40 protein-coding genes, 1 other RNA gene and 1 riboswitch (1 of these 42 running past the window's edge) are annotated in these 42,048 nt (G+C 68.7%); of the genes, 15 read left to right on the forward strand and 26 right to left on the reverse strand.

Annotation, left to right across the window (positions count from 1 at the left end; genetic code table 11):
• From DDE18_RS20005 to DDE18_RS20020, 4 genes are all read right to left on the reverse strand, one after another.
• Positions 1–381: the beginning of a DUF3048 domain-containing protein gene (locus DDE18_RS20005; RefSeq protein WP_165821258.1), read on the reverse strand. It extends 630 nt beyond the left edge of the window; only the first 381 of its 1,011 coding nucleotides appear in the window; it begins with the start codon at positions 379–381; its stop codon lies beyond the left edge, outside the window.
• A 143-nt stretch (positions 382–524) separates the two neighbouring features.
• Complete coding sequence (locus DDE18_RS20010) at positions 525–1,082, reverse strand: C40 family peptidase (protein WP_116574025.1); 558 nt, start codon at positions 1,080–1,082, stop codon at positions 525–527.
• A gap of 3 nt (positions 1,083–1,085) precedes the next feature.
• A riboswitch (cyclic di-AMP (ydaO/yuaA leader) is annotated at positions 1,086–1,248 on the reverse strand.
• Between the two features lie 130 nt (positions 1,249–1,378).
• Positions 1,379–2,152, reverse strand: a complete 774-nt coding sequence (locus DDE18_RS20015) for an SDR family NAD(P)-dependent oxidoreductase (protein ID WP_116574026.1) — start codon at positions 2,150–2,152, stop codon at positions 1,379–1,381.
• A gap of 82 nt (positions 2,153–2,234) precedes the next feature.
• A complete protein-coding gene (locus DDE18_RS20020) occupies positions 2,235–2,663 on the reverse strand; it encodes an HIT family protein (RefSeq protein WP_116574027.1) in 429 nt (142 codons plus the stop codon).
• 49 nt (positions 2,664–2,712) lie between these two features.
• Between DDE18_RS20020 and DDE18_RS20025 the strand changes: the two genes are divergently transcribed.
• Both DDE18_RS20025 and DDE18_RS20030 read left to right on the forward strand, forming a co-directional pair.
• Positions 2,713–3,963 (forward strand): sulfatase-like hydrolase/transferase, encoded by a 1,251-nt coding sequence (locus DDE18_RS20025; RefSeq protein WP_116574028.1) that lies wholly within the window; start codon positions 2,713–2,715, stop codon positions 3,961–3,963.
• 66 nt (positions 3,964–4,029) lie between these two features.
• On the forward strand, positions 4,030–4,815 hold the full coding sequence (locus tag DDE18_RS20030; protein WP_133241284.1) for a DUF1707 SHOCT-like domain-containing protein: 786 nt from the start codon (positions 4,030–4,032) through the stop codon (positions 4,813–4,815).
• Between the two features lie 507 nt (positions 4,816–5,322).
• On the opposite strand, the gene ssrA is transcribed toward DDE18_RS20030, so the two are convergent.
• The 9 genes from ssrA to DDE18_RS20080 all read right to left on the reverse strand — a co-directional run bounded on the left by ssrA (position 5,323) and on the right by DDE18_RS20080 (position 12,954).
• Positions 5,323–5,693: a transfer-messenger RNA gene (gene ssrA, locus DDE18_RS20040) on the reverse strand.
• Positions 5,694–5,800: 107 nt separating this feature from the next.
• Complete coding sequence (smpB, locus tag DDE18_RS20045) at positions 5,801–6,280, reverse strand: SsrA-binding protein SmpB (RefSeq protein ID WP_116574030.1); 480 nt, start codon at positions 6,278–6,280, stop codon at positions 5,801–5,803.
• A 119-nt stretch (positions 6,281–6,399) separates the two neighbouring features.
• On the reverse strand, positions 6,400–7,656 hold the full coding sequence (locus DDE18_RS20050; protein WP_116574031.1) for a peptidoglycan DD-metalloendopeptidase family protein: 1,257 nt from the start codon (positions 7,654–7,656) through the stop codon (positions 6,400–6,402).
• A 54-nt stretch (positions 7,657–7,710) separates the two neighbouring features.
• Positions 7,711–8,622 carry a permease-like cell division protein FtsX gene (gene ftsX / locus DDE18_RS20055; protein ID WP_116574032.1) on the reverse strand — a complete coding sequence of 304 codons (912 nt, stop codon included), beginning with the start codon at positions 8,620–8,622 and terminating at the stop codon, positions 7,711–7,713.
• 38 nt (positions 8,623–8,660) lie between these two features.
• Entirely contained in the window at positions 8,661–9,350 is a 690-nt protein-coding gene (ftsE, locus tag DDE18_RS20060; protein WP_116574033.1) for a cell division ATP-binding protein FtsE, read from the reverse strand.
• A 53-nt stretch (positions 9,351–9,403) separates the two neighbouring features.
• Positions 9,404–10,519, reverse strand: a complete 1,116-nt coding sequence (gene prfB, locus DDE18_RS20065) for a peptide chain release factor 2 (RefSeq protein WP_116574034.1) — start codon at positions 10,517–10,519, stop codon at positions 9,404–9,406.
• Positions 10,520–10,605: 86 nt separating this feature from the next.
• Positions 10,606–11,403 (reverse strand): DUF4369 domain-containing protein, encoded by a 798-nt coding sequence (locus DDE18_RS20070; RefSeq protein WP_116574035.1) that lies wholly within the window; start codon positions 11,401–11,403, stop codon positions 10,606–10,608.
• Positions 11,404–11,515: 112 nt separating this feature from the next.
• Positions 11,516–12,385, reverse strand: coding sequence for a hypothetical protein (locus tag DDE18_RS20075; protein ID WP_116574036.1), 870 nt, complete (start codon positions 12,383–12,385; stop codon positions 11,516–11,518).
• Positions 12,382–12,954, reverse strand: a complete 573-nt coding sequence (locus DDE18_RS20080) for an RNA polymerase sigma factor (RefSeq protein ID WP_116574037.1) — start codon at positions 12,952–12,954, stop codon at positions 12,382–12,384. Before DDE18_RS20080 ends, DDE18_RS20075 begins: the two co-directional genes overlap by 4 nt.
• 119 nt (positions 12,955–13,073) lie before the next feature.
• Between DDE18_RS20080 and DDE18_RS20085 the strand changes: the two genes are divergently transcribed.
• The 5 genes from DDE18_RS20085 to DDE18_RS20105 all read left to right on the forward strand — a co-directional run bounded on the left by DDE18_RS20085 (position 13,074) and on the right by DDE18_RS20105 (position 18,241).
• Entirely contained in the window at positions 13,074–14,495 is a 1,422-nt protein-coding gene (locus DDE18_RS20085; protein ID WP_133241285.1) for a calcium-binding protein, read from the forward strand.
• Between the two features lie 200 nt (positions 14,496–14,695).
• A complete protein-coding gene (locus DDE18_RS20090; RefSeq protein ID WP_116574039.1) occupies positions 14,696–15,496 on the forward strand; it encodes an SDR family oxidoreductase in 801 nt (266 codons plus the stop codon).
• A 273-nt stretch (positions 15,497–15,769) separates the two neighbouring features.
• A complete protein-coding gene (locus DDE18_RS20095; RefSeq protein ID WP_116574040.1) occupies positions 15,770–15,958 on the forward strand; it encodes a DUF5999 family protein in 189 nt (62 codons plus the stop codon).
• A 114-nt stretch (positions 15,959–16,072) separates the two neighbouring features.
• The gene (locus DDE18_RS20100) at positions 16,073–16,813 is read left to right on the forward strand and encodes an SGNH/GDSL hydrolase family protein (protein WP_165821259.1); all 741 of its coding nucleotides are present in this window, start codon (positions 16,073–16,075) and stop codon (positions 16,811–16,813) included.
• Positions 16,814–16,894: 81 nt separating this feature from the next.
• A complete protein-coding gene (locus tag DDE18_RS20105; RefSeq protein WP_165821260.1) occupies positions 16,895–18,241 on the forward strand; it encodes a glycoside hydrolase domain-containing protein in 1,347 nt (448 codons plus the stop codon).
• A 1,014-nt stretch (positions 18,242–19,255) separates the two neighbouring features.
• Here DDE18_RS20105 and DDE18_RS20110 read toward each other — a convergent pair.
• Complete coding sequence (locus DDE18_RS20110) at positions 19,256–19,885, reverse strand: HD domain-containing protein (protein WP_116574043.1); 630 nt, start codon at positions 19,883–19,885, stop codon at positions 19,256–19,258.
• Positions 19,886–20,350: 465 nt separating this feature from the next.
• On the opposite strand from DDE18_RS20110, the gene DDE18_RS23145 reads away from it, so the two are divergent.
• Positions 20,351–20,491 (forward strand): hypothetical protein, encoded by a 141-nt coding sequence (locus tag DDE18_RS23145; RefSeq protein ID WP_165821261.1) that lies wholly within the window; start codon positions 20,351–20,353, stop codon positions 20,489–20,491.
• 562 nt (positions 20,492–21,053) lie between these two features.
• Here DDE18_RS23145 and DDE18_RS20120 read toward each other — a convergent pair.
• The 4 genes from DDE18_RS20120 to DDE18_RS20135 all read right to left on the reverse strand — a co-directional run bounded on the left by DDE18_RS20120 (position 21,054) and on the right by DDE18_RS20135 (position 23,135).
• Entirely contained in the window at positions 21,054–21,584 is a 531-nt protein-coding gene (locus DDE18_RS20120) for a dihydrofolate reductase family protein (RefSeq protein ID WP_116574045.1), read from the reverse strand.
• Between the two features lie 435 nt (positions 21,585–22,019).
• Complete coding sequence (locus tag DDE18_RS20125) at positions 22,020–22,445, reverse strand: SRPBCC family protein (protein WP_133241286.1); 426 nt, start codon at positions 22,443–22,445, stop codon at positions 22,020–22,022.
• A 30-nt stretch (positions 22,446–22,475) separates the two neighbouring features.
• Positions 22,476–22,859, reverse strand: a complete 384-nt coding sequence (locus DDE18_RS20130; RefSeq protein ID WP_116574047.1) for a hypothetical protein — start codon at positions 22,857–22,859, stop codon at positions 22,476–22,478.
• Positions 22,860–22,880: 21 nt separating this feature from the next.
• A complete protein-coding gene (locus tag DDE18_RS20135) occupies positions 22,881–23,135 on the reverse strand; it encodes a nickel-binding protein (RefSeq protein ID WP_116574048.1) in 255 nt (84 codons plus the stop codon).
• A gap of 99 nt (positions 23,136–23,234) precedes the next feature.
• Here DDE18_RS20135 and DDE18_RS20140 point away from each other — a divergent pair, with 99 nt between their 5' ends.
• On the forward strand, positions 23,235–26,945 hold the full coding sequence (locus tag DDE18_RS20140) for an ATP-binding protein (protein WP_165821262.1): 3,711 nt from the start codon (positions 23,235–23,237) through the stop codon (positions 26,943–26,945).
• A 96-nt stretch (positions 26,946–27,041) separates the two neighbouring features.
• Here DDE18_RS20140 and DDE18_RS20145 read toward each other — a convergent pair whose 3' ends face one another.
• From DDE18_RS20145 to DDE18_RS20160, 3 genes are all read right to left on the reverse strand, one after another.
• Positions 27,042–27,380: a histone-like nucleoid-structuring protein Lsr2 gene (locus DDE18_RS20145; protein WP_116574050.1), complete on the reverse strand. Its 339-nt coding sequence runs from the start codon at positions 27,378–27,380 to the stop codon at positions 27,042–27,044.
• Positions 27,381–29,097: 1,717 nt separating this feature from the next.
• Positions 29,098–29,538, reverse strand: a complete 441-nt coding sequence (locus DDE18_RS20155) for a hypothetical protein (protein WP_165821263.1) — start codon at positions 29,536–29,538, stop codon at positions 29,098–29,100.
• A 122-nt stretch (positions 29,539–29,660) separates the two neighbouring features.
• On the reverse strand, positions 29,661–30,071 hold the full coding sequence (locus DDE18_RS20160; protein WP_116574053.1) for a hypothetical protein: 411 nt from the start codon (positions 30,069–30,071) through the stop codon (positions 29,661–29,663).
• 372 nt (positions 30,072–30,443) lie between these two features.
• Here DDE18_RS20160 and DDE18_RS22675 point away from each other — a divergent pair, with 372 nt between their 5' ends.
• The gene (locus DDE18_RS22675) at positions 30,444–30,821 is read left to right on the forward strand and encodes a hypothetical protein (protein ID WP_133241287.1); all 378 of its coding nucleotides are present in this window, start codon (positions 30,444–30,446) and stop codon (positions 30,819–30,821) included.
• Between the two features lie 79 nt (positions 30,822–30,900).
• Here the strand turns inward: DDE18_RS22675 and DDE18_RS20170 are convergent, their stop codons facing one another.
• Positions 30,901–31,329 (reverse strand): hypothetical protein, encoded by a 429-nt coding sequence (locus DDE18_RS20170; RefSeq protein WP_245916895.1) that lies wholly within the window; start codon positions 31,327–31,329, stop codon positions 30,901–30,903.
• A gap of 462 nt (positions 31,330–31,791) precedes the next feature.
• Positions 31,792–33,573, reverse strand: a complete 1,782-nt coding sequence (locus tag DDE18_RS20175; RefSeq protein ID WP_116574055.1) for a vWA domain-containing protein — start codon at positions 33,571–33,573, stop codon at positions 31,792–31,794.
• A 151-nt stretch (positions 33,574–33,724) separates the two neighbouring features.
• Between DDE18_RS20175 and DDE18_RS20180 the strand changes: the two genes are divergently transcribed.
• The gene (locus DDE18_RS20180) at positions 33,725–34,945 is read left to right on the forward strand and encodes a HupE/UreJ family protein (RefSeq protein WP_133241288.1); all 1,221 of its coding nucleotides are present in this window, start codon (positions 33,725–33,727) and stop codon (positions 34,943–34,945) included.
• A 67-nt stretch (positions 34,946–35,012) separates the two neighbouring features.
• Here DDE18_RS20180 and DDE18_RS24105 read toward each other — a convergent pair whose 3' ends face one another.
• Together DDE18_RS24105 and DDE18_RS20185 are read right to left on the reverse strand one after the other, a co-directional pair.
• Positions 35,013–35,138 carry a hypothetical protein gene (locus DDE18_RS24105; RefSeq protein WP_281258418.1) on the reverse strand — a complete coding sequence of 42 codons (126 nt, stop codon included), beginning with the start codon at positions 35,136–35,138 and terminating at the stop codon, positions 35,013–35,015.
• Between the two features lie 332 nt (positions 35,139–35,470).
• On the reverse strand, positions 35,471–36,877 hold the full coding sequence (locus DDE18_RS20185) for a CBM96 family carbohydrate-binding protein (protein ID WP_116574057.1): 1,407 nt from the start codon (positions 36,875–36,877) through the stop codon (positions 35,471–35,473).
• Between the two features lie 228 nt (positions 36,878–37,105).
• On the opposite strand from DDE18_RS20185, the gene DDE18_RS20190 reads away from it, so the two are divergent.
• From DDE18_RS20190 to DDE18_RS20200, 3 genes are all read left to right on the forward strand, one after another.
• Positions 37,106–38,341: an MFS transporter gene (locus DDE18_RS20190; RefSeq protein WP_116574058.1), complete on the forward strand. Its 1,236-nt coding sequence runs from the start codon at positions 37,106–37,108 to the stop codon at positions 38,339–38,341.
• On the forward strand, positions 38,338–39,321 hold the full coding sequence (locus tag DDE18_RS20195) for a TolB family protein (RefSeq protein ID WP_116574059.1): 984 nt from the start codon (positions 38,338–38,340) through the stop codon (positions 39,319–39,321). The genes DDE18_RS20190 and DDE18_RS20195 overlap by 4 nt, the downstream gene beginning before the upstream one ends.
• Before the next feature lie 229 nt (positions 39,322–39,550).
• A complete protein-coding gene (locus tag DDE18_RS20200; RefSeq protein ID WP_116574060.1) occupies positions 39,551–40,420 on the forward strand; it encodes a phosphatidylinositol-specific phospholipase C/glycerophosphodiester phosphodiesterase family protein in 870 nt (289 codons plus the stop codon).
• A gap of 763 nt (positions 40,421–41,183) precedes the next feature.
• Here the strand turns inward: DDE18_RS20200 and DDE18_RS20205 are convergent.
• Positions 41,184–41,435, reverse strand: coding sequence for a hypothetical protein (locus tag DDE18_RS20205; RefSeq protein WP_116574061.1), 252 nt, complete (start codon positions 41,433–41,435; stop codon positions 41,184–41,186).
• A gap of 40 nt (positions 41,436–41,475) precedes the next feature.
• Here DDE18_RS20205 and DDE18_RS20210 point away from each other — a divergent pair, with 40 nt between their 5' ends.
• Positions 41,476–41,691, forward strand: coding sequence for a calcineurin-like phosphoesterase C-terminal domain-containing protein (locus DDE18_RS20210; protein ID WP_116574062.1), 216 nt, complete (start codon positions 41,476–41,478; stop codon positions 41,689–41,691).
• The last annotated feature ends 357 nt before the right edge of the window (positions 41,692–42,048 follow it).

The following is a 42,048-nucleotide window of genomic DNA, read 5'->3' on the forward strand; positions in this document are numbered from 1 at the left end:
GGAGGCGCGCATCGAGCGCACCGGGCCGACCTCCTGGGGCAGCCTGGAGTAGAAGAAGACGGCCAGGCGGGTCATGCCGCCCTCCACGAGCTCCTCGACCACGAGGTCGGCGGACCCCAGGCCCACCTGCGGAGCACTGGAGGACGTGTTGTCGATCTTCGCCACGAGTGCGCCGTTCTTCGGCAGGTCGCCCTTGACGGGCAGGCCGGTGAAGGGCCAGGTGAGCGGCTCGGCCGGGGCCGACTCGCTCGCCTCTCCGCTGCCCTCCTGCGACGGGCTGGCGTTGTCACCCGTCGCGTCGTCGCCGCCACTACATCCCGCGAGCAGCAAGGCGACCGCGGTGGCAAGGCTGGCGGCGCGGAGGCGGACAGAGGCGTGCAAGAGGGACTCCGATCGTCGAGATGACACGTCAAGTGTGCGGGCAAGGAGCAAGCCACCGGCGGAGGCGCGCTGGGCGCTCCGCCGGCGGCAAGTCCCGGAGCTGCGGACCGATCAGCCCGGAGGTCGATCCACGTGGGGAGAGATCAGCGCAGCGTGCCGGCGAACCAGCTGCTGGTCCACGGCGCACGGACCGCGACCCGGGTGCCCGGGCGCAGGGAGTCGACCATCAGCGCGCGACCGCGGTCCCAGCGGACGAAGATCGCCGCGTGGTAGACGCCACCGCTGCCGTAGAAGAACATCAGGTCGCCGGGGCGCATGGCGCGCTTCGGGATCCGGCGCGCGTGGGCCGCTTGGGCGTCCGACGTACGCGGGATTGCGAAGCCGGCCCGGCGGTAGCTGTAGTAGAGGAGGCCGGAGCAGTCGAACCGCTCCGGACCGGAAGCGCCGTAGGCGTACCAGTCGCCGCGCTGGGCGAGCGCAGTGCCGAGGGCAGAGGAGATGCGGCCGTTGAGCGACTTGGCGGCCCGGGCGCGGCGGGCGGCGTCCTGCTGGTCGGCCTGGGCGACCTGGGTCGGGCTGTAGGCGACGGCTTCGCGCTGCTGCAGCGCCTGGGCTGGAGTCGCGCTGAGGGTGGTGACGGTCAGGCCGCAGATGGCGGCGAGGAGCGCGCACAGGCGCGCCAGCGATGAGATCGCAGGCATGGATGTGTTCCTTTCCCACGCCTGTGAGGTGAGCTGTCGGGTTGGAGCTGGAAAGTGCTCTGCCACTCGTGAGTGACTTCACCCCGAGCCAGCCGCGTGAGCGGCGGGCGTGGAACCTGTGGGTCCCCCACTCCTGCCCGATGTGTGCTCTCGGGGGATCCGTCACGGGCGGGCAGGACTCGGCGTAACCCGGACGGCTGTTCAGTTGGGTGACGCTTCAACTTCAGGGTGCTGACCCGACACCGTAAGCGCGCCGACGGCCCGGGTCAAAACCGACCCGGGCCGTCAGGCGTTGCTCAGGCCGAGCCGAGCGTGCCTCCACCGTCGACGTAGAGGGTCTGGCCGGTGATGTAGGAGGCCTCGTCGCTGCACAGGAACGCGGCCGCGGCCGCGATGTCCTCGGGGTAGCCGACCCGGCGTACGGGGTTGTGCTCGGCGTTGAGCCGGCGGAACTCGTCGACGTCCAGCTTCAGGCGGGCGGCGGTGGCGTCGGTCATCTCGGTCACGGTGAAACCGGGGCCGACCGCGTTGACGTTGACGCCGAAGGGGCCCAGCTCGAGGGCAAGGGTTCTCGTGAACGCCTGGATGCCCATCTTGGCGGCCGAGTAGTTGGCCTGGCCCCGGTTGCCGAGCGCGGAGATGCTGGAGAGGTTCAGGATCTTGCCGTACTTCTGCTCCACGAAGACCTTCTGGGCGGCCTTGCACATCAGGAACGCGCCCTTGAGGTGCACGTCCATGACCAGGTCCCAGTCCTCCTCGGTCATCTTGAAGAGCAGGTTGTCGCGGGTGATGCCGGCGTTGTTGACCAGGACGTGCAGCCCGCCGAGCTCGGCCACCACGCGCTCCACGGCCGCGTCCACGTCGGCGGCCTTCGCGACGTTGCCGCCGACGCCGATCGCCCTGGCGTCACCCTGCAGCTCGAGCCGGGAGGCGGCCTCGGCGGCAGCGGTCTCGTCGAGGTCGAGGACGGCGATCGAGGCGCCTTCGGCGGCCAGCCGTTCGGCGATGCCGAAGCCGATGCCTCGAGCTGCTCCGGTGATGAGGGCGACGCGTCCGTCGTAGCGACCCATGGGTGACTCCTTGTCCGTGCTGTCGGGGGCAGCCTGAGCGTACCGGGAGTTACCGACCAGCTGGTCTGCTGGATCAGGGTCCTCAGGCCCCGGGGGCAGTGCCGTCGAGCGCCACGCGCACCCGCGCGGCGTACTCCTCCATCTCGCCGGCGGCGTACTTCGTGCGCGGCCAGAAGAAGCCGCGGAGGCCGTCGCCCTTCGTGCGGGGTACGACGTGGCAGTGCAGGTGGGGCACCGACTGGCTCACGACGTTGTTCACCGCGACGAAGGAGCCCTGCGCGCCGAGCCCGTCCTGCATCGCCACCGCGAGGCGCTGGGCCTGGGCGAGGAAGCCGTCGCGCAGCCCGGCCGGGAGGTCGGGCAGCGTGACGACGTGCTCGCGCGGCACGAGCAGGACGTGGCCCTTGAAGACGGGCCGCTGGTCGAGGAACGCCACGAAGTCGTCGGTCTCGAGGACCCGCTCCGCCTCGGCCTCCCCCGCCGCGATCGCGCAGAAGATGCAGCCGGTCATGGCTCGGAGAGTAGCGGGCCGCCCGTGACCACTGCGTACTGTCTTCCCCGTGGCCGACAACGTGCTGTGGATCATCACCGATGACCAGATGCGCTCGACGCTGCGGACTATGGACCGGACCTGGAGACGGCTGGTCCAGAAGGGTGTGCGGTTCCGTCGCGGGTACGCCGCGATGCCGTGGTGTGGTCCGGCGCGAGCCTCGATCCTCACCAGCCGCTATCCGCACGACCATGGGTGCAGCACCAATATGACGCATCCGCCGTTCGTGGAGCAGGGTCTCGACCGGGACACCGTGGCGACCCGGATCCGCGCGGCCGGCTACGACACGGGCTACTTCGGCAAGTACATGAACGGCTTGGGCACGGACTCCGGCTACGTCGCGCCGGGGTGGGGCCGCTGGGTGGCGACCGTCGGTAACGACGGAAAGGTCAACGTGGACGGCCGCGTCCGCAGGCTCGACTCCCAGCAGGCAGCCGACCGCTTCGCAGCCGACCGGCTGCGCCGCTTCCTTCGTAGGCACCGGGACACCGGACCCTGGTTCGCCGTCTACGGGCCGTCGATCCCGCACGACCCCTACACGCCGACCCCCGAGCACCGGGACGACTTCGACGGCGTGGAGTGGGATCCACCCGCGTTCAACGAGACCGACATGACGGACAAGCCCAGCTGGCTGCGCGAGCTGCCCCCGCTGGACCGGGCCCGGATGCGCAGGGTCTTCGAAGGCAAGCTGGAGGAGCTCCAGGACCTCGACGACGAGATCGACCGGATCCTCGCCGTGCTCTGGAGGACCGGCCAGCTGCACCGCACCTGGATCTTCCTGGTCTCCGACAACGGCTACCTGCTCGGAGAGCACCGCCTCTTCCGCAAGGAGCAGCCCTACGAGGAGTCGGCCGGCATCCCGTTCGTCGTGCGCGGGCCGGGCGTGACGCCGGGCGTGTCCGATGCACTGCTGTCCCAGGTGGACCTGATGCCGACCGCGCTCGACATCGCCGGGCTCGACCCCGACGCCGGTCGGGCGCTCGACGGACGGTCGATGCTGGGGCCACTCCGCACCGGCGACTGGTCGGACTGGCGCAGGCGGCTGCTCGTCGAGAACACCAACCTCGGTTGGGCGATGCTTCGCGAGGACGACGGGGCGTACGTCGACCATCATGAGCGCGGCGAGTGGGAGCTCTACGACCTCGCCGCCGACCCGCACCAGCTCGCCAGCCGGCGTGACGCCGACGTGTCGCGGTGGGCGGACCGGCTGGCGCGACTGCGGCAGTCCAACGGCCTCGCGCTCAGGACGCTGGAGCGGTAGAGCTACCCGATTCCCCCGCGAGCCGGGGCCCGCCGGCGCTACCTTGCTGCCGAGAGGAGGTCCACGGTGCATCAGCCCTTGCCGACACGCGTGCTGAGCGCGCTCACCACGGGAGCCGACTCCGTGGTCGAGCTCCACGTGGCGCTGCAGGTCAGCCAGGCGGCGGTGCTGGAGGCACTCGAGACGCTCATGGCCGCAGGCCTCGTGGTGCGCACCGGAGACGACCCGCTCGCGGGCTACCGGCTCACCCCGGCCGGCAGTGACGGGGCGGGCGGCCGAAGTGCGCCGGTCACCGTGTTCGGGTCGAACGCCACCTTCTCGTTCACCGTCCAGTCGACGCGCGACGAGCCACAGCCGGACCTGGCACAGCTCGGTGACATGGTGGGCAAGGCCTGGAAGGCGACCCGCGTGAGTCGCGAGCTCGAGCGTGCCGAGCGGGAGAAGGGGCTGCTCGTGGGCGACGTCGAGCGCGAGTCGGCCCTGTCGATGCTGGCCCAGGCGTTCGGCGAGGGCCGGCTCGACCAGGCCGAGCACGACCGTCGCCTCGACCTGGCGCTGCACGCCGAGACCCGGGGCGAGCTGGACCGGGCCGTCGAGGGGCTCCACCTTCCCACAGCAGCGAGCACCGGGACGCCCGCGCGCAGCGCGATCTGGTTCCTCGTCGCACTCGCCCTGCCGGTGCTGGTTGTCGGGCTGCTGGTGCTCACCGCCGACGGATTCTCCGCCAGCCAGAAGGCCCTCGCCGGGCTGGCGCTCCTCGGCGTTCCCGCCCTGCTGGCAGCGACCTGGCTGGTGACGCGCCCCGAGGAGGATCGGCGCCGCCACTGGCGGGGTCCCCGAAGGAACGGCTGAGCGCCCCAGGAACGGTTAGCGGCTGGCGACGCCCGCGCAACGTGCAGACCAGCGTCGCGCACGACGCGCATCCCGCACGGCCCAGACTTCGGCCCGAGGAGTCGCAACATCGCAGCAGAGGCCCCGTGCTCGTCGGCCTCGACGCCGCGAGCCGTAGCGAACCGGTCGACCACCTCGCTCAGCGTGGCGTCTTCCGGCAGCTCAGCCATGCCGCACCCCTTCCTCGTCCGTCCGTGACATCGCTACGAGCGACTCGGTCAGGCCCCGCCAGGCGACGAGGTCGTCGCGCAGCATGATCCGGCCCGCAGGCGTCATGGCATGGCCGTGGAGAGGGCCGCCGGCGAGGGCGCCGAGGACGGCCAGGTCGAGGGCTGCCCTGATCCAGGCGCTCGACCACTGGGTCGCATCGAACTCTCCAGGAGAGGTCTGCGCTGGCTCCCCGGCATGGGGGAGCCCGGAACGTACGGCAGCTCCCGACCGTGGCGGGCCGGGAGCTGCCGTGAAGAGGGGTGGAGCTGGCGGGAATCGAACCCGCGTCCTCGAGCGCGGAACCAGGTCTTCTCCGGGTGCAGTCTGTGGTTTCGCTTTTCTCGGCCCCGGCGCTCGCACAGACACGTCGCCGACAGGCTCAGTCAGGAAAGTGTCCCGGTCACCCCTCCTGACAGGGAGTGACCAGCAAGTCTCCTAGATGAGGCCTGGGTCCGGGACGGAGACGGATGCCCGGTCAGACCCTTCGATCATTGCTCAGGCAACGAGAGCGAAGTCAGTGCGCTTAGCGTTGGCACTTATAGGTTTCCAGCGATCGTTAACGAGATGGCGCTGGCTTCTCGACCCGCTTCCCCTGGAACTCACGTCCCAAGTCGAAACCGATCAGCCCCTCTTGAGTTGTCGACGGCCCGCGGACGAGCCATCCGGGTCAGTCTACGGGTCAACCGTGACAGCGTCGCCTTCATTCCCGAGGGAGAACAGCCGGGCGAGCCCGCCCTCAGTCGCGCATGCCCTTGAGCCGTCGCTGGACGGCTTGCTCCTTCTCACGGTTGGCCTGGCGCTCGGCGATGGCGTGGCGCTTGTCGTAGTGCTTCTTGCCGCGAGCCAGAGCGATCTCGACCTTGGCGCGGCCGTCCTTGAAGTAGAGCGAGAGCGGGACCAGCGTGTAGCCCTTGTCGCCGATCTTCTTCTCGATCTTGGAGATCTCGGCGCGGTTGAGCAGCAGCTTGCGACGCCGGCGGGCCGCGTGGTTGGTCCAAGTGCCCTGGGAGTATTCAGGGATGTGTACGCCGTGCAGCCAGACCTCTCCCCCGTCGACCTCGGCGAAGCCGTCGACCAGGGACGCGCGACCCAGCCGGAGCGACTTCACCTCGGTGCCCATGAGGACCATCCCGGCCTCCCAGGTGTCCTCGATGTGGTAGTCGTGGCGCGCCTTCTTGTTCTGCGCGATCGGCTTGGTGCCCTGCTCCTTCGGCATCCCGCCATTCTCGCAGGCGGGTCCAGCGGGTTTGATCTCGACGGGTCTCGATACGCGCGCTGCCCTCGCTACTCGCCCTCCGAAATCGCGTCCTCGCGCCTCAACCAGCGACGAGCGGGTCAGAGCCAGTTCTGCGGGTCCACGGCCCTGCCGTTGGCCATCACCGAGAAGTGCAGGTGGCAGCCAGTGGACCAGCCGGTGTCGCCCGTGTAGCCGATGACCTGGCCGCGCTGGACGGTGGAACCGGTGCCGACCGTGTAGCTGCTGGCGTGGTTGTAGATGGTCGCGACCCCGGCGCCGGCCAGCGCCCCGTGGTCGATGAGCATGCGGCGGCCGTAGACCGGGCTGTAGTAGGAGGAGATCACCCGGCCGCTCTCGGCGGCGTGGATGGGGAGCCCGCAGCCACCGCCGAAGTCGGTGCCGTCGTGCAGCCCCCAGTAGCCGTAGATGGGGTGCACCCGGTAGCCGAACGGCGAGGTGATCTCGCCGTTCACGGGCCAGGCCAGGAGGCCGCCGGTCGGGCCCTTCTGGGACTGGGAGTTGCGCAGCGCCCGCAGTGCTCGCTTGCGGAGGATCTCCTTGATCCGGGCCTGCTCCCTCTGCAGCTTGCGAAGCTTCTGCAGGTCGGCGGCGCGGGCGGCGCGTGCGTCGGCGCGGGCTGCGGAGAGCTCGCCCACCAGCGCCAGGACCGAAGCCTTGGCGCTCTCGGCCTCCAGCTCGAGCTGCTGCATGGCCGCCAGGGTGTCCGCGGCGGCCCGTCGCTTGTCGGCCACCCGGTTGCGGGCGTCCTTCACCTGCTGCTTCTGCACCTCGAGCAGCACCTTCGCGGCGTGGAGGTCGTCGTACTGGCGGGTCTCGGTGCCGACGAAGACACGGTTGGCCTCGATCCGGGTGGAGAGGTCCTCGGCGCTGCCGGACTCCAGCAGCGAGGAGAAGGCGAGCAGCGCGGGGTCGCCCTCGGTGTAGATCTGGGTGATGGTGTCGGCGACCACGTCCTGCTGGGCGACGACGGCGTGGCGACCCGCGAGCAGCTCGGCCTGCGCCTGGTCGAGCTCGGCCTCGGCCTGTTCGAGCTCGGCCTGCATCCTCTCGTCACGCTCCTGCGCGACCGCGAGCTTGCCGCGGGCGATCGCCAGGTCGGTGCGGGCGTCCTCGAGGTCGTGCCTGGCGGCGTCGAGGCGGGCCTGGGCCTTCTGGAGCTGCCGGGACGACGAGTGGAGGTCGTCGTGGGCGTGGTCGATCTTCTTCTCGACCTGCTTCTGCTTGTGCTTGAGGTCGTCAGCCGCGGCGGTCGACGAGACCGAGCCCATCGCCAGCGCAGCGGCGATGGCGGCCGCGGCCAGGCGACGGTGGGCGGTACGGGGGAAGGAGCGCACCGGGATGCCTTCTGCGTTCGGGGAAGTGAACGCAAGGACGGTAACGCGCCGGGATCAGACTTTGAGGTATTTGCGCGTGAGCACGAGTGTCGGCAGCACCGTGAGCAACGGACCGAGGACCGCGACGGCTGCCACGGCCACGCCGTACTCCGAGAAGCCGATCCACGGCACGAACTTCAACCGGTCCGTGGCGCGCTCCATGATCCCGAAGTACATGAACCCCGCGAGGGCACCCGTCGCGAGCACCACGCCGATCAGCGCGGTGACCAGGGCCTCGAGGAGGAAGGGCAGCGCGATGTAGAGCGTCGAGGCGCCGACCAGGCGCATGATGCCGATCTCCTTGCGGCGCGCGAACGCCGCGAGACGGATGGTGTTGGCCACCAGCAGCAGCGCCGCGACAACGAGGAAGATCGCCGTGCCGAGGGCCGCCCACTTCATCGTGTTGATGGAGCCGATGATCGGGGCGATGACCGTGCGCATGTCGCCGACCTTGGAGACACCGTCAAGCCCCTTCACGGCGCTGACGATGCCCTCGTACTTCTCCGGGTCCTTCAGCTCGATGCGCACCGCCTCGGGCATGTCCTCGGCGGTCGCCGCGGGGTAGGGGCCCTCGAAGCGCTCCGCGCCGTAGAGCTCCTTGACCTTCTCGAACGCCTCCTCCTTGGAGATGAGGAAGTGGTCCGCGACCTCGGGGTTGTCCTCGACGACCTGGAGGACCGCCGTGCGCTGGGCCTCGGTCACCTCACCGGTGCAGGCCGGGTTGCTGTCGCGCTCGGTGCACAGGTAGACGGTGATCTGGAGCTGGCTGCCCCAGTGGTCCGCGGCCTTGGTGGCCTGCTGGTTGAGCAGGATGCCGAGGCCGACGAGGGTGAGCGAGACGAAGAGCGTGAGGATCACCGCGAGGTGCATCGAGAGGTTGCGGCGCAGGCCCTGGCCCAGCTCGGAGAAGACGTAGCGAAGCTGCATGAGAGGTCAGTTGCTCCTGGTGGAGTTGCGGGGGCGTTTTAGTTCTGGAAGCCGTAGACGCCCTGCGCCTGGTCACGGACTACGCGGCCGTGCTCGAGCTCGATGACGCGCTTGCGCATCTGGTCGACGATGCCGGCGTCGTGGGTGGCCATCACCACCGTGGTGCCGGTGCGGTTGATGCGGTCGAGCAGCTTCATGATCCCGACCGACGTGGTGGGGTCGAGGTTGCCGGTGGGCTCGTCCGCGATCAGGATCTGGGGCCGGTTGACGAACGCGCGGGCGATCGCCACCCGCTGCTGCTCGCCACCCGAGAGCTCGTCGGGCATCCGGTCGCCCTTGCCGTCGAGGCCCACCAGCTCGAGCGTCTCGGGCACCAGCGAGCTGATCTCGCTGCGCGAGCGACCGATCACCTGCAGCGCGAAGGCGACGTTCTCCGTCACGGTCTTGTTGGGCAGCAGCCGGAAGTCCTGGAAGACCGTGCCGATGGTGCGGCGCAGCCGCGGCACCTTCCAGCTCGCCAGCCGGTTGATCTCCTTGCCGGCGACGTAGACGCGGCCGCCCGTGGGGCGGTATTCGCGGAGCACCAGCCGCAGGAAGGTCGACTTGCCCGAGCCGGACGACCCCACGAGGAAGACGAACTCACCCTTCTCGATGTCGACCGACACCTGGTCGAGCGCCGCGTGGGCGTGGCCGGGGTAGGTCTTGGTGACCTTCTCGAAGCGAATCACGGCGTCGAGGTTACGCGGTCGCCCCAGTCACTGGGGACCCGCGCCCCGACGTCTCAGGCGCTGGCCTTCTCGGCGCCCCGGCGCCAGCGGATGCCGGCCTCCAGGAATCCGTCGAGCTCGCCGTCGAACACCGCCGCGGGGTTGCCGCTCTCGTAGCCGGTGCGGAGGTCCTTGACGATCTGGTAGGGGTTCAGCACGTAGTTGCGCATCTGGTCGCCCCAGCTGGCCTGGACGTCGCCCTTGAGCTCGTCGAGGTGCGCCTTCTCCTCGGCCTTCTTCAGGGCCAGCAGCTTGGCCTTGAGGACGACCATCGCGCTGGCCTTGTTCTGCAGCTGCGACTTCTCGTTCTGGCAGGAGACGACCACGCCGGTCGGGATGTGGGTCAGCCGCACGGCGGAGTCGGTGGTGTTGACCGACTGGCCGCCGGGGCCGCCGGAGCGGTAGACGTCGACGCGGATCTCCTCGTCGGGGATGTCGATCTCGTCCGTCTGCTCGAGCACCGGCACGACCTCGACGGCGGCGAAGCTGGTCTGGCGGCGGCCCTGGTTGTCGAAGGGGCTGATCCGCACCAGCCGGTGGGTGCCGGCCTCGACGCTCAGCGTGCCGTAGGCATAGGGCGCGTGGATGGCGAAGGTGGCGGACTTGAGGCCCGCCTCCTCGGCGTACGAGGTGTCGAAGACCTCGACGGGGTACTTGTGCTGCTCGGCCCAGCGCAGGTACATCCGCATCAGCATCTCGGCGAAGTCCGCCGCGTCGACGCCGCCGGCACCGGAGCGGATGGTCACCAGCGCCTCGCGGGCGTCGTACTCACCGGAGAGCAGCGTGCGGATCTCGAGGCTCTCGACGGCCTTCTTGATGCGGCCGAGCTCGACCTCGGACTCGGCGAGCGTGTCGGCGTCGCCCTCGTCCTGGGCCATCTCGACCATCAGTCCGAGGTCCTCGATGCGGGTGTCCAGCTCGGTGAAGCGGTCGAGCTCGCCCTGGAGCATCGAGAGGCGGCCGGTGACGCGGGTGGCGTTCGCCTGGTCGTCCCAGAGGTCGGGCGCGGCGACCTGCTCGCCGAGGTCGGCGATCTCCCGGCGCATCGCGTCCAGGTCGAGGACCTGGCCGATGGTCTTCATGGTCGCCTGGAGCTGCTTGATCTCAACGTCGAAGTCGGTGGCTGCCACAAGGAGCAAGACTACGGGGCGCGGTCCGGATCCGCCCGATCGGCGTCGGGCGGATCCGGGACCGGCCACGCTCCCGCGAGCTCAGGTCACGCGGTGCAGAGCACCTCGGGGTCGCCGATCGCCGCGTAGCCCTTCGGCGAGGCCGACCCGGACAGGTCGAACCGGAGGCGGAACACGTCCGTCATGTCCAGGACGCCCGCGCCCTCCTCGACCACGGTGCCCACCTGCAGCCCGTGGGTGACCAGCGGCGCCCCGTCGGCCGTCACGGTCACCTGGCCGGTGGCACCGGTCTCGGAGGAGTCCGTGAGTGCGTAGGTCGCACGCAGCTGCTTGCACTTGTTGCCGAGGGTGAACTCGATGTAGCCGCCGACACCGGGCGTGCTGCTGAGCGACCAGCCGTAGCCCTCGGTGCCGATCTCGACGTAGCCGCGAGAGACGTTGGCCGTGGCCCCGGAGGTGCGCTTGCCGAGCAGCTGCCAAGCCCACACCTCCAGCTCCATCTCCTTGCTGACGCCCGTCTTGATCGCCCCGTCGGCCGGCTTGACGACGCGGTAGTAGCGCACGCCGGGCGTGCTCGGATTGTCGGTCAGCTTGAAGCGCCCGTCGGACTTGATCTTGGCGGTGCCGCTCTTCTTCCAGCGCTTGTTGCCCTCCAGGCGCTGCTGGAGGATCACCGTCTTGCCTGCCGCACGCGGCTTGACACTGCCGCGGATCTTGACGGTGTCCTCCCCTGCGATCGCGGTGGTGCGGTTGATGCTGGCCTTCACGACGTACGACGTCGCGCGGCGCTCACTGGGCGCCTCGGCCTGGGCGGTGGTGACCGGCGCCAGGGTCAGCGGCAGGGCTGCGGTGACTGCGGCGGCGATGAGTGTGGATCGCGTCATGTGTACTTCCCCTCGTGGTGGTCTTCTCGGCGGCCACTGTAGGACTCCGAGAGGCCGTGGAACCGGCCGCAGCGTGAGACTCGCCGGGCGACCTTTTGGTTGTCGGGTCCTCTCAGCCCGCCGAGGCGCTGCCGCCCTCGTCCGGGGTCGTGAGCGACTCCATCGGCAGGCCGGTGAGCTCGTCGACGCCGATCTCGCGCGTCGTGCCGTCGCGCAGGGTGAGGGTCGCGCCACTGAAGGACGGCGTGGTGTCGGCGCTCTCGGACTGCTCGGTCACCGGGGCGTCGGGCCACCAGGCGGCGTAGTGGCCGTTCGCGATCGTGGCGGTCACGTCGCCCTGCGCCTCGGTGTGGAGCACCAGGCCCACGACGTCGTCGCCGACGAGGCCGGTGGAGCTGCGCAGGCTCTCGTCCTCCGTGCTGAGCACTCCCCCGATGCTGCCGTGTGCGCCGTCCGCGGCGACCTCCACCGCCTGGGCGCCGGGACCGGCGGCCTGGCCATGGGTGCCGACGAGCTCGTCGCCGCGGAGGAGGCAGACCTGCTCGTTCATCCCGCTCGGGTCGGAGAAGTAGGCCATCGTCCACGACCCGCGCGCCTCGGTGACGAGCGCGTCGAGGTCGGGGCCCTGCCGCCCGGGCAGCCAGCCGAAGGGACCGCCGTCGAGACAGGCGTCAGCGGCCGCCTCGGCCTGCTCCGCGGAGACCGCCGCGGGCACGGGGCTCCAGGCGGCGTAGGCGGCGTCGTCGCTGCCCACCAGGTCGGGAACCGCGACGGTGAGCACCACGGCGGCCGCGACGGCTCCGCCGGCGGCGACCACGCGGCGTACGACGGGGCCTCGGGGCCGGAGCAGGACGACCGTGTCCGCCGGCTCCGTGGCGGTGATGCGGGCGAGCAGCGCCTGGGCGCGCTCGACGTGGCGGACGTCGAGGTCGGCGGGCGTGGTGGCGGGGTCGAGGGTGGCGAGGGTGGCGTCGGTGTTCATGGCGTGCTCCTGGTGGCGGCGGGTGCCGCGGTCGGGCTGGTGTGGGGGTGGGTGCCGGCGAGGGCGCGCAGGGCGCGGCGGGCGCGGCTGAGGCGGAGCCGGTAGGCGACTGGCGAGATGCCAAGCACCTCGGCGGCCTCGGGCGCCGAGAGGCCGTCCCAGACCGCGAGCGCGAGCGCCTCCTGGTGGACGGCACTCAGGCGGCGCCAGGCCTCGGCGAGGTCGAGGCGGGCGGCGACGAGGTCGGGCTCGGGGCCGGCCAGGTCGGGTCCGCGCAGCTGGGCGTCCGCGATCCGCACGGCGACGGCGCGATGGCGCTCACCGCTGCGGTGCTGGCTGCGCAGCGTGCGGTGGGCGACCCCGAAGAGCCAGGCCCGCGCCTCGTCGTGCGGCCGTGGCACGTCGTCGATGCGCCGCCAGGCGACGAGGAAGACGTCGGCGAGGACGTCCTCGGCGTGCGTGGGGTGGACCCGCCGCTCGATGAACCTCAGCAGGTCGGCGTACGTCGCCTCGTAGAGCCGCCGGAACGCCTGCTCGCGGCCCGGCGGCCCGTTGTCTGTGTGTCCCATGCCCCGTACATGTCCCCCTCGGCGCAAGTGTGTCGCTTCCGGGGCGTCGGCGTCAGCGGACCAGCTCGACCGCTGCCGTGCCGCTGCGGCGACAACCTTTCGAGCGCTGGCAGCATCAGATGAGCACACCTCCCCCGATCGAAGGACACCCGATGCACCGGATCGCCCTCACCTCGCTCGCCCTGCTGGCGCCCGTGCTCGTCGCGCTGCCGGCCTCCGCGGCGGCCGAGATCTGCGACGGGCGCGCCGCGACGATCGTCGTCCCGCTCGAGATGGCCTACCCGTCCAGCTCGCACCACACCAAGCCGGTCACCGGCACCCCCGGCGACGACGTGATCGTCGGGACCGCGCTCGCAGACACGATCGACGGAGCGGGTGGCAACGACGTGATCTGCGGCCTGGAGTCCGAGGACACCCTGACGGGCGGGGACGGCGACGACCGTCTCCTCGGCGGCCTCGACGGGCGCGAACGCGACCCGAACCCCGCGTCGAACTCATCGCTCGGGGACCTGCTCATTCCCGGACCGGGCGACGACTTCGTCGATCTCGGCCTCGACCCAGCCGCCGATGCCTTCACCTTCCGTCCGGACCAGGTCAGGTACGACGACTCGGCGACCGCCGTCCACGTCGACCTCACCCCGGTCAACGGCCTGGGCCGCGCAGTCGGCCAGGGCACGGACACGATCGTGGTCGTCGGACGGCTGGCCGTCGTGGGCAGCCCGTACGACGACCACATCATCGGGACGCCGTACGGGGACGTGATCATGTCCGACCGCGGCAGCGACTCCATCAGCGGCGAGGGCGGCGAGGACCGGATCTTCCCCGACATCGCAGGCTTCGACGTGATGGAGACAGTCGACCCGGAGGACGCGGACCACATCAGTCCCGACACGGTCGACGGCGGTGCCGGAGACGACTTCATCGTCTCCAACTGGGGCCCGAGTGACGTCGCGGCCGGTGACGGGGACGACTACGTCGCCGTCTCCACCGGCGAGCCGTGGGACTCCTACGGCAGCGCCGACGGCAGTCACATCGAGGGCGGCGCCGGTGATGACACCGTCTTCGCCGAGCTCGTCCGCAAGCTCCGTGTCAGCGGAGGCGGCGGCGACGACGAGATCACCCATGACGTGTTCGTCCGGGGCGGACGGACGATCACCGACGGCGGTCGCGGGGACGATCGGCTCGCAGTGGGCAATGGGACCAAGCTGGCCCCCAGCGCCAGGATCACTGTCGATCGCCGACGGTCCCGCATCCGCATCGAGCGCACGGTGGCCTCGATGCGGGGCTACGAGCACCACCGCCTGTCCGGACCCGGCCTGAACTGGGTCTATCTCGGCACGAACGCCAAGGACGACGTCAGCGCCCCTCGCAACCGGAGCCTGCGAGCCAGGACGTTCGCTGGCCGTGACCGGGTCGAGGGCACCAAGGGCCGAGACGTCCTCGACCTGGGACGTGGTGTGGACAGGGCCGACGGCGGCCGGGGCCGTGACACCTGCATCGACGCCGAGCGAGCGAAGAGCTGCGAGATCCGGAGTCGCTGACGTCGGCGTCCATCGCCGGCTGCACTGAATCTCCGCCCGGCGCTCAGGGCGGTGGTCACCCACCAGTGGCAGGCGCCCGTCACGGCGTGGCCGGGGGCAGCGACGGCGGTCGTCTCGCCTGAAGGAGCCACTGGCAGGAGCGGCATCCGCATGGCCACGCTCGCCCACTACTCGACCGCGCCGATGGGTACCCGGGAACCATGACCACGACCCCCGCACACGACCGCCTGGCCATCGTCACGGGCGCCGACTCCGGGATCGGCAAGGCGACCGCGGAGCTGCTCGCCATGGAGGGCTTCGACGTCGGGATCACCTTCCACACCGACGAAGCAGGCGCCGAGGACACCCGCGCCGGCATCGAGGAGCGCGGCCAGCGCTGCTTCGTCGCCCGGCAGGACCTCGCGAGCGAGCGCGCGGCAGACGTGGTGGACGAGCTCGCCACCCAACTCGGCGGCCTGGGCGTCCTGGTCAACAATGCCGGCACCGGGCACAGCGACGCGAGCCTCGACCTCGACTTCGCCCGCTGGCGGCAGGTCCTCGCCACCGACCTCGACGGGCCGTTCCTCTGCGCCCAGCACGCCGCGAAGTACATGCGCGCCTCCGGCCGCGGCGGCCGCATCATCAACGTCACCAGCGTCCACGAGCACGTGCCGCGCTTCGGGGCCACGGCCTACTGCGTGGCCAAGGCCGGCCTCGGGATGCTGACGAAGTGCCTGGCGCTGGAGCTCGCCCGGGACGGGATCCTGGTGAACTCCGTGGCGCCCGGAGAGATCGCGACACCGATGACGGGCGCCGACGAGTCCGAGGCCTACCACCGCGAGCGGCCCGGCAACCCGGTCGGGCGGCCCGGTCACGTCCACGAGGTCGCGTCCGTCATCGGCTTCCTCGCCTCGCCGCGATCGGCCTACGTCACCGGCAGCTCGTTCACCGTCGACGGCGGCCTGATGCTGATGGCCGCGCACGGGCACGACATGGACTCCGAGAGCTGGCGGGAGATCTAGTCAGCTCTCGACCCGCAGACGTGCAGGTGAAGCCGGTCGGTCAGCCGCTGCGCCCACTGGCGCACAGGGCGACGCCGCCGTCGATGGCGAGCGTGCCGCGCCGCACGTCTGAGCGCGTGCGCAATCCCCACCCTTGGCTCTGTGTACGTGGGTTCCGATCTACGTAGGGAAATGGGTAGTCACCCCGGCGCATCAGAGCCCCCGATCGCCGATCGTGGTGTGACGACAACCACACAGGGATGACGCCCCGAGAGTCGACCGGAGGTCAACGCGATGTGCACCCATTCCCCCTCCTGCTCCGCAGCCGAAACCGGCGAGGCGTGCCGGGCACAGGCCGTGTGCCGGCACGACGAGCAGGGGTGGTGGCTGCTCTGCAACGGAGTGATCCTCTTCGAGGACGGCGGTGCCATTCTGCCCAACGGCTCCACCGTCGCGGCCCGGTCCTATCGACGCGCCGCCTGACGCCCGAAGCGGGACGATGCCGAGGTGTCGAGACCGCAGGTCCGGACGGGTCACGGCCCCGATATGAGGACCTTGCCCACCGGACCGCGGCGGGAGTGCGTCCGTTTCGCTGCGTTGGGCGACTCTGCCACCTGCGGCCTGGGTGACGCCGACGTCACGGGCGCCTGGCGAGGCTGGGCGCGCCTCCTCGCCGATGCGATCGGCCAGCACCATAACGTTTCCTTCTGCAACGTCGCGGTGTCGGGATCGACCGTCGCGAGCGTCCGGCAGCGCCAGCTACCGGTCGCTCTGGCCCACCGGCCGCACCTCGCCTCACTCATCGTCGGGCTCAACGACACCATGGGGTCGACCTGGAACGCCGACGCGGTACGCGCGGACCTGCTCGACTGCGCCGGCAGGCTGGCCGAGGACGGAGCGCTGCTCCTCACCGCCCGGTTCCACGACCACAGCCGAATCCTCTGTCTCCCCCAGCTCCTGGCGAGACCGATGCGGTCCCGAATCGACGCCCTCAACGACGTGTACGACGAGATCTACTACCTCTACGGTGGACTGCAGCTGGATCTGGAAGCCCTCCCCGATATCAACGACCGGCGGTTCTGGTCGATCGACCGTCTGCACCCCTCCGAGCTCGGACACCGCACCCTCGCGCACGAGTTCGCAGCGCTGCTCCACGACGCCGGCCTCACCTTCGAACCCCCTGGCCTCGACCTAGACGGGGGTCTCACCGGCCACCTGCACCAGCTTCGGTGGCTGGCCGCCGAAGGCGCACCGTGGCTCACGCGTCGGTTGCGGGATCTGGCTCCGACTGCGGCGCGGTCCTGGATCCGTTCACTGCCCGGCCCGTCTTCTGATTGATTCCCCATGCCCTCGCACCGCCGCTCCCCGCCCACCCGCCCCAAGCTCGCCGCTGCGGTTCTTCTTGCGGCTCTTGTGGTCATGGCTGTCGGACACGCGGGCGTGTCGTCGCTCGACGCCGATGCGGAACGGGCGAGCGCTGCTGACACCGGCGGACACGGCCCCGCCGAGCGCCCCGTTGTCATGGGCCCGGCTCCGCCGGCGCCCCCCGCTCGCGCCGCGTGGAGCGGGTTCGCCTTCGACGCGTGCAGCGCACCCAGCCAGTGGGTGATGAACCGTTGGCGCACCTCGTCACCGTTCACGGGCGTCGGCATCTACCTCGGTGGTGTGCACCGCGCCTGCGCGCAGAAGCACCTCAGCATCCGGTGGGTCGAGCGCCAGCTCGAGGCCAAGTGGCGGCTGTTGCCGATCTGGGTCGGACCGCAGGCCTCCTGCACGGGGTACGACCACCGGATCAGCGGGAAGCCAGGTAAGAACGGCAGCTTCGACGCTGCTCGGGCCAGGGGCATGCGGGAGGCTCGCCGTGCCACCGCGAGCGCCCGAGCGCTGCGGATCCCCCGACGTGAGGTGATCTTCTACGACCTCGAGCCGTTCGACACCGGCACGTCCGCGTGTCGCCGGTCGTCCCTCGCGTTCCTGGAGGAGTGGACCGAGGAGCTCCACCGTCGCGGCTATCGGTCTGGTGTGTACTCCCATGTCAACGCGGGCATCTCCCTGCTGAGCAGGACCGGTCGGCACTACGCGCGGCCCGACGCCGTCTGGTACGCCTGGATCGACCGCGCCGGGAGCATGCCGCGTGAGTACATCGCCGACCAGGGGTTCATGCGCACCAGCAGGGTCCATCAGTACGCCCTCGACACCGGGGTCGAGTTCGGCGGCATCCGCATGGACATCGACTGGAACTTCGTCAGCCTCGGGGCCACCAGCTCGGCGGCGCCGCCCGCATCCTGCGACCAGGTGGCCTCCCGCGTCGCGCCAAGGACGCTGCACCCCGGCGCCCGTGGCCCCATTGTCCGGGTGGCGCAGTGCCTCGTCCTGCCTGGTGACCGGCACCCGACAAAGACCAGCGGACAGTACGACGCCACCACGGCGCGCGCGGTCCTGCACTACCAGCGACGGCGCGGGCTCCGTCCCACGGGCTCCGTCGACCGGCGTACCTGGATCTCACTGCTGGCGCGTGGTCACACGCCCGTGCTCAAGAAGGGGTCACGCGGAGAGCCGGTACGACGGCTCCAGCGCACGCTGAACGCAGCGATGGGACAGCGCCGCATCGACGTAGACGGCACCTACGGTCCGGCAACCGCACGTGCGGCGAAGGTATACCGCAGGAGCCTGGGTCTGAGCGCGAGGCCGGTCGTCACGGCTCGGGTCTGGCAGGCACTGGAACGTGGGCGAGCCCTCGATCCCGTGACAGGCCACCCGCAGTGACCCTGCATGCCGCGTCGGACTCCCATTTCCCGTCGTTGGCCGACGCGTCCATCCGCCGCGAGCACCACAAGCCCAGCCAGGGCATGACCGAGGCGCGCACGGCTGCGTCCTTCGTGGAGCTCACGACTGATCAACGGCAGCGCACGCACCTGGCCTGCGCTGGAAGAGGGCGGCGGTCCTCGAGTGCGTTGTTGCGAAACCTTGGCTGTTCAGTGGCACCAGCGTGCACATCTGTGCCTGCGCTGAGGACAACCTCGGCGTAGATTCATTCTCAGAACCGCTCACGGACCCGAGACCGTGGGCGGTTCGTCCTTTGCTCGGGTTGAGAGCTCTCGAGCAGTCTGCGCGATGCTGAGCTGCTCGAACAGAACCGGCGCCCAGATGGGATGGGGGACGCTCGAGCCGTGGGGCGACTCGGCGGTGGCGGAGGTGCGTCGTACCGCCGCATGAGACCACCAGGCAGGTCACTCCATCTCAGACGCGCCAGAGCATTTGCGACGAGGTGTGTCAGGCCCTAGGTGACGCGGTGCTCAGCCGGCGTGACCCTCGGGATCCTCCTCGGGCTCTTCGACGCCGGGCTCGTTCGAATGGTCGCTCATCAGCCATCTCCTTTCCTCGACAACGGTGTAACCGTCCGAGATGCGCAGATGCCCTCATGACCAACCGCTGGGGGATCACTGCCGCATCCGACGACCGTAGAACAGTGCGAGGCGAGGTCGTCAGATCCCACGGAGTTCTCTTCGCCACATCCTGGTGTCGCTCAGCCGAACTCCAGCCGGGCTGGGTGGTGAATAGGGGCCGTCCGTGCGAGCGATTACGGATCTTGACCGCAGTAACAAAACCCACAGCAGCCTGACCTGCACAAACGGCGGTCACGGCCCCGCGGCCGCCAACCCCTCGGGCTACTGAGCCAGCGATGCAGTTGGCAAAGCCCATCGGTTGGACGTGTGAGACGACGGGCGGTCAACCATCACGACCCGATCGCAGCTGGGCATAGCCAGAAGGACGCCACGGTTACCTCCAATCGGAGCGGCTGACGCAGCTGCTCCAAACGACTTCATCCGCCATTCCAGCGGCAGCCGGAGTATCGGGCTTCCTTGTTCGCCGCAGCCGCCGCTCGACCCGCTCCGCCGCCGCGCGCAGGTACGGCGCGCGCTCCTCGTGAACCAGCACATTCGCGGAGCCGGGCCCGTGACGCCGCAGCATGTCGGCCCAGCGTTCTTCCAGGGGCAGCCGTTCGCCGGCGGCGCCGACCGTCTGGTCGGCGTAGGCGAGGGCGTCCGTGACCGGCGAACGCTCGTCCGCGTAGGCATTGAGCTGCATGGAAAGGCCATAGGACCGGGCTAGGAAGCGAGCGCCGGAGTGGTGTGCGACGAGGGCGCAGACACGGAGTGGCCACCCTTCGCGATCAAGGAACCGTGCTCCGTCCAGAGGATGGAATCCGGTGCGGGAGACCCGGCGCGAGTAGCCCACGTCGTGCAGCCAGGCGGCGGCATGAAGAACCTCGTGGTCGGATCGGTCGACGGCATCGGCCAGTTCCTCTGCACGGGCCGCCACCGCGATCGTGTGGCGCCATCGATCGGGCAGCTCGACCAGCAGTCCTGCGGCCAGCGCTCGTGCCTGCGCGACTTCAAGCGCGGTCATGCCGCACAGTTCGCATGGTTCAGGGGGTCCATCGTCCGCTCGAGGCCCTCAGTCCGCTTGCTCTTCGCCTTCGACGGCCCACGAACCGTTCGCTGCGTAGTGAACGTTGCCGCCCCAGTCTTCGGATCCCCACTCGATCATCGCCGCCACCTCCGTTCCGCCGACCTGTTGACTACAGCATCCTGTTCTCAGGAGGGATCGCGCATCGTCGACAGTACGTATCCGACTACGTACCGACCCCTTTTCTGTCCCAGGTCAGGCGCGGTGGGAAATGAGGCAGCGGCGGGTCCCGCAGCCCACTTGCCCGGGGGTCTCAAAGGGGCTCGGGAGAGGCCGCCGCCATCAGATCGAGCCCTACGTCGGCGGCGGTCCGCGCGGGCAATGCTCACGACTCATTCGGCGGTCCATCGGCCCCCGCCCACGGCTCGCCGAGGGGGCTTGGTCCCCACCGGTAAACCTGTTCTCATGAAGCTGTTGAGAAGTGCCGCCGCGATTGGCTTGGCCAAGAAGCTCTATGACGAGGCTCAGAAGCCGGAGAACCAGCGCCGAATCCGCGAAGCCGTCGACAAGGTTAAGACGAAGCGAGAGCATCGACGGCCCCTCTGAGGACCGCGACGCAAATCGGCTCACCGGACCCGCTGGTGAGCCAGCCAAGCGCACCGTCATGGCTCCCCTTCTGTTTCAAGACGCAGCTGGGAGAACTGGCTTAGGCTCGTCCTTGGCGGGTCCGAGAAGTGACTTTTCCCAAGAGCCGGTGTCGGGCTGTGAGCCGGTCGCGCTGGAGACAGAGACGCTGCCTGGTTGTCCTCCCGGGCCCGTCTTCTGCGCAGCGACCAGGCCGTCGAGCATCGTCTTGTAGACCACAGGAGACCCACCGGCTATCTCGACGCGGTAAACCGACAGCGCAATGCCGGCATCCACGTCGCCGCCATCACCAGGCGCGCGATCCCGGTCCCGGCCACGACCACTACCGACGCAAGATCGCCGAACACAAAACCGCCAAGGAAGCCCGACGCAGCCTCAAACGCAGGATCTACAACGCCGTCTACCGCCGCATCCTGGCCGACCATCAACGCCTCCAGCTCCAGGCCGCATGACACACAGAGGCGCTCTACCCGGTCGTGGCGTCAATGGAACAAGTAGCCGCCGACCGATCGTGCGATGACCGTTAAGCAGGAAAGTAGGACAGCCTGATCACATCGTCGTCAATCTGATCGTTGCCCATGAGGCGGAGCGGCGGCCGGGGTCCGGCGAAGTATGGCTTGCCGTGACCGAGCACGACGGGATGCAGGTAGATTCGATACTCATCTATCAGGCCGAGTTCGTTGAGGCTTTTCGCCAAGTCTGGGCCAGCAACTTCGATCTCCCCGTCGCGCTCGGCCTTCAACTCGCGGACCGCGCCCTCAAGATCATGCTCAACAAGCCTGGCGTTGGGACCGACCGCCTTCAACGAGCGCGAGACTACCCATTTCGGCTGGTTCCGCCACGCTGCCGCGAAGGCCTGTTCCGCTACGTCCCATTCAGGACGATCGTCGTCCCAGTAACGCATGACCTCATACATTCGGCGACCGTACACACAGCCCGCCTGCGCCTCAGCCTCCTCGATGAAGTGGCGGAAGAGCGTCGGGCTTGGCGCAAACGCCATGTGGTCGACGTAGCCGTCCAGGGACTGGTTCATTCCGAACACGAGCTTGGCCATACCCGATTTCCCTTCCTCGCGGCACGCCCGTCAATGATCGCCCATGAAACCCCCACACATGCCGATCCGCGGGCACTCCCTAACGACGCCCGCTCCCCCGACGCAACAGTCCAGGCGCGAAGTTGATCGCTCCGGGAGGGCTACGGCCCTGAGGTACCTAGGGCACGCGTGCGGTGTGAATACGGATGTTGACCGCGGTAACAAGACCCACTGCGGCCTGACCCGCACAAACGGTCCCACGGCGTCCGGCTGCCCATCCTGGGACCACGAGCCTAGCGATGCAGGTGGTGAAGCCAACATCGTCGAACGCGTGAGACGACGGCCGGCTCGACCATCACGACCCGAAACCGCAGCTCGGGCATACCGCGCAGAAGGCCGCACCACCCGAACGCAATCTGCGGAAGGTCGCCCGTCGGGCTGGACGTCTTCCCGCGGTCAGGCTCCTTCGAGGACCTGCTTGAGGTTCTGCACGAAGTGGTCGTTGCGCTTGGTGATCATGCCGAGCATCCGCTTCGTCATCCAACCCATGAAGCCGCTTGCTTCGAGGTCGACGTGCCGGGTGAACCGCACCCCGCCCTCGACCGGCTCGATCGTGCGGATGTCGGTCGGAACCATCTTCCCCATGTCGCCGCCCTTGAGGACGACCTTGTGCGGGGCCTCATACGCGATGATCTCCTCGGTGCCGGAGACCTTGGCCTTCACGTCGAAGACGGTGCCCTGACCGAGTTGGCCGTTGCCCTTGATCACGGTCGCTGACTTGACGTCCTTGTGCCAGTTCGGATCGTTGCGCACGTCCGCGACGTAGGCGAAGACTTCCTCCGCCGGCTTGGCGATGAACGTGCTGCTTTGCCAGCTGATCATGTCGCTGTCCTCCAGGATCCAGTATTGCAATCAAGCGGCGGTCGTGCGCGTGAAACCGGCCAGGTGCTCGGCCACCACGTTGGTGTCCGGGTCGTACTGGCGGATGGTGTCGACAATGGGCGCACCCGCTCCGCCATAGACGTGGGTACTCACGGCCTCGCCCAGGTAGTCGTTGAGCGCCGACATGATGTGCTCGGAGGCCACCTTCATGTGGAACTCCATCGACTCGGGGTCGCGGTGGACCTGCACGACCGACACCGTCCCGGCTTCCTCGTCCGCGAAGATGTGGAAGGCGACCAGGCGCGGCTCGTTCGCCTCGATGAACTCGGCGTGCTCGGCGAGCTTGTTCCGGGCGTCCTGGAAGCGACCGGCGCGAACGCGGTAGGTGCTCGTGTAGATGAATGGTGTGGACATTGTTGTTTCCTTCCGGTGTGATCAGTGGCCCTCGACCACTTCGTAGATGCGATTGGCGAGGAGCCCGTGCCCCTCGCGGTGGACGGCTGCCGCGGCCTCGGCGCTGGGGGCCTCAAGGAGGCAAAAGACCTTCCTGGCCGCAAGATCGACCCAGTACTGCTTGAACGTGACACCGTGCTTGGCCTGGTGGTCCAGGTCGACCCGGTGCGCCCGTTCCAGCGCCTCGAGCGTGAGCCCTTCGGGCGCCTGCTCGTGGATGTCGAGATAGAGCGGCATGGCGCTCCTCCTCGCTTGCGTTTGACCTGTTGCGCCGAGCATCTGACAACCCGCTAGAGCTTCACTAAGACCAGCTGGATGGCGCGTAGAGTCGGGCCCGTGGGCGCTCAGGACGACGGGCCACCCGACGTCGAGGTCCGCCTGCTCGGACCGATCGACGTGCGTCGCGGGGGCAGGGCCCTTGACGTTCCTGGCGGACGCGCACGCAGCCTGCTCACGGTCCTCGCCCTGCAGGCCGGCCAAGCGATCCCGGCCGAGCGGTTGATCGACACACTGTGGGGAGATGAGGTTCCGACAACCGCGAAGACCGTGCTCCAGGGATTCGTCTCGAAACTCCGCAAGACCCTCGGCGCTACCGCCCTGGAGACGACGGGGAACGGCTACCGCCTGGCAGTGTCACGTAGCGCCATCGACGCCAACCGGTTCCACGACCTGGTCACGGCCGCTCGTGACCTCGACGGGGAGGAGCGTACGGCGGCCCTGGAGCAGGCACTGGGTCTGTGGCGAGGACCCGCGTTGTCCGATGTGGCCTACGAGCCGTTCGCCCAAGCAGCCATCGCCGCCCTGGAGGAACACCGGCTGGCCGCGCGCGAGGCCCTCATCGGCGCCCAGCTCGACACCGGGATGCGCGCCGAGCTGGTACCGCAGCTCGAGGACCTGATCGCAGACAACCCGTTCCGCGAGCACCTACGCGAGCTGCTGGTGCTCGCGCTCTACCGGGCCGGTCGGCAGGCCGACGCCTTGGCGGCGTACCAGCAGGCTCGCCAGACGCTGATCGACGAGCTCGGCTTGGAACCCGGACCGGAGTTGCGGATGCTGCACGAACGGATCCTGAACCAGGATCCTGGCCTAGACGCTCCCGCTCCGTCCGCCAGCCGCCGAGCCGAGAGGTCTACCTGGTTTCCCAGCGAGCGCAGAACCGTGACGGTCCTGTTCGTCGATGTGACGGCCACCGATGCTGACCTCGACCCTGAAGCGGGCGAGACCATCGCCGTGGAGTCGCTGGCGCGGGTCACCGAAGCGCTGCGCAGCAACGGGGCTCGCATCCAGGAGTCCGGCAGCGGCATCGTCATAGGGTGGTTCGGTCTGCCGTCCGCACATGAAGACGACCCGCTTCGGGCAGTCCTGGCCGCCGCTCAGGCCCGACAGCGGGTCCTCGCCCTGCCTGGGCCGTCACGTGACTTTCGAGCCGGACTGGAAACAGGTGAGGTCGTGTCAGGTGTCACGGACTCCCGTGCAAGCGGACCAGCGGTATCGGTGGCGGCTCGACTGCAGCAGGGCGCTCAGCCCGGTGAGGTGCTGATCGGACCGCGGGCCATGAAGGTTCTCCGAGGGGCTGCCATCGTGGAGCGCGCCCGAGAACTTGCCAGCACCAGCGCTTGGCGGCTGGTTGACGTTGACCCCCAGGCGAAACTGATCTCTCGTGACTTCCAGGCACACATGGTCGGGCGTGAGGCAGAGCTCACCCTCCTGAGGACGTCGTTCGGCCGCATGGTGCGGCGAGGAACGCCGCAGCGGATGACGGTGCTCGGCGAGGCCGGCATCGGCAAGTCACGCCTTTCCCGAGCGTTCGCCGACTCCATCGGCGGTAGAGCTCGGACGATCACCGCGACCTGCGTTGAGGCCGGCAGCGGACGGACGTTCGGCCTGCTCCATGACCTGCTCGTCCAGGCCGGCGGTGGGTCCGACTGGAAGTCCGTTGTCGGCCTGCTGGAGGAGAAAGAGTCCGGGCTGGGCGACCGTCTGGCCGGTGTGCTCGGACTGGGCGACCTGAAGGGCCCGCCGCAGCTCTTCTTCGGCGACCTCCGCCGTGCCTTCGAGCTCCTCAGCGCTGTCCAACCGTTGGCCGTGATCGTGGACGACGTCCACTGGGCGGAGTCGACCCTGCTCGACCTGTTCGAGTACCTCAGCGACTCGCTCACCGGGCCTGTCTTCCTTCTGCTCCTGGCGCGCCCAGAACTCGTCGAACGACGCGCCGAGTGGAGCGTGGGAGGCGAGCGTAAGGACGTGCTCTATCTCGACCCGCTTGGTGTCGACGCCATCGCGCAGGTGCTCTGGAACCACGCCTCCGTGGATCTGCCCCCGGAGGACGAACAACGGATCGTCGAGACGGCACAGGGCAACCCGCTGTTCGCCGAACAACTGCTGGCCGCGTTTGCGAACGCCGAGACAGATGCGATCCCGGCCTCGCTACGAGGCCTGCTTGCCACCCGGATCGATCGACTCGGTCCAGGTGAGCGTGATCTGCTGCGGGCCGCGGCCGTGGCAGGTGACCACCTGAGTGTCGAGGCGATCGAGGTCCTGGCGCCCGACGAGGCACGCCCTTTCCTGGCAAGGAACATGGAGTCGCTCGCACGGAAGCGACTGCTTCGACACACCGAGCCGAACGGCGTGGAGTTTCCGCACGGACTCATCCGTGATGCCGCCTACCAAAGCCTCACGCGACGGGACCGAGCATGCCTCCATCTCGCCTTCGCAGATTGGCTCGAGCGCACCGAAGACCCTCCGAGAGACGAGCTGGACGCTGTCGTCGGCCACCACCTCGAACAGGCAGTGGTCAACCAGCGGCAGGTCGGCCTGGCAAGCGATGCCGCGCTCGAGGCGCGGGCGGGCACAAAGCTGGCGTCCGCAGGGTTTCGGGCGTACAGCCGCATGGACATGTGGGCTGCGTCAAACCTGCTGGTGCGGGCCCTGGGCCTGCTGCCCGACGGGCACCCACTAGTGCCAACCGCCACCCAGAGGCTTGCCGAGGTCTCCCTGCCACTAGGCGACCACGCCCGGGCTCAGGAACTTCTGCTCCAACTGAGCAACATGCCGAGCCTCGAGCCGGTCGACCGCTGGCTCGCCCGACTCGAAAACGCGCGCAGCATGTGCATCACCGGTCCCCATGGCATGACCGCGGACGACTTGGTCGCCATCGCACGGCAGGCAGCGGCCTTCTTTTCCGGGGCGGGCCACGACAACGGGCTGGCTCAAGCGATCTTCCTGCTCGGGTGGCTGGAGCAACGCGGGGGAAATCCCGTCGACGCGGTGGACTCCGGCCGTCGCAGCCTCGAGTGCGCGCAGCGTGGCGGCGCAGTGCGAGAACAGCTCGCCGCGGCCTTCCTGATCTCGCGAAGCCTCCTCGGCGGGCCAACTCCGGTGCCGGACTGCATCGAGGAGATCGAGTCACTCATGGGCCAGTCTGCTCAACCCCATCCCATCGTCATGGGAATTCTGGCTCGCGCCCATGCCATGACCGGCGACTTCGACGGGGCAAGACAACTCCTCGCCCGCGCTCGCCCACTGCTCATCGAACGCATGCGCGTACGTCGGCTGCTGGCATTCATTGCCTGGGACAGCGCGGAAATCGAGACGCTTGCCGACAAGGCCGCCGCAGCCGTCAGCGCATACCGGGTCGCGCTCACCACCTTCCGCAACGGCAACGAGGCAGAGCATGTCGGAGAGACGTCCTCCCGTCTCGCCCTCGTGCTTGCGGCTGAGGAACATCCGGAGGAGGCGAGAGCACTCGCCAACGAGGCCCACGCCGTGACACCGACTGACTGCGTGGTCGTCCGTGCCCTGGCGATGATGGCGACAGCACGAAGCATGCCCCTGGGCGACATCGAGGCCTCCCTCGCCCAGGCAGCCGCAGCCGTCAACCTGGCGCCCGACCTGATGCCGAATCTGAAGGCAGACCTGCTCGTCGAACAGTCCCGGGTGCAGGCGGCCGCCGGCCTGGCCGAGGACGCTCGATCCTCGATCGATACGGCGATCAGTCTGTACCAGCGCAAAGGAAACGTCGCCGCCCTTAGGCGCCTCAGAGCCTAGCTTTGGAGTACACGGCTTCGGCACCACGAAGACATCCGAGCCGCCCAGACAATGCGGGCTGCGTCACCTCGCCGCCTATGGGGTGGAGAACCGCTGTCACCTACTCCCCTGCGCCGCCTCGTACTGCTCAAGAACGGATTTGGGGATACGGCCGCGGTCCGAGACTTCGAGACCGGCGCTCTTGGCCCAAGCCCGCACGGCGGCGAGATTCTGATTCGCGGATTTCGGCTTTGCCGAGCGGCCTGATCTGGCGGCACCCTTCGGAACCTTGGTAGCAGCCGAGATGTACGGCTTCAACGCCTTCTCGAAGGCGGCTATGTTCTTCTTTCCCAGATCGATGGTGTAGTCGGTGCCCTGGTAGGAGAACGAGACTTCCTGTGCGTCCTTAGAGCCGTCCAAGTCGTCGGTGATGTGGGTAATAGTGGTCTTGGCCATGCCCGATGATGATGCGGGCAGTGGCGCCACGTCCATTCGAGTGGGTAGTCAAGAACCACCCTCCTCCGCCTGAGTGGATCGGTGGACGCAAATTTTTCCGCTCTCAATGAACAGCAGCTTGCCGAACTAGTGAGGCCATCCACCAAACGTGACGGTATACGTCGCCGGATCGGACCCACCGAAAACTGTCGCTGGACGCTGACTGCGCAAATCCCGGTGGCCGCCGTCGGGATAGATATCCGCCGCTGGCGGCCCGCGCGCGAGGTAGGTGTTCGGGCATCTCGGGGTCGACGCACTCTCTCTCGCCGCGATCAGCGAACCGGAACACTCCCCCAGCGCCAACAGGCCACGAAGGCCGTGTCGGTCAGCCCGCTGCAGCGCCGGGCCGGGGTGGACGAACCACTGAGACTGACCGGCCCCGCGTTCAAGACGCGCGGGCCCCCGGGCCCCCATCGCGTCGACCTACCTCCCGACCGACGCGCGGCTACACCCAAGTCACGGCGACCCCGAAGAACGCTGCAGGCCAACTACCGCATGTTCCCCTTGCGCAGCCGACCTATCCGGAACCGCCACCACCGACAAGAGTTGTGTCGTGCAGGCGGCCGGCCGGCCCGGCGCCGTACCCCTGCAACAGTGGCCCGATACTCCAGCGCTCCGTCTCGTCTTCGTCCTACCAAGCCGCGCGTGTTGCCGTGACAGCAGCTGGATTAGGGACCACCGCCGGTTCTGCCCGATCCTCGAAGCTCACAATCGCGGGCGGAACGCTGGACACCCATCATCGTGCAAGCTGCTAAGCCGGTGTCCCACCTCAAGCGGGAGCCGGCAGGAGGCACCCGAGCAAGAGGTCTTTTCCAGCCGTCGTTGACATCACCGGGTGAAGTTGCGCCCCTTCGATCGGTGCCTGGACGGTCACCGCGACTGAGTCGCTATGCCGAAGCCACGGCGCGTCATGGTTCCTCATTCTGTGCGGCCTGTTGAGGGATGACCGATCTGGAAGCTGGTTCCTGCGACGTTGGAACGGCCCTGCTAGCCCCGAGCCGCTTCCTCGTCCTGCCCGGTCAGCCCTGGACATCCACATCGTCAGGCGGGGACCAACCCGTCCAACAGCTCGCCGTACAACACGATCACGCAGGATGGCTGCCCGTGGCGTTCCTCGCGAAGCTGAACGACCTCACCCAGCGCGGGGCTCCATGATCGGGAGAGCACCCTGGCCTCGGTGGGATGGCCCAGCGCTGTCAAGGAGACGACCTCGCCTACGTGTAAGGAAATGCCCGTGGATGCCATGTCACGCTCCCTGCTCCTTCGTTTGCTGAACAGGCCTTATCGACCTGCCACATAGACCATCGGCACCTGCGCTCCTCCCCTTTAGGCTGCACGTGGAAGTGACCTACCGGGGTACTCGCCCTCTGTCTGCGGCCACGAGAGACTGTCCGGAGACGGCCACGCAGCTGCCCGGTGGCGACATGAGAACTGCCCGCTGACGGTCATGGGATCTGCCCGACACGACGTCTTCGGCCTCGCCGCGGTCCGCGGTTGAGGCCCCTTCCCCGAGAAGGGGGTCCAGGGGCGCATCTGCTTGCGCAGCGCCTGACGGGGGTGTTTGCGGTGTTGACCGCAGTGAAGAAAACCACTGCAGCCTTGATCTGGGCAGATGCGTTTCCTGTGCGTCATCCGCGCCGAGCGTCGGCGTTCATGCCTGGCCGGCGGACGGGTCTCGTCATCGTCTCACGACGCGCTCGTTCCGCTTCCGCATCAAGCACTCCAGACGTGAGGGTCTCGGCTGGAAGCACGTGTCGACGGCGGGTTCATCGCCCATCTCGGCACCGAGACAGCCGTACGCCGCAGTTCCCGGGGTTCGCCGCCCGACTCGATCCGGGGAGCGCACCGCCTGCATCTCCTTGCGCCCCATCGGGGTGCGGCGGGTCAGCAGGTGCAGCCAGACGAAGACAATGATCGGCAGCACCTCACGGATCATCGGGGAGTTCCAGTCGAGAGGGACCAGTCCGTGGTCGGGACCGACCAAGAACGTCGGGCGCGCGGCGGCCACCTCGTAAGCGATGTCGCACTTCGTGTGGGAGGCGCCGACCTCCAACGTCGGCCCAGGAGCCAGCTCGAAGGGTCGGCGGTACGCCGTGGAGTGCCCCTGCTGGATGCGCACCATGATCAATGCACGTCTAGCCCGGGCCAGCCATGGCGTTCCAGAGGTGGCCTCGTGGCGATGAATGAGTTGACGACCACGGATGGGACAGACGCCGCCGGATCGCTCCCACAGCAAGGCAACTACTGCTCCGGCAGCGCGTCAGGGTCTTCCTGCTCCTCGGCCCGGAGTGCCTGCTCGCGAATCCGGGTGCCAACCACCCGGGTGAAAACGACGCTGATCGCAAGGGCCGCTATCACCACACCCCCTGCGATGGTCCCCATCACCGCCAGGCCCTCGGGGCTCTTCAAGACGAGCCCGCTCAGGTAGAGAACCAGCCCGACGCTCAAGAGCAAGAAGCCGATCCGTTTCTCCGCCATCAGCTGGGCGTGTGTGGAGAGCGCGTCGGGTTCCCCCACCGCGGCGCCCTCTTCCCCAATATCCTCGCGCAGCTCCACGATCGACTCGGCGTTGTGGGCGTGCGCAAGGACACCCGCGCCTACCAGGTCCAACGCCACGCCGCTGACCAGGAGCACCTCGGTGACCACAGCCACAACGCCTCCTCTTCGTCGGTCGGTGCGAATGACCCTCGCAGTCTCTCAACCTTCAGCTGTGTCCGCCACGGCCTTCGAGCCTTCCGAGCGGGGCGTGGAGCGTGATCGGGTGGTTGGCAGTGCCCCCGCGTACCGACCCGCTGCCGCCTACCAGCGTCATCCCGCCCCGCGCCCCGTCAGGGTCAGCCAACGACGGCCCGCTCCACAGCATGAGCGTGGAGACGCCGTCTAGACCCCCGTGGGGCCTGTCCCCGACGTGCGTCATTACGCCGCCAGCGGACCTAGGTGTGATGTCCAGGGAGGTCGCGCCTGACGAGCTTGGGTGTGACCTCTTCAGGGGTGCGAGCAGCCCCTCGCACGTATTGTCTTCGCATGGCGGAACGGATCGGTGGCGAGCAGCCTGACGGTGATGGTCTCGACCGACAGGACATCGAGTCGGTTCTTGAGGCACGTCGTGAGCTGGGTTCGGACTACGAGCCCGCGCTCGTGGATGGGTTCATCGAGAGAATCGAGCGCGCGATCGAGGCCAGGGTGGATGCGCGATTGGTACACGATCGTCGATACGAGACCAGCCGAGGGCAAGGACAAAGGCAGCAACTAGTCCTGGGCATTGTTTCGCTTGGCGCCGGGATCCCGATCACCGCGATCGCAGGTGCCGTTGGAGATGGCTTGCCCGGCATTTTCGTGGCGTGGGCCGGGATCGCGTCAGTCAATGTGGCCCACGCCTTGTCAGGACGTAACCGACGCTGACCCGCGTCGGTCGACCCTTGCGGAGGAGTCTCGCAGCCGCGAGCCTTGCATTGATCGCCGCTGGGCGGTCCCCTGTTCGTCAGGTGTTCGTGTCGGCCGGGTGGGCAGTTGGGTTGGCTTCCTGGATTTCGCGCCGCAGTTGCAAGCGCTGCTGTGCGGCCGACAGGAAGGCCATACACGGGGCGTCGGTTCCTGCGTGCTTATCGCGTAGGTGAAAGACCCATCGGTCCATCGCCGCAATGAAGCCGTTGTCGCCGCCGGGCCGATAGGCCGACCAGTTGCGGTGGCTCCTGACGACGCACACGGAGCACCTGATCTTGTAGATGAACTGCTCGTGCCCATCCAGATCGATCTTCACCTTCGCCAAGGGGCCAGCCTTTGAGGCGGCCGGCGTTGAGATCGGAAGCACCCACGGTGAAGGCAGCACCTTCGAGCCGAGGAGGATCCCGAGGGTCACGCCGGCTGAGAACATGCCGCAGTGATGACCCGCCTTGACCAACCGGATCACCGGTCTGGCAACGCTGCGGTCATGAGCTCCTACGCTCCACCGGTGCCCCCGGTCCCGCCGGTGAAGCTGACGCGACGGAGTGCGCGCTGTGGTGACCTCGCGACGGCGGTCGAGGAGAGATACCGAGCTTGTCCGGACGCTGGATCAGGCGCTCCGCGTGGCGCCGGGGCTGGAGGGCCGACGACCACGGGGAGGAGCCGCCCAAGCCGTCGCGATCTGGCCCTCGGCCCGTCTCGACGAGTCACTCGGCGCGCTGCTGGCCGAGGCGTCGGATCGCGACGGGGAGGCCCAGGCCGCACTCCGGCAGGGGGCGACCTGGCGATCTACCAGAAGAAGATCAACCGAGATGAGCGCGCTGATCGGCAAGGCGGATGAGGCCGTCGCGCAGCAGAGGGAGAGGGGCAATGGCGACGCAGCCCCGAGACCCATGCCTACTGCGAGATGACCGTCCCCGGGCCCCGATCACGCACCCGAGCCATCGGACTGGCGCGTCGCGAACCAGGCGCCCGCACCGACACCTAGGCCTGCGATCGCGGCAAGTGCCGCGATCCACCAGGGGAAGCCGCTGCCCTCGGTATCGGCGGCAGCTCTCGTCGGGGAGGCGTTGTCGACCAGCTCGCCGCGGTATCCGGGCCGAGGCTCTTCGGTGCCGAGCACATCGACGCCGAGCACGAAGGGCACGTCGACCCGTGGCACGTCGTCGTCAGCATCGACGCTGACCACGACGAAGTAGTCGCCGGCGACGTTCGCGGCGGCGACCGCCGCATCCGTCGAGCTCCGGTTCCCGTAGGCGATGGACGCGGTCTGTGCCGCGATGAGAGCGTCGCTCCCGTCGCCGAAATCTGCGCTCCGCGGTGCGACCACCGAGGCCCGGTTTGGGCTGATGACGCTGATCTGGCCGGTCATGCGGCCATCGACCGACTCCGGGAAACGCGCCGCGGTGCTGAGGCGCTGACCCCAGCCGACGGGAACGCGGAAGATCCGCGTCTCGCCGGGTACGATCGCGGTCGCGTGGGTGCCGATGGCCAGTTGCGGGGCGAGGCCGAAGGCGGGCGCGCCGATCTGGAGATCGCCGTTGGGCGACGACAGCTCCAGCTGGGGCAGGTCGCCGTCCGGCCGGGCCGCCGTCAGGGGCTCGTCCGGGGCCGGGGCCTCCTCAGCGGCGTAGATCTCCACTGGGGCGGCCGGCAGGTCATGGTCGCCGGTGCGTCGGACCACGAAGGTGACCGTGTCCGCGACGAGACACTCCTCGTCGGGTTTGGTCAGAGTGGGAACGGGCGCATACGCCGACAGCACCGCCTCGGTGCCGCCCTCCCCGGCGTCCTCGCCGCCGCCGCACGCCTTGTCGCCGACGAACGCTTCGATCTGCAGGCCGTCGCTGCTTACCGGAGCGTCGCGGTCCCGACGGACGCGAAGCGACGCGTGGAGATGGAGCGTCGACGTCGCCAGGACGCGCTCGAACGTGTACCACCGCTCGTCGTTGTCGGATCCGGGAGCGCCGATGGTGTCGAACCACGTGCCGGAGCGGACCTCCGTGGCCTGGTGACGGTCATCGCCGCCGGCGACCGCGCTGCCGCCGCCCAAGTAGATCTGCGTGGCACGGCTGACCGCCGTGCCGAGCGCCGTCTTCAGCTGGTCGGCGCCGTGGGCGTCGCGGTAGGTGCCGCCGCCCGCGTCGGCGATGCGCATGAGGGTACGGCGGTTCGTGCCGGCGACGTCGACGCCGACGACGTGCACCCGGAGATCGGGATCGCCCTGGGTGACCCGCGCCGCCGCCGCGTAAGGGTCGACATCGCACGTGGGCGCCGCGTGCGCCACGAGGATGATCGCGCGCGGCCCCGTGGGCCCGAGCTCGTCTCGCGCCTGCTCCAGCGCGGGTCCGATCGGGCTGGCGCCCCGCGAGGGCGGCAGGGTCAGCGCCGTGCCGAGCTGCTTCTGGTTGCCGACCTTCGGCTCGACGAGGACACGGGAGTCGTCGCAGTCTCGCGCGGCGTCCTGGGAACGGCTGGAGCCGTAGACCTGGACGCCCACCTCCTCACGGGGGCCGAGGGTCGCTGCTGCGGCGCGGAGCGCATGATGCGCAGCCCCCATGCGCGTCACGGCTCCGTCGGTCGTCTCGAACATCGACGCGGAGGCGTCGACCACGACCATCACCTTGGTGGAGTGGTCGCCGTCCGCCTGGGCCGCCGGAAGGCCGGCGAGGGCCGCAAGGACGAGGAGCGCAAGAGCAAACAGTCGACGCATGGGAACTCCCAGGAGTGGCTGGCTGGCGCGCTCACTATGGCAGGGGCGGTGTGGGCTACGCCGTGCGGGTCGATGGGCGCATTCGGCGGTCGCGCGGTGTTGGGAGAATGGTCACTCGGCGGCAAGGTGCCGGCGCTAGCGTGCGGCCGCGATGCGTACTCTCGTGAAGGTTTTCGCCGTAGCCGCCTTTGTCCTCACGCTCCACCCGTCCGCGGCGAGTGCGCACCCGATGGACTTCAGCAAGGTCCGACTCGTGCTCCAAGGTGGCACTGTCAAGGGCACCACGGAGATCGCCGTCCCGGCGCTGCAGCAGGTGCTGGGCGCCGACTTCACTGCCGCCGACCACGACGTGCTGGCGTCGTACCTGCGCGAGCACATCGCTGCGAGCGCCGACGCTGGCGCGTGGCCGCTGACCATCGGTGCGATGACCACCCGCGAGGCCGACGGCATGACCTGGGTCACGACGGCCTTCGCGTTCGATGCGGGCTCCGCTGGCGCCGCCGACTTCCTGTTCGAGTACGACGCCGTGATCGAGGCGGTCGCCAAGCACGAGGCGCAGGTCGTGGTGACCGACGGCTCCGGCGACACGGTGGTGAGGGGCGTGCTCACCGACATGATCCCCGCCGTCACCATTCATCCCCAAGCCGAGACCGGCCTCGGCGACATGGTCGGGCAGGGCTTTCGCCACGTGCAAGACGGTGCAGACCATCTCCTGTTCCTGATGACGCTGTTGATCCCCGCGCCGTTGATCGCCGTGGGTCGCCGGTGGGCAGGCCGACGCGCCCTCCGGGGATCGCTGTGGGCAGTGCTGCGAGTGGCCACGGCCTTCACGATCGGGCACTCGCTCACGCTGATCGCCGCCGCCATGCAGTGGGTCGAGGTTGCTTCGGGCCCGATCGAGGTGCTGATCGCGATCTCGGTCGGCGTCGCCGCAGTCCATGTGATTCGCCCATTGGTGCGCGGCGGCGAGGACGTCATCGCAGCCGGGTTCGGTCTGGTGCACGGGCTTGCGTTCGCCGGGATCCTTGCGGAGCTGGGGCTCGACGGGTCGGCGTCGTGGCCGGCGCTGCTGAGCTTCAACCTCGGCATCGAACTGGCGCAGTTGACGGTGATCGCGCTGGTCTTCCCGTCGTTGTACGCGATCTCGACGACCCGGTGGTACACGGCGGTCCGGGTCGTCGGTGCGGCGTGTGTCCTGGTCGCCGCGATCGGGTGGGCGCTCGACCGGTTGGGGGTGCATGCGAACCCGCTGGCGCCGGTCGAGGACGCCGCCGTGACGCACTCGTGGGTCGTCGTGGTCGCACTGGCGGCGCTGGCCGTCGTCGCGGTCGGTCGCGAGCGCGTCGCGGCCGAGCCCGTCCCCGTTTCCTGACGGCGACTCAGGGCCCCGGTTGGATGCCGGGCCCTCAGTTCTCACGGGTCGATCTGTGGCAGGTGCCTTAGCCGCTGTCGCGGGAGGTCTTGCCCGCCTCCGGGATGAACTCCCAGTCGTAGCTGTTGGCCATCAGCACGAGCCTGAGCACGCCGTAGGTGTCGCTGTTGCGGGCCTCACTGTTCGAGGCCACCCGTTGAACGAGGAGTGGCTGCGGCCACAGGCACCGTGGAGGGACGACCGGATGCCGCGGACGGTGTCGACCTGACCACTCGGGCTCATCGGCGCGAAGCGCTCGTAGTTGTGGTTGTGACCCTGGATCACGACGTCCGCGTGGTAGCCGTACAGCGCCTAGAACAGCGGACGGGTCGCCGTGCGCCGGACTCGACGGGTGTCGGTCCCGCTCGGGCGCGCGGTGCGCGTGATGACGATCGACCCTTGTCGTCGTGAACTTCTCGTCGCGCCACGCAACTGGCCCCGGCCGCATCAGCGACCGGGGCCAGCGGTGGGTGAGTCAGCGACGAATCAGTGACATGCGGTGGTCCCGCTGTCGGTGTACGTCTTGCCGGCCTCGGGGACGAACTCCCAGTCGTAGCTGTTCGAGTGCAGGGTGAACTTCAAGACGCCGTAGGTGTCGGCGTTGCGCGCCTGGCTGTTCGCAGCGACGGACGTGAAGTTGTAGTGGCTCGAACCACCGGCACCGTTGACGAAGTGGCGGATGCCGCGGGTGTTGTCGACCGCACCGCTCGGCGTCATCGGGGCGAACCGCTCGTAGTTGTGGTTGTGGCCGGTCACGACCACGTCGGCGTTGTGGTCGTAGAGCGCCTGGAACAGCGGCCTGACCGAGCTGTCCGGACCGTGGCTGCCCGAGGTGAACAGTGGGCTGTGCCACATCGCCAGCGTGCACGGCTTGGTGTTCGCGGCGAGGTCCTGGCGCAGCCAGGTCTCCTGCGGCGAGCCGGCGGCCATGTTGACCTCGGAGTTCAGCGAGATGATGTGCCAATTGCCTAGGTCCTTGGAGAACCAGCCGTTGCGGTTCGGGCCAGCGAGGGCACCGAAGTAGTCGAAGTAACCCGAGGCGCCTGTGGTGTGGTACTCGTGGTTGCCCGGCGCCGGGATCGTGCGGCTCTTGAATGCGCCCCACGACGGATGGTAGTTCGTGTTGTAGTTGGACAGGGTGCCGTCCGGGTACGCGTTGTCGCCGGCGGCGAAGACCGTCGCGCTGGACGGCATGGCGCTGATCAGTGCCGCGGTGGCGTTGTCGCCCGAACCGGTGCTCGCGATGTCGCCGGCGCCGACGAGGATCGGGTCGGTGCCCGGGGTCGGCGTCGGGGTCGGCGTCGGGGTCGGCGTGGTGCCGGTGGTGATCACGAGCTGCGGATCGAGCGAGGTCTCCCGCGAGTCGAAGTCGGCGCCGTTGCTGCTGGCCGAGGTGCCGCCGATCGAGATGACGCCGCTGGCCGGGATCTTGTCCGTGACGTCGATCTCGTACCACGTGTTGACGGCGACCGAGCCAATGCTGCCCAGCGTGGTGCCGTCGATGGCCGGCTGGTTGTTGTACGTGACGCCAGTCTCCGACCACGTCGTGTTCGACATGAGCCGCCAGGTACCGCCACTGGTCGACTCGGCGCCGGCCGCGTTCTTGACGTGGAGGCGGAGCTTGGCGCTGGTGATGGTGCCGCTGATGCCGGTGATGTTGAACTTCAGGAAGGTCTTCTGGACCTCCGAGGCGTCGACGCCGAGGGTCGAGCTCGTGCCGTAGTTGGTGCTCGCGGCGTTGCTCTGGACGCGGGTGTCGGCGGTGGGCGTAAGGGTGACGGTGGCGGCGGAGGCACTGGACGCCGTGAGGGCGACGAGCGCGCCGGCCGCGAGGGCTGAGGCGGTAAGCGAGGCGCCGACGGTAACGGCCAGACGCTGGATACGAGACTGCATGGGGTTCCTGTCGTGAGTGCCGGAGGATTGGGGCCGAGCAGGACGCTAGGGCCGCGCAGGGATGCGATGGCCGTCTGCGCCGTGAACGTGCGGTGATGTTCCTCGCGGCGATCGGTGAACCGTTGAACCGCTGTGTGAGGTGCGCGTTCGTGCTGTTCATTCGACGGACGTCGCTCCGACAGAGCTCGGCCGTGCGCACGTTGCCGGTGGGAGACACGGTCAAGCCCCGTGTACCTGACCACGGTGACCAAACCGACCAACGCTGATCCGGTTCGCGGCCGGGTAGCGGGGAATGTGGTGGCGCTCGGCGCCGTCAGCCTCATCACGGACATCTCCTCGGAGATGGTCGCGGCGATCCTGCCCGTCTTCCTCTTTCTCAACCTGCATCTGTCGCCCGCAGCATTCGGGGCAATCGACGGTCTCTACACCGGCGCGACCGCACTATTGCGGCTGGTCGGCGGGTACGTCGCCGACCGCACCCAGCAGCGCAAGCTGGTCGCCGGCATCGGGTACGGCCTCTCGGCGCTGATGAAGCCCGCCTTGTTGCTGGCCGGGCGCTCCGCTGCCGCAATCGGTGCGGTGATCGCCATCGACCGCGCCGGCAAGGGGCTGCGCACCGCACCGCGGGACGCGCTGATCACGCTCTCGTCAGCGCCGGAGTCACTGGGGCGCGCCTTCGGCGTGCACCGGGCGATGGACAGCACCGGCGCCTTCCTCGGGCCGCTGCTCGCGATGGCGGTGCTAGCGCTGACCGCCGAGTCGTTCGACGCCGTCTTCATCACCAGCTTCTGCATAGCGATGTTCGGCGTCCTGGTGCTCGTGCTGTTCGTGCGTGACCACCGCGATCCCTTGGAGGACGCGCCGCGGGTGGAGTTCAGCCAGGTACGAGGGATGATCGCCTCGCCAGCGATCCTGCGACTACTGATCGCCTCGTGCATCCTCGGGCTCGTCACCATCGGTGACGGCTTCGTCTACCTCGTGCTCCAGGGCCGAGAAGACCTGGGCATAGCCTGGTTCCCGCTGCTCTCGGTCGGCACGATGGCCGTCTACATGCTGCTGGCCGTGCCGCTCGGCGCGCTGGGCGACAAGATCGGGCTCCGCACCGTGATGATGGGCGGCTACGTCGCGCTCGGGCTCGTCTACCTACTGCTGGTCAGCCCGATCCACGGCATACCCTCGCTCGTCCTGGCGGTCATCCTCTACGGCATCTTCTACGCCGCGACGAACGGCGTACTGATCGCGCTCGCCGGCCCCGTCATCCCCGCGCACCTGCGCACGACGGGCATCGCCCTGATCCAGACCGGACAGGCGCTGGCCTATCTGGTCTCCTCCATCGCGTTCGGTGTGGCCTGGGGACTGTGGGGTCCGGTGGCCGCATGCAAGGTGTCAGCTGGAGCCGTGGCGCTCGCGATCGCGGCCAGCCTGTTCCTGCTGCGCCGTACCACGGAAGGGCTTGCCGCATGATCGACCGACTCAGCCTCCGGGCACGCATGCTGATCGCGGCGGGCGGCGCCGCGCTGCTCGTCGCCGCTGCGCTCGCCTACGTCGTGGTGACCCGCGACGGGGCGAAGGCGACTCCCGCGTCGGATGGCGCAGTGGTGGTCGATGGGCCGCGCATGCTCGTCGTCTCGGAGCGGAAACTGGCGACCGTTTCGGCCACCGACGTGTCCGGCCCGCGCGAGGTGCATGACGTCGACTGCGTGCGGTCCTATGTCGCGGGCGACACCAGCGTCTGCCTGCGGCCCAAGGACGCCTGGACGCACACGCTCGTCACGATGAACGGACAGCTCAAGGACGCGCACGAGTACCAACTGCCAGGCGTGCCGAGCCGCGCGCGGGTATCAGACTCAGGTCGGATGGTCTCGTGGACGACGTTCGTCAGCGGTGACTCGTACACGAGCAGCGGCATGTCGACCCGCACCGGCGTCATCGACACCACGACGGGTGACTACGTACCGAGCATCGAGCACTTCAGCGTCACGCTCGACGGCAAGCCGTACCGGGCCGCCGACGTGAACTACTGGGGCGTCTCGTTCGCGGACGACGACAACACCTTCTATGCGACCCTCGCCACCGGCGGGCAGCGCTACCTTGTGCGTGGCAACTTCACGGCTGAGACCGTCGAGACCCTGGCGACCAACGTCGAGTGCCCCTCGATCTCGCCCGACGGCACGAGACTCGCGTTCAAGCAGGCCATCGACAACGACCCGCTCAAGGGTTGGCGCATCTCGGTGCTCGAACTGAGCACGATGAAGGTCACCGACCTCAGCGAGACACGAAGCATCGACGATCAGCCCGCGTGGCTCGACGACGAGACGGTGGCCTACACGTTCCGTGCCACCGACGGAGTTCCGTCGGTGTGGTCTGTGCCAGCCGACGGGACGGGCACGCCCACGAAGCTCGCCGACAACGCCGAATCGCCGGCGCCGCTCGCGCACGGATGAACTGAGCTGGCGAACAGGGCTTACGAAGCCACGGTCCTTCTCGCGTAAGGCGATCCTGTTGGCGACGCCCATGAGCGTCAAGGCTGCCTAGAGCGTGAACGCTGCAGCCCTGATTCGGGGAACACCACGTCGCTGACGTCAGCGCTGCCCCGCCATCGTCGCAAACCGGTTTCGTCGTGTTCACGCCGTGGTCCCGTCCATGGCACGCGCGGCTGTCAGGTTCGCCGCCATGCGAATCTCTCGGACCATCCGAACCCTGACCGCTGCCGTGGCCATCGCCGTGCTGGCCCCCGCGGCCGCCGCGACGGCTGCCGAGGACCTTCCGCGCCGCTCGGAGGTCCAGCCGCTCGAGCGCGCGCACGCCCACAACGACTACGAGCACGCACACCCACTGCACGACGCCCTCGACCACGGCTTCACCTCAGTCGAGGCCGACGTGTGGCTGGTCGACGGCCAGCTCTACATTGGCCACGACGCCCCCGACATGTCCCGGACGCTGGCCAACACCTACCTCGAGCCACTCGCCCGTCGCTTCCGCGAGAACGGTGGCCCGATCTACCCGCACTGGCGGCAGGACTTCCGGCTCATGATCGACGTCAAGTCCGACGGCCCCTCGGCCTGGCCAATCATCGAGCGCGAGCTCGGCCGGCTCCCGGAGCTGATGACGACCTACCGCCACGGCCGGCTCATCCCGGGCGCGGTGACCGCCGTCGTCTCCGGCAACCGCGACCTGGCCGCGATGCGGACCGCTGTCGTTCGGCGCACGTTCTACGACGGCCGGCTCGGCGACCTCACCAGCGCCATGCCGTCCTCCCTGATGGCGATGGTCAGCGACAACTGGACCCGCCACTTCACCTGGCAGGGCGTGGGACCGATGCCTGAGGGCGAGCGCGCCAGGCTGCGCAGCATCGTCGCGACCGCGCACGCGAACGGGTACGACGTCCGCTTCTGGGCCACTCCCGACGCGCCCGGTGACGCGCGGACCGCGATCTGGCGCGAGCTACTCGCGGCCGGCGTGGACGCGATCAACACCGACGACCTCGCGGGACTCCAGACATTCCTGCACGCCGAGGACCCGGCCGAAACACCAGCCGCCTGAGCACGGCGCGCTGGGCCGACGCGAACAGCGACTGCCAGAACACGCGCGCCGAGGTGCTCATCAGCGAAGCTGAGCCGGACACCCCGATCACGTTCACGACCGTCGGCAAGTGCACCGTTTCCACCGGCCGGTGGTTCTCCTACCACCACCGGGTGTCATCGACGCTCGCGTCGAACGTCGACATCGACCACATGGTGCCGCCCGCCGAGGCGTGGGGCTCTGGGGCCAGGGACTGGACCTCCACCCGGCGGGAAGCGTTCGCCAACGACCTCGGCGACTACCGCACGCGAGTGGGCGTCACCGACAACGTCAACCAGTCCGAGGGCGACCAGGACCCAGCCACTTGGGCTTTCAGACCTACGACAGGTGCCGCTACGTCGCGGAATGGGTGGCCCGCTGGGCGCTCACGGCCGACTCGGCGGAGAAGAGCGTTCTGAATGGCTACGTCAGCAGCTGCTCCTGCAACACCGTGACCGTGAGCCAGGCCCGACGGGGCGTGTCCGAACAAAAGCCGATTGCGCATCAACTGGGAATCCCCGAGGCAGCGTGCGCGCATACCCTGGTGCGCCGTGGTGGCATCCGGCCCGATCCGCGCCGAGGGGCCAGGGGGCCCTGAGTCGTCCGCGAGCAAGTCGTGGTGGTCCCCACAGCAGCCGGCGTAGCGATGCGTCACCCCCGACTGGCGCAACGACGCCAAGGTCTCGTTCTGTCCCGGCGTCGCGGACCTCGCCGTCGACCCTTCGACAGCACGGGGCGGCTTGGTCTAGTAGAGGTCGTCGACCGAAGGCAGGCGCACAGCCTCACCCGCTTCGATTCGAGTCGCGGTGTTGCGGATCCATTCCTCCGACATAGCCCAGACCCCGCGCCCAGCGAGTTCCCGACCAAGCGTGCCGGCCAAATCATCGATCAGCCCCGCTCCGAAGCAGGCAGCCACGGTGTCGACGGCAGTCTGTGTGGCGCGAAGCATGCGGTCAACCATGTCACGCTCGAATTCGAGATCCCGGGCATCGCTCACGAAGCGTGAAGATACGTGCTCGAGGTGAACATGCCAGCCAGTGACCAGACCCCACCCGGACGCCTACATCAGAACCCTCCGCGAGAACCTCTCAGGGGCGCAGCGTCCGGTGAACCCGGAACCGTCCTCCCACATCTGGACCCTTCCGATCCCCCACCACCTGCGACCAGGCCTCCACATGGTCACCGTCCGAAGCGTCGACCCCTACGGCCGGACCTCGATCGCAACCCAGCGCTTCGAGATCCGCGAGCCGTAGCAGGCCACGCAGCCTGACCGATGGACGGGTACGTCCCGGGCGTGTAGACCGCCTCCACGCCCGGGAACTCCCAACCAGCCTCATAGAGCACCGGCCTGCCCCTGCCGTTCCGCACCCGCGGACCAACCCGCAGCCTTCCGAGGCCCAGCGCGCCCCCGATGGCAGTCCGCACCCCCGCAAGGGCACGACGACGTTCGAGGCCATGTGCCTCACGCTGTGATGGCGGTGCCGGCCTCTTCCGCTTCGCCCAGGAGCTGGTCGCGGAGCGCAACCAACTCGGACACCGCAGCGAGGAAACGGGCCGTGCTGTCGCCCACGTGCAGGTCGTCGAAGTAGTGGTGCCGCATGGCCACCCGG

It is taken from the genome of Nocardioides gansuensis (assembly GCF_003076135.1).
Lineage (GTDB): Bacteria > Actinomycetota > Actinomycetes > Propionibacteriales > Nocardioidaceae > Nocardioides > Nocardioides gansuensis.

Excerpts from the sequence above, each read along its gene's own strand:
- ftsX (WP_116574032.1), bottom strand. The coding sequence starts at position 8,622 with ATGCAGCTTCGCTACGTCTTCTCCGAGCTGGGCCAGGGCCTGCGCCGC.
- DDE18_RS20175 (WP_116574055.1), bottom strand. The coding sequence starts at position 33,573 with ATGCGTCGACTGTTTGCTCTTGCGCTCCTCGTCCTTGCGGCCCTCGCC.
- DDE18_RS20135 (WP_116574048.1), bottom strand. The coding sequence starts at position 23,135 with ATGCCGCTCTATCTCGACATCCACGAGCAGGCGCCCGAAGGGCTCACG.
- DDE18_RS20200 (WP_116574060.1), top strand. The coding sequence starts at position 39,551 with ATGCGAATCTCTCGGACCATCCGAACCCTGACCGCTGCCGTGGCCATC.
- DDE18_RS20145 (WP_116574050.1), bottom strand. The coding sequence starts at position 27,380 with ATGGCCAAGACCACTATTACCCACATCACCGACGACTTGGACGGCTCT.
- DDE18_RS22675 (WP_133241287.1), top strand. The coding sequence starts at position 30,444 with ATGGCGGAACGGATCGGTGGCGAGCAGCCTGACGGTGATGGTCTCGAC.
- DDE18_RS20195 (WP_116574059.1), top strand. The coding sequence starts at position 38,338 with ATGATCGACCGACTCAGCCTCCGGGCACGCATGCTGATCGCGGCGGGC.
- DDE18_RS20010 (WP_116574025.1), bottom strand. The coding sequence starts at position 1,082 with ATGCCTGCGATCTCATCGCTGGCGCGCCTGTGCGCGCTCCTCGCCGCC.
- DDE18_RS20070 (WP_116574035.1), bottom strand. The coding sequence starts at position 11,403 with ATGACGCGATCCACACTCATCGCCGCCGCAGTCACCGCAGCCCTGCCG.
- DDE18_RS20130 (WP_116574047.1), bottom strand. The coding sequence starts at position 22,859 with ATGTCCACACCATTCATCTACACGAGCACCTACCGCGTTCGCGCCGGT.
- DDE18_RS20015 (WP_116574026.1), bottom strand. The coding sequence starts at position 2,152 with ATGGGTCGCTACGACGGACGCGTCGCCCTCATCACCGGAGCAGCTCGA.
- DDE18_RS20075 (WP_116574036.1), bottom strand. The coding sequence starts at position 12,385 with ATGAACACCGACGCCACCCTCGCCACCCTCGACCCCGCCACCACGCCC.
- DDE18_RS20080 (WP_116574037.1), bottom strand. The coding sequence starts at position 12,954 with ATGGGACACACAGACAACGGGCCGCCGGGCCGCGAGCAGGCGTTCCGG.
- DDE18_RS20085 (WP_133241285.1), top strand. The coding sequence starts at position 13,074 with ATGAGCACACCTCCCCCGATCGAAGGACACCCGATGCACCGGATCGCC.
- DDE18_RS20090 (WP_116574039.1), top strand. The coding sequence starts at position 14,696 with ATGACCACGACCCCCGCACACGACCGCCTGGCCATCGTCACGGGCGCC.
- DDE18_RS20120 (WP_116574045.1), bottom strand. The coding sequence starts at position 21,584 with ATGGCCAAGCTCGTGTTCGGAATGAACCAGTCCCTGGACGGCTACGTC.
- DDE18_RS23145 (WP_165821261.1), top strand. The coding sequence starts at position 20,351 with ATGAAGCTGTTGAGAAGTGCCGCCGCGATTGGCTTGGCCAAGAAGCTC.
- DDE18_RS20110 (WP_116574043.1), bottom strand. The coding sequence starts at position 19,885 with ATGACCGCGCTTGAAGTCGCGCAGGCACGAGCGCTGGCCGCAGGACTG.
- DDE18_RS20020 (WP_116574027.1), bottom strand. The coding sequence starts at position 2,663 with ATGACCGGCTGCATCTTCTGCGCGATCGCGGCGGGGGAGGCCGAGGCG.
- DDE18_RS20180 (WP_133241288.1), top strand. The coding sequence starts at position 33,725 with ATGCGTACTCTCGTGAAGGTTTTCGCCGTAGCCGCCTTTGTCCTCACG.
- DDE18_RS20105 (WP_165821260.1), top strand. The coding sequence starts at position 16,895 with ATGGCTGTCGGACACGCGGGCGTGTCGTCGCTCGACGCCGATGCGGAA.
- smpB (WP_116574030.1), bottom strand. The coding sequence starts at position 6,280 with ATGCCGAAGGAGCAGGGCACCAAGCCGATCGCGCAGAACAAGAAGGCG.
- DDE18_RS20095 (WP_116574040.1), top strand. The coding sequence starts at position 15,770 with ATGTGCACCCATTCCCCCTCCTGCTCCGCAGCCGAAACCGGCGAGGCG.
- DDE18_RS20125 (WP_133241286.1), bottom strand. The coding sequence starts at position 22,445 with ATGATCAGCTGGCAAAGCAGCACGTTCATCGCCAAGCCGGCGGAGGAA.
- DDE18_RS20185 (WP_116574057.1), bottom strand. The coding sequence starts at position 36,877 with ATGCAGTCTCGTATCCAGCGTCTGGCCGTTACCGTCGGCGCCTCGCTT.